This is a genomic window from Streptomyces sp. L500 (assembly GCF_054551825.1).
Genome location: NZ_JBTOLC010000009.1, coordinates 111845 through 169279 on the forward strand (window position 1 = coordinate 111845; position 57435 = coordinate 169279).

At 73.6% G+C, this 57435-nt stretch carries 48 protein-coding genes (2 of these 48 only partly in view); 22 read left to right on the plus strand and 26 right to left on the minus strand.

What is annotated here, in order from left to right; all coding sequences use genetic code 11:
- The 4 genes from uvrA to ACX9I7_RS12015 form a co-directional block, all read left to right on the plus strand.
- Positions 1 to 1500, plus strand: partial view of an excinuclease ABC subunit UvrA gene (gene uvrA / locus ACX9I7_RS12000; RefSeq protein ID WP_459387288.1) — the 3' portion only. 906 nt of this gene lie to the left of the window's left edge; the window shows 1500 of its 2406 coding nt (coding positions 907-2406); its start codon lies beyond the left edge, outside the window; the stop codon is at positions 1498 to 1500.
- A 110-nt stretch (positions 1501 to 1610) separates the two neighbouring features.
- The gene (locus ACX9I7_RS12005; RefSeq protein ID WP_459387289.1) at positions 1611 to 2798 is read left to right on the plus strand and encodes an FAD-dependent monooxygenase; all 1188 of its coding nucleotides are present in this window, start codon (positions 1611 to 1613) and stop codon (positions 2796 to 2798) included.
- Positions 2799 to 2934: 136 nt separating this feature from the next.
- Positions 2935 to 3816, plus strand: a complete 882-nt coding sequence (locus ACX9I7_RS12010) for an Fpg/Nei family DNA glycosylase (RefSeq protein WP_459387290.1) — start codon at positions 2935 to 2937, stop codon at positions 3814 to 3816.
- Between the two features lie 97 nt (positions 3817 to 3913).
- A complete protein-coding gene (locus ACX9I7_RS12015) occupies positions 3914 to 5131 on the plus strand; it encodes an MFS transporter (protein ID WP_459387291.1) in 1218 nt (405 codons plus the stop codon).
- An 11-nt stretch (positions 5132 to 5142) separates the two neighbouring features.
- Here the strand turns inward: ACX9I7_RS12015 and ACX9I7_RS12020 are convergent, their stop codons facing one another.
- From ACX9I7_RS12020 to ACX9I7_RS12040, 5 genes are all read right to left on the minus strand, one after another.
- Positions 5143 to 6585 carry an amino acid permease gene (locus tag ACX9I7_RS12020; protein ID WP_459387292.1) on the minus strand — a complete coding sequence of 481 codons (1443 nt, stop codon included), beginning with the start codon at positions 6583 to 6585 and terminating at the stop codon, positions 5143 to 5145.
- A gap of 111 nt (positions 6586 to 6696) precedes the next feature.
- The gene (locus ACX9I7_RS12025) at positions 6697 to 9027 is read right to left on the minus strand and encodes a GH92 family glycosyl hydrolase (protein ID WP_459387293.1); all 2331 of its coding nucleotides are present in this window, start codon (positions 9025 to 9027) and stop codon (positions 6697 to 6699) included.
- 334 nt (positions 9028 to 9361) lie between these two features.
- Entirely contained in the window at positions 9362 to 10381 is a 1020-nt protein-coding gene (locus tag ACX9I7_RS12030; RefSeq protein ID WP_387568382.1) for a phosphatidylinositol-specific phospholipase C domain-containing protein, read from the minus strand.
- 83 nt (positions 10382 to 10464) lie between these two features.
- Positions 10465 to 11157 carry a hypothetical protein gene (locus tag ACX9I7_RS12035; RefSeq protein ID WP_387567774.1) on the minus strand — a complete coding sequence of 231 codons (693 nt, stop codon included), beginning with the start codon at positions 11155 to 11157 and terminating at the stop codon, positions 10465 to 10467.
- A 127-nt stretch (positions 11158 to 11284) separates the two neighbouring features.
- Complete coding sequence (locus ACX9I7_RS12040) at positions 11285 to 14473, minus strand: bifunctional cytochrome P450/NADPH--P450 reductase (protein WP_459387294.1); 3189 nt, start codon at positions 14471 to 14473, stop codon at positions 11285 to 11287.
- A gap of 122 nt (positions 14474 to 14595) precedes the next feature.
- Between ACX9I7_RS12040 and ACX9I7_RS12045 the strand changes: the two genes are divergently transcribed.
- Positions 14596 to 15249: a PAS domain-containing protein gene (locus ACX9I7_RS12045; protein WP_459387295.1), complete on the plus strand. Its 654-nt coding sequence runs from the start codon at positions 14596 to 14598 to the stop codon at positions 15247 to 15249.
- Here ACX9I7_RS12045 and ACX9I7_RS12050 read toward each other — a convergent pair.
- Positions 15231 to 15950: a (2Fe-2S)-binding protein gene (locus tag ACX9I7_RS12050; RefSeq protein ID WP_459387296.1), complete on the minus strand. Its 720-nt coding sequence runs from the start codon at positions 15948 to 15950 to the stop codon at positions 15231 to 15233. The genes ACX9I7_RS12045 and ACX9I7_RS12050 overlap by 19 nt on opposite strands.
- Positions 15951 to 16071: 121 nt before the next feature.
- Between ACX9I7_RS12050 and ACX9I7_RS12055 the strand changes: the two genes are divergently transcribed.
- Positions 16072 to 19431 carry a hypothetical protein gene (locus ACX9I7_RS12055; protein WP_459387297.1) on the plus strand — a complete coding sequence of 1120 codons (3360 nt, stop codon included), beginning with the start codon at positions 16072 to 16074 and terminating at the stop codon, positions 19429 to 19431.
- 3 nt (positions 19432 to 19434) lie between these two features.
- Here ACX9I7_RS12055 and ACX9I7_RS12060 read toward each other — a convergent pair whose 3' ends face one another.
- A complete protein-coding gene (locus ACX9I7_RS12060; RefSeq protein ID WP_459387298.1) occupies positions 19435 to 20790 on the minus strand; it encodes a tetratricopeptide repeat protein in 1356 nt (451 codons plus the stop codon).
- 121 nt (positions 20791 to 20911) lie between these two features.
- Here ACX9I7_RS12060 and ACX9I7_RS12065 point away from each other — a divergent pair, with 121 nt between their 5' ends.
- The 3 genes from ACX9I7_RS12065 (at position 20912) to ACX9I7_RS12075 (ending at position 23106) form a co-directional block, all read left to right on the plus strand.
- A complete protein-coding gene (locus tag ACX9I7_RS12065) occupies positions 20912 to 21232 on the plus strand; it encodes a hypothetical protein (RefSeq protein WP_358621920.1) in 321 nt (106 codons plus the stop codon).
- Positions 21233 to 21351: 119 nt separating this feature from the next.
- Positions 21352 to 22116, plus strand: a complete 765-nt coding sequence (locus ACX9I7_RS12070) for a lysophospholipid acyltransferase family protein (protein WP_358621752.1) — start codon at positions 21352 to 21354, stop codon at positions 22114 to 22116.
- A gap of 78 nt (positions 22117 to 22194) precedes the next feature.
- Positions 22195 to 23106, plus strand: a complete 912-nt coding sequence (locus ACX9I7_RS12075; RefSeq protein WP_459387299.1) for a phytoene/squalene synthase family protein — start codon at positions 22195 to 22197, stop codon at positions 23104 to 23106.
- Between the two features lie 24 nt (positions 23107 to 23130).
- Here the strand turns inward: ACX9I7_RS12075 and ACX9I7_RS12080 are convergent, their stop codons facing one another.
- Positions 23131 to 23343: a dodecin gene (locus ACX9I7_RS12080; RefSeq protein WP_126917008.1), complete on the minus strand. Its 213-nt coding sequence runs from the start codon at positions 23341 to 23343 to the stop codon at positions 23131 to 23133.
- Positions 23344 to 23444: 101 nt separating this feature from the next.
- Between ACX9I7_RS12080 and ACX9I7_RS12085 the strand changes: the two genes are divergently transcribed.
- Positions 23445 to 24398, plus strand: coding sequence for an SDR family NAD(P)-dependent oxidoreductase (locus ACX9I7_RS12085; protein WP_459387300.1), 954 nt, complete (start codon positions 23445 to 23447; stop codon positions 24396 to 24398).
- Here ACX9I7_RS12085 and ACX9I7_RS12090 read toward each other — a convergent pair.
- The 9 genes from ACX9I7_RS12090 to egtA all read right to left on the minus strand — a co-directional run bounded on the left by ACX9I7_RS12090 (position 24376) and on the right by egtA (position 34856).
- On the minus strand, positions 24376 to 24948 hold the full coding sequence (locus tag ACX9I7_RS12090; protein WP_358621745.1) for a cysteine hydrolase family protein: 573 nt from the start codon (positions 24946 to 24948) through the stop codon (positions 24376 to 24378). The two genes, ACX9I7_RS12085 and ACX9I7_RS12090, sit on opposite strands and share 23 nt — an antisense overlap.
- 13 nt (positions 24949 to 24961) lie before the next feature.
- Entirely contained in the window at positions 24962 to 25447 is a 486-nt protein-coding gene (locus tag ACX9I7_RS12095) for an SgcJ/EcaC family oxidoreductase (protein ID WP_387567796.1), read from the minus strand.
- Positions 25448 to 25537: 90 nt separating this feature from the next.
- The gene (locus ACX9I7_RS12100; protein ID WP_126918338.1) at positions 25538 to 25987 is read right to left on the minus strand and encodes a universal stress protein; all 450 of its coding nucleotides are present in this window, start codon (positions 25985 to 25987) and stop codon (positions 25538 to 25540) included.
- An 84-nt stretch (positions 25988 to 26071) separates the two neighbouring features.
- Positions 26072 to 28297, minus strand: a complete 2226-nt coding sequence (locus ACX9I7_RS12105) for a WD40 repeat domain-containing serine/threonine protein kinase (protein ID WP_459387301.1) — start codon at positions 28295 to 28297, stop codon at positions 26072 to 26074.
- A 60-nt stretch (positions 28298 to 28357) separates the two neighbouring features.
- Positions 28358 to 30364: a WD40 repeat domain-containing serine/threonine protein kinase gene (locus ACX9I7_RS12110; RefSeq protein ID WP_459387302.1), complete on the minus strand. Its 2007-nt coding sequence runs from the start codon at positions 30362 to 30364 to the stop codon at positions 28358 to 28360.
- A gap of 121 nt (positions 30365 to 30485) precedes the next feature.
- Positions 30486 to 31448 (minus strand): L-histidine N(alpha)-methyltransferase, encoded by a 963-nt coding sequence (gene egtD / locus ACX9I7_RS12115; RefSeq protein ID WP_387567802.1) that lies wholly within the window; start codon positions 31446 to 31448, stop codon positions 30486 to 30488.
- Positions 31445 to 32245: an ergothioneine biosynthesis protein EgtC gene (gene egtC, locus ACX9I7_RS12120; protein WP_459387303.1), complete on the minus strand. Its 801-nt coding sequence runs from the start codon at positions 32243 to 32245 to the stop codon at positions 31445 to 31447. The genes egtD and egtC overlap by 4 nt, the downstream gene beginning before the upstream one ends.
- Positions 32245 to 33576 (minus strand): ergothioneine biosynthesis protein EgtB, encoded by a 1332-nt coding sequence (egtB, locus tag ACX9I7_RS12125; RefSeq protein ID WP_387567806.1) that lies wholly within the window; start codon positions 33574 to 33576, stop codon positions 32245 to 32247. Before egtB ends, egtC begins: the two co-directional genes overlap by 1 nt.
- A complete protein-coding gene (egtA, locus tag ACX9I7_RS12130; protein ID WP_387567807.1) occupies positions 33573 to 34856 on the minus strand; it encodes an ergothioneine biosynthesis glutamate--cysteine ligase EgtA in 1284 nt (427 codons plus the stop codon). Before egtA ends, egtB begins: the two co-directional genes overlap by 4 nt.
- A 195-nt stretch (positions 34857 to 35051) precedes the next feature.
- Here egtA and ACX9I7_RS12135 point away from each other — a divergent pair, with 195 nt between their 5' ends.
- A complete protein-coding gene (locus tag ACX9I7_RS12135; protein ID WP_459387304.1) occupies positions 35052 to 36374 on the plus strand; it encodes a cytochrome P450 in 1323 nt (440 codons plus the stop codon).
- Here the strand turns inward: ACX9I7_RS12135 and ACX9I7_RS12140 are convergent.
- Both ACX9I7_RS12140 and ACX9I7_RS12145 read right to left on the minus strand, forming a co-directional pair.
- Positions 36352 to 37107, minus strand: coding sequence for a bestrophin-like domain (locus tag ACX9I7_RS12140; protein WP_387567811.1), 756 nt, complete (start codon positions 37105 to 37107; stop codon positions 36352 to 36354). The genes ACX9I7_RS12135 and ACX9I7_RS12140 overlap by 23 nt on opposite strands.
- Before the next feature lie 41 nt (positions 37108 to 37148).
- On the minus strand, positions 37149 to 37766 hold the full coding sequence (locus ACX9I7_RS12145; RefSeq protein WP_459387305.1) for a hypothetical protein: 618 nt from the start codon (positions 37764 to 37766) through the stop codon (positions 37149 to 37151).
- A gap of 410 nt (positions 37767 to 38176) precedes the next feature.
- Between ACX9I7_RS12145 and ACX9I7_RS12150 the strand changes: the two genes are divergently transcribed.
- Both ACX9I7_RS12150 and ACX9I7_RS12155 read left to right on the plus strand, forming a co-directional pair.
- Complete coding sequence (locus tag ACX9I7_RS12150; RefSeq protein WP_459387306.1) at positions 38177 to 41782, plus strand: NACHT domain-containing protein; 3606 nt, start codon at positions 38177 to 38179, stop codon at positions 41780 to 41782.
- 1 nt (position 41783) lies between these two features.
- Positions 41784 to 42872: a M14 family metallopeptidase gene (locus ACX9I7_RS12155; protein ID WP_387567816.1), complete on the plus strand. Its 1089-nt coding sequence runs from the start codon at positions 41784 to 41786 to the stop codon at positions 42870 to 42872.
- On the opposite strand, the gene ACX9I7_RS12160 is transcribed toward ACX9I7_RS12155, so the two are convergent.
- Both ACX9I7_RS12160 and ACX9I7_RS12165 read right to left on the minus strand, forming a co-directional pair.
- Positions 42847 to 43611 (minus strand): crotonase/enoyl-CoA hydratase family protein, encoded by a 765-nt coding sequence (locus tag ACX9I7_RS12160; protein WP_459387307.1) that lies wholly within the window; start codon positions 43609 to 43611, stop codon positions 42847 to 42849. The genes ACX9I7_RS12155 and ACX9I7_RS12160 overlap by 26 nt on opposite strands.
- Positions 43608 to 45254 carry an acyl-CoA dehydrogenase family protein gene (locus ACX9I7_RS12165; protein WP_459387308.1) on the minus strand — a complete coding sequence of 549 codons (1647 nt, stop codon included), beginning with the start codon at positions 45252 to 45254 and terminating at the stop codon, positions 43608 to 43610. The genes ACX9I7_RS12160 and ACX9I7_RS12165 overlap by 4 nt, the downstream gene beginning before the upstream one ends.
- An 86-nt stretch (positions 45255 to 45340) precedes the next feature.
- On the opposite strand from ACX9I7_RS12165, the gene ACX9I7_RS12170 reads away from it, so the two are divergent.
- The 6 genes from ACX9I7_RS12170 to ACX9I7_RS12195 all read left to right on the plus strand — a co-directional run bounded on the left by ACX9I7_RS12170 (position 45341) and on the right by ACX9I7_RS12195 (position 49931).
- Positions 45341 to 46117: a PaaX family transcriptional regulator C-terminal domain-containing protein gene (locus tag ACX9I7_RS12170; RefSeq protein WP_459387309.1), complete on the plus strand. Its 777-nt coding sequence runs from the start codon at positions 45341 to 45343 to the stop codon at positions 46115 to 46117.
- Positions 46118 to 46212: 95 nt separating this feature from the next.
- On the plus strand, positions 46213 to 46914 hold the full coding sequence (locus ACX9I7_RS12175; RefSeq protein WP_387567823.1) for a response regulator: 702 nt from the start codon (positions 46213 to 46215) through the stop codon (positions 46912 to 46914).
- Between the two features lie 16 nt (positions 46915 to 46930).
- Positions 46931 to 48445 carry an ATP-binding protein gene (locus tag ACX9I7_RS12180; protein WP_387567825.1) on the plus strand — a complete coding sequence of 505 codons (1515 nt, stop codon included), beginning with the start codon at positions 46931 to 46933 and terminating at the stop codon, positions 48443 to 48445.
- A complete protein-coding gene (locus tag ACX9I7_RS12185; protein WP_387567827.1) occupies positions 48442 to 49029 on the plus strand; it encodes a hypothetical protein in 588 nt (195 codons plus the stop codon). The genes ACX9I7_RS12180 and ACX9I7_RS12185 overlap by 4 nt, the downstream gene beginning before the upstream one ends.
- A 22-nt stretch (positions 49030 to 49051) precedes the next feature.
- Positions 49052 to 49507, plus strand: a complete 456-nt coding sequence (locus ACX9I7_RS12190) for a helix-turn-helix transcriptional regulator (RefSeq protein WP_387567829.1) — start codon at positions 49052 to 49054, stop codon at positions 49505 to 49507.
- A 10-nt stretch (positions 49508 to 49517) separates the two neighbouring features.
- On the plus strand, positions 49518 to 49931 hold the full coding sequence (locus ACX9I7_RS12195) for a VOC family protein (protein ID WP_387567831.1): 414 nt from the start codon (positions 49518 to 49520) through the stop codon (positions 49929 to 49931).
- 73 nt (positions 49932 to 50004) lie between these two features.
- On the opposite strand, the gene ACX9I7_RS12200 is transcribed toward ACX9I7_RS12195, so the two are convergent.
- The 5 genes from ACX9I7_RS12200 to ACX9I7_RS12220 form a co-directional block, all read right to left on the minus strand.
- The gene (locus ACX9I7_RS12200) at positions 50005 to 50520 is read right to left on the minus strand and encodes a MarR family winged helix-turn-helix transcriptional regulator (protein WP_387567833.1); all 516 of its coding nucleotides are present in this window, start codon (positions 50518 to 50520) and stop codon (positions 50005 to 50007) included.
- A gap of 104 nt (positions 50521 to 50624) precedes the next feature.
- Positions 50625 to 52133, minus strand: a complete 1509-nt coding sequence (locus ACX9I7_RS12205) for an FUSC family protein (RefSeq protein ID WP_459387310.1) — start codon at positions 52131 to 52133, stop codon at positions 50625 to 50627.
- Between the two features lie 37 nt (positions 52134 to 52170).
- Positions 52171 to 53373, minus strand: a complete 1203-nt coding sequence (locus tag ACX9I7_RS12210) for an acyl-CoA dehydrogenase family protein (protein WP_459387311.1) — start codon at positions 53371 to 53373, stop codon at positions 52171 to 52173.
- Positions 53370 to 54518, minus strand: coding sequence for an acyl-CoA dehydrogenase family protein (locus ACX9I7_RS12215; protein WP_459387312.1), 1149 nt, complete (start codon positions 54516 to 54518; stop codon positions 53370 to 53372). Before ACX9I7_RS12215 ends, ACX9I7_RS12210 begins: the two co-directional genes overlap by 4 nt.
- Positions 54518 to 55369 (minus strand): enoyl-CoA hydratase, encoded by an 852-nt coding sequence (locus tag ACX9I7_RS12220; RefSeq protein ID WP_459387313.1) that lies wholly within the window; start codon positions 55367 to 55369, stop codon positions 54518 to 54520. The genes ACX9I7_RS12215 and ACX9I7_RS12220 overlap by 1 nt, the downstream gene beginning before the upstream one ends.
- Before the next feature lie 45 nt (positions 55370 to 55414).
- Here ACX9I7_RS12220 and ACX9I7_RS12225 point away from each other — a divergent pair, with 45 nt between their 5' ends.
- The 3 genes in view from ACX9I7_RS12225 to ACX9I7_RS12235 are tightly spaced (at most 9 nt apart) and all read left to right on the plus strand, a layout consistent with a single transcriptional unit that may run on beyond the window.
- Entirely contained in the window at positions 55415 to 56215 is an 801-nt protein-coding gene (locus ACX9I7_RS12225; RefSeq protein WP_459387314.1) for an SDR family oxidoreductase, read from the plus strand.
- The gene (locus tag ACX9I7_RS12230) at positions 56212 to 56841 is read left to right on the plus strand and encodes a TetR/AcrR family transcriptional regulator (RefSeq protein WP_459387315.1); all 630 of its coding nucleotides are present in this window, start codon (positions 56212 to 56214) and stop codon (positions 56839 to 56841) included. Before ACX9I7_RS12225 ends, ACX9I7_RS12230 begins: the two co-directional genes overlap by 4 nt.
- A gap of 9 nt (positions 56842 to 56850) precedes the next feature.
- On the plus strand, positions 56851 to 57435 hold the 5' portion of the coding sequence (locus tag ACX9I7_RS12235) for an acetyl-CoA C-acetyltransferase (RefSeq protein WP_459387316.1). Its footprint extends 573 nt past the window's final position; only the first 585 of its 1158 coding nucleotides appear in the window; the start codon lies at positions 56851 to 56853; its stop codon lies off the right edge, out of view.

The following is a 57435-nucleotide window of genomic DNA, read 5'->3' on the forward strand; positions in this document are numbered from 1 at the left end:
GCGGCCACGCTGCGCCCGGCCCGCGACAGCGGCGACGACGGCGTGGCCGCCGCCCTCGCCCGCGACCTGGTCGCCCGCATTGAGGTGCTCACCGAGCTCGGCCTCGGCTACCTCAGCACCGACCGCCCCACCCCCACCCTCTCCGCCGGCGAGCTCCAGCGGCTGCGGCTCGCCACCCAGCTGCGCTCCGGGCTGTTCGGGGTGGTGTACGTCCTGGACGAGCCGTCCGCCGGGCTGCACCCCGCCGACAGCGCCGCCCTGCTGACCGTGCTGGACCGGCTGAAGGCGGCGGGCAACTCCCTCTTCGTCGTCGAGCACCACATGGACGTCGTGCGCCGCGCCGACTGGATCGTCGACGTCGGCCCCCGGGCCGGGGAGCACGGCGGGCAGGTGCTCTACAGCGGGCCCGTCGAGGGGCTCGCGGCCGTACCGGAGTCGGCGACCCGCCGGTTCGTCTTCCCCGAGGCGGCGCCCGCCCTCACCCGGACGCCCCGGAAACCGTCCGGAGCGCTGCGGCTGCGCGGCCTGAACCGGCACAACCTCCGCGACCTCGACGTGGACTTCCCGCTCGGCGTCTTCACCGCCGTCACGGGCGTCTCCGGCTCGGGCAAGTCGACGCTCGTCGGGCAGGCGCTGGCGGAGACCGTCGCCGCCCACCTCGACGGCACAGTCCCCCTTGGGGAAGGTGCCGCGAAGGCCGACGGGCTGGAGGCCGTCGACCGGCTCGTGCGCGTCGACCAGAAGCCCATCGGCCGCACCCCGCGCTCCAACCTCGCCACCTACACCGGGCTGTTCGACGCCGTCCGCAAGGTCTTCGCGGCCACCGACGAGGCCCGCGCCCGCGGCTACACCGCCGGACGGTTCTCGTTCAACGTCGCCGGGGGACGCTGCGAGGAGTGCCAGGGCGAGGGGTTCGTCGCCGTCGAGCTGCTGTTCCTGCCCGGCACCTACGCGCCGTGCGCCGCCTGCCGGGGCGCCCGCTACAACCCGGAGACGCTGGAGGTCACCCACCGGGGCGCCACCGTCGCGGACGTCCTCGACATGACCGTCGACGCGGCCGCCGTGTTCCTCGCCGATGTGCCGGCCGCCCGGCGCGGCCTGCGCGCCCTCCAGGACGTCGGCCTGGGCTATCTGCGGCTGGGCCAGCCCGCCACCGAGCTGTCCGGCGGCGAGGCGCAGCGCATCAAGCTCGCCACCGAACTCCAGCGCGCCCACCGGGGCCACACCCTGTACGTCCTGGACGAGCCGACGACCGGGCTGCACCCCGCCGACACCGAGGTGCTGCTGCGTCAGCTGCACGGCCTGGTGGACGCGGGCCATTCGGTGGTGGTCGTCGAGCACGACATGTCCGTGGTGGCCGGCGCCGACCACGTCCTGGACCTGGGGCCGGGCGGGGGCGCGGAGGGCGGCCGGATCGTCGCCGCCGGCACCCCCGAACAGGTGGCGCGGGCCGCCGGGAGCGCCACCGCGCGGTACCTCGCCGCCGCCCTGGGGCGCTGACGGGGCGCCGACCGGCAGGCGGACGCGCTCTGGACGGGCTTCACCCCGTCTGGTTTCGTCCTAGTCACGTGTTCGACCGGCTGTGACGTGTGGGGGGACGGAAACGGACCATGGCCCATGCCCTGATCATCGGTGGCGGCGTCGCCGGACCCGTGGCCGCGATGGCCCTGCGCCGGGCCGGCCTCGACGCGACCGTCTACGAGGCGGTCCCGGCCGGAGCCGGGCCGTCCGGCTCGTTCCTGACCCTCTTCGCCAACGGGCTCGCGGCCCTGCGCGCCATCGGCGCCGACGGGCCCGTCCGCGAGGTGTCCTGCCCGGCCGACACGGTGGAGTCCTACAGCGAGACCGGCCGGCTCCTCGGCCGGCGGCCCATGTCCGGCTCGGGCGAGGCCGGGCTGAGCCCCCGCACCGTCCCCCGGGCCGTGCTCTGCCGGGTGCTGCGGGAGGAGGCGGCCCGCCAGGGCGTCCGCGTCGAGCACGGCAAGCGGCTCGTCGGCCTCACCACCCGCTCCCACGGCCGGATGGTCGCGTCCTTCGCGGACGGCACCCACGCCGAGGGAACGCTGGTGATCGGCGCCGACGGGATCCGCTCCCGGGTCCGCGCCCTCCTCGACCCGGCCGCGCCACCGCCCCGCCACACCGGCCAGTTCACCGTCTCCGGGCGCACCGGGCCCCGCGCCGCCCTCGGCGGCGCCGAACCGGCACCGCCGCGCACCTACCGCATGTACTACGGGCGGGGCGGCTTCTTCGGCTGCACCACGGCCCCGGACGGCAGCACCTTCTGGTTCGCCAACGTCCCCGGCCCGGAGCTGTCGCGGGCCGCTCTCGCCGCCGCCACCCCCGACGGCTGGCGCCGCCGCCTCGCCGAGGTCTTCGCCGCCGACCGCACCCCCGCCGCCGCCATCGTGGCCGCCACCGGCGACGACGTCGTCGGCGTGAACTGCTACGACCTGCCCAGCACCCCCGTGTGGCACGACGAGCGGGCCGTCCTCATCGGCGACGCCGCCCACGCCACCGCCCCCAACGCCGCCCAGGGCGCGTCGCTGGCCATCGAGGACGGCGTCGTCCTCGCCCGCTGCCTGCGCGACCTGCCCGGCACGGCGCGGGCGTTCGCCGGGTACGAGCGGCTGCGGCGCGAGCGCGTCGAACGCGTCGTCGCCCTGAGCGCCGCCCTCGCCCGCCGCAGACCGGTCACCGCGGAGGAGCGGCGCGCCCGCGACGCCGAGGTGGAACGCCGCCTGGCCAGCCCCGCACGCCCGGTCCGCGACTGGCTGACCGGCTACCGCATCGACTGGTGACGGGGGACCGGGTTTGTGGGCAGGCGTTCCGCAGGGCTGGGGGCACCTCCCAGCGGTAGCTGGGGGAGGGTGGGCACAAACCCGACCACCGGGCCGCACCAGGCGACGAAACGCCTGCCAAGTGCAAACTGGACCCATGCCGGAGCTCCCCGAGGTAGAGGCCCTGACGGGCTTCCTCACCGAACACCTCGTCGGCCGCACGATCGAGCGCATCCTGCCCGCCGCGGTGAGCGTCCTCAAGACCTACGACCCGCCGCCGTCCGCCCTGGAGGGCCGCGAGGTCACCGCCGTGCGCCGGTACGGCAAGTTCCTCGCCCTGGAGACAGGCGACGGGGATGGCGACAGCGAAGGCCCCCACCTCGTCTTCCACCTCGCCCGCGCCGGCTGGCTCCGCTGGCACGCCTCGCTCCCCGCCACCCCGCCCCGCCCCGGCAAGGGCCCGCTGGCCCTGCGCGTCCGGCTGGCCGACGGCGCGGGCTTCGACCTCACCGAGGCGGGCACCCACAAACGGCTCGCCGTGTACTGCGTCCACGCTCCCGAGGACGTACCCGGCGTCGCCCGGCTCGGCCCCGACCCGCTCGCGCCCGGCTTCACCCCCGACGTCCTCGCCGGGCTGCTGCGCGGCGAGCGCCGGCAGATCAAGGGCGTCCTGCGGGACCAGAGCGTCATCGCCGGCATCGGCAACGCCTACTCCGACGAGATCCTCCACGCCGCCCGCATGTCCCCGTTCAAACTCGCCGCCTCCCTGACGGACGACGAGCGCGCCACGCTCTACGAGGCCCTGGAAACCACCCTGCGCGAGGCCGTCGAGCGCTCGCGCGGCCACGTCGCCGCCGACCTGAAGGCGGAGAAGAAGACGGGCCTGCGGGTGCACGGCCGCACCGGGCAGCCCTGCCCGGTCTGCGGGGACACCATCCGCGAGGTTTCGTATCGCGACTCGTCGCTCCAGTACTGCCCCACCTGCCAGACCGGCGGCAAACCGCTGGCCGACCGGCGGCTGTCCCGGCTGCTGAAGTGACACCCACCCTTCACATGTGATGACTTCTCCTGTGATCGAGTGATCTGTCGCCCAAAGGCGGCTCCGCTCCTCCCCGCGCCTCCTACGGTGACGACACATGGAGTACGCGCGGCTCTTGCGACAGCGCCCCGTGCTGGTCCTGTGGCTGGCGCGCAGCCTGTCCATGCTGGCGGACCGGCTGTACGCGATGGCGGTGCTGTGGAGCGTGTGGGCGGGCACCGGATCCGCCTCGCTCACCGGGCTCGTGGCCCTCCTGGAGTCGCTGCCCTACGTCGTCCTCGGCGTCGTGGGCCGGCGCGTCGTCGCCCGTTTCGCCTCCTACGGAGCGCTGGGCGCCGTCGACGCCCTGCGCGCGGGCGTCGCCGTGGCCCTGCCCCTCGCCTGGTCGCCCGACGCCCGGGGCACGGCCGTCGTACTGGGCGGTGTGTGCGTCCTCGGCGTGCTCGGGGCGCTCTTCGACCCGAACTTCGAGGCGCTGGTGCCCGGCCTCGGGCGGCCCGGTCAGGTCCAGTCGCTCACCGGGCTGTTCGACCTCACCAGCCGCGTGGCCCGGATCACCGGGCACGCCTGCGCGGGCGCGCTGCTGCTGGTGGTCTCCAAGAGCGAGCTCTTCACGTGCGTGGGCGCCGCGTTCGCCGTCTCGGCGGCGGCCCTGGCCGGCCTGGCCCGGCTCCTGCCCCCGCCTCCCCGGGCCGCCTCCGCCACACGGGTCCCCGCCGTGCGCGTCACCGCGCTGGTACGGGAACGGCCCGACATCGGCCTGGCCATCGGCGTGCACGGCACCCTGCCGCTGTGCGTCGCCGCGACGACGATCGGGCTGCCCGCGCTGCTCGCCGACGGACACGACACCCGCGCGGGCGCCTACGGCCTGATCACCGCCGTCTCCGGGATCGGCGCGCTCATCGGCAACCCGGTCGCCGGCGGCCTGCGGCCGCGCGCCTGGCTCGCCGTCTGCTGCGCCGCCTGGGCGGTCGACGGCCTGGCGACCGCCTCCATGGCGGCGGCGCGCTCCGACCTCGTCCTGGGCTCGCTGTGCCTGCTGTCGGGACTGGCCGTGCCCGTGGGGACCGTCACCATGCGGGCCCGCCTGGGGACGTACCCTCCGGCGGAACGGCTGCGGCTGATGGCCGTCGAACACACCGCCACACGGGTGGGAACCGTGGCCGCGATACTCGTTCTCCCGCCGCTCGTCGACGCCTCCCCGGCGGGCGCGTTCCTCACGGCCGGCACGGTGGTGGCCCTGCTCACGGGGGCGGTCGGGCTGTCGGCCCCGGGCGGCCGGCGCCGGGGCGCGCCCGCTTCGGAGCCCGTATGAGGCGGCCCCGACTAATCCTGCGGGATCCCGCGCGCGTCCGCGTGCGCCAGCTCCGAGTGGCGGTACGAGTACGTGAAGTACACCGCCAGCCCGATCACGAACCACACCGCGAACCGCACCCACGTCTGCCACGCCAGATAGGTGATCAGCCAGATCGACGCCGCCACCCCGATCGCCGGCACCACCGGCACCCACGGGCAGCGGAAGGAGCGCGGCAGCTCCGGCCGCTTGTAGCGGAGCACGATCACCGCCGTGCACACCACCGCGAAGGCCAGCAGGATGCCGATGTTGGTGAGCTCCGCCGCCTCGCCGATCGGGATCACCCCCGCGATCAGCGCCGAGGCGACGCCCACGATCCACGTCACCCGCGTCGGCACGTGCCGCGTCGGGTGGGTGTGCGCGAACCACTTCGGCAGCAGCCCGTCCCGGCTCATGGCGAAGAAGACCCGGGTGACCCCCAGCATGAACGTGAACATCACCGTGAGGATGCCGATGATCGCGCCCACCGCGATCACGTCCGCGAACCCCGTCAGTCCCACCGCCTTGAAGGCCGTGGAGAATCCGCTCGCCTTGTCGATGTCCTTGTAGTTCTGCATGCCCGTCAGCACCAGGCAGGCCAGCACGTACAGCACCATCGAGATCACCAGCGAGTAGATGATCGCCCTCGGCATGTGGCGCTGCGCGTCCTTGGACTCCTCGGCCGCCGTGGACATCGCGTCATAGCCGAAGACCGCGAAGAAGACCGTGGCCGCGCCCGTGAACGCGCCGCTCAGCCCGAACGGGAAGAACGGGTGGTAGTTGGAGCTCTTGACGTGGAAGAACCCCACCGCGATCACCAGCAGTACCACGATGACCTTCAGGCCCACCACCACGGTCTCGAACCGGGCCGCGTTCTTGATGCCCATGGTCAGCAGATAGGCGATCAGCAGGCACAACACCATCGCGAACAGGTCCACCCGGTGCCCGGGCCCCGTCCCCGGCGCCCCCAGCATCCACGCGGGCAACTGGGCGTTCGTCTCCCCGAGCAGGAAGTTGATGTAACCCGAGATGCCGATGGCCACGACGGACACGATCGCCGTGTACTCCAGCAGCAGGTCCCAGCCGATGAACCAGCCGCCCAGCTCGCCCAGGACCACATAGCCGTACGTATAGGCGGAGCCCGCCCGGGGGATGAGCCCCGCGAACTCCGCGTACGAGAACGCCGCCGCCGCGCTCGCGATACCCGCGATCAGGAACGACACCAGCACGGCCGGGCCCGCCACACCGTTGGCGATGGTGCCCGCCAGACTGAAGATGCCCGCGCCGATGATGCCGCCCACGCCGATCGCGGTCAGCTGCCACAGCCCCAGACTGCGGGACAGCCGCTCGCCGTGCGCCTCCGCCTCCTCCGCCTCCTCGATCGTCTCGATCGGCTTGCGGCGCAGCACACCACGCCCCATCCCGAGCCCGGCCATAGCCTCGTCCTCTCGTCGGCCCGGGGGCGGCTCGCCCTCGGGCGAATCGCCGTCATCATGGCGCGGGCGCGGGCGCCGACGGAAGCCGCCGCCCCGTACCGGCCCCGGGGATCAGCCGATGGCGGGCGGCACCGCCGCGGCGCCCGTCCCCCAGTCGCCGGGCCGCGGCCCGACCCGGAAGTCCAGCCGCTCGCCCTCGCGGATCGCCCGCGTCGTCACATACGTCCGGTCGTACGCCTCCCCGTCCAGCCGCACCGAGCGGACGTACCGGTCCGTGCGCGAGGTGCCCGGCGCGCTCACCGTGAACCGGCCCCGCGGGTAGAAGCGCCGGTCCAGCCGCAGGTCCACCCGCTCGAACACCGGGGTGCTCAGGCCCCACACGTCCGCCCCCGGCTGCACCGGGTACACCCCGATGGCCGACAGCACCATCCACGCCGACATCGTCCCCAGGTCGTCGTTGCCCGTCATGCCGTCCGGGGTGTCCGTGAAGAGCGTCAGCGCCGCGTGCACCACGTCCGTCGTCTTCCACGGTCGGCCCGTGGAGAGGTAGGTGTACGGGGCGATCAGGTCCGGCTCGTTCTGCGGGTTGTACTTGTCGGCGTTGTAGTAGTCGTACGGGCCGTTCACCCACACCTCGCGGGCGGTGCGCGCCGGGTCCGTCAGCAGCCTGTCGTAGGCGAAGAAGGAATCCAGGCGGCGGTCCGCCTTGTCCTTGCCGCCGATCAGCTCCACCAGCCCCGGCAGGTCCTGCGGCACCAGCCACTGGTACTGCCACGCCGTGCCCTCGTGGAACCCCGGGCTCTTCGCCGGGTCGGCCGACCCCGCGAACGCGCCGTCGGCGCCGCGCGGCCGGAAGAAGCCCGTTTGTTTGTCGAAGAGGTTGCGGTAGTCGCGGGAGCGGGCCGTGTAGCGGCGCGCGTCCTCGCGATGGCCCAGGTCCCGCGCCATCCTCGCCAGCGCCCCGTCGGCCAGCGCGTACTCCAGCGTCGCCGAGGCGCCCTCGTGGAAGTCCGAGTCGCCCGGCTTGCTCCGCTGCCGGTCGGGCAGGTACGGCACGTAACCGTTCCTCAGGTACTGGGCGTTGCCCTCCCTGCCGACCCCCGGGTTCCCCGGCGGAGGCACCCCGTCCGCGTTCCGCTTGAGCGCGCGGTACGCCTCCTCCTCGTGGCCCGCCAGGAGGCCGTGGTGGAACGCGTTGGTGAGGTACGGCGTCACCGGGTCACCGGTCATGATGTTCGTCTCGACCGTCCCGTAGCCCCACTTCGGCAGCCAGCCGCCCTCCGCGTCGACGCGCAGTACGGACAGGGCCATGTCCCTCGCCTCGCGCGGGGCGAGGAGGGCCAGGAGCTGGGCCTGGGTGCGGTACGTGTCCCACAGCGACCAGTTCTGGTAGTAGGTGAAGCCCCGCGCGCGATGGACGCGCTGGTCCCAGCCGGTGTAGCGGCCGTCGGTGTCGCTGCCGATGTTGGGGGAGAGGAAGGAGCGGTAGAGGGACGAGTAGAACGTGCGGCGTAGTGTTCTGCTGCCGCCCTGCGTCTCCACGTCCCGCAGCCGTCGTTCCCACGCCTCCTGCGCGGCGTCCGCCGTGCGGTCGAAGTCGTCCTCCTCGGCGCGCAGGTTGCGCTCCGCGCCCGCCGCGTCCACGTAGCTGATCGCCGTGGTCGCCTCCACCTCGCGGTCGTCGGTGGTGTCGAAGCGCACCCATGCGCCGTTGCGGCCGGTGGCGGCGGAGGAGGAGCGCGAGTTCTTCGTCACCCGGTCGTCCTTCCACGTGCCGTAGGCGCGGAAGGGGCGGTCGAAGCGGGTGATCGTGTACACGGTGTACGGGCGGGTGTCCTGGCAGAAGCCGCGGCCGGTGATGGTGGTGCGGACGGTACGGCTGTCGACGACCTGGACGGAGCTGGAGACCGGCCGGTGCAGCGACTGGCCCGCGTTGAACAGGACGTTCGCCTGCTCGGTCGCGGGGAACGTGTAGCGCTGCCGTCCGGTGCGGGCGGTGGCCGTCAGCTCGGCGGTGATCCCGCCGTCGCCGCCGTGCGGGCCGAGGCGCACCCGGTAGTAGCCCGGGCGGGCGGTTTCGTTCTTGTGGCTGAACTCGGCGGCGTAGCGGGCGTTGTCGGTCTGGGTGACCTCGCCGGTGGTCGGCAGCACGGGGAGGTCGCCGCCGATGCGGCAGCCGACACCGGAGAGGTGGACGGTGCTGAAGCCGCGGATGTGGTGGTCCTTGTAGTCGTAGCCGGTGTTGTGGCCGGTGTCGGGGGAGAGCTGGACCATGCCGAAGGGGACGGCGGCGCCGGGGAAGGTGTTGCCTTCGTTCTCGGTGCCGATGAAGGGGTTGACGAGGCTGGTGAGGTCGCCGTCGGGGGCGGTCGCCTTTGCCGGCGTTCCGGCACCCAGCATCGCCGTCAAGGCGAGCACCGCCACTCTCCTGCGACGTGTCATGCGCCTGAGGCTCGCGTGGGCGCGTGGGGGAGTCAAGGACGCGGGACAGGCTGATCGGGTGATGTGGGTCGGGGGCGGGGTGGGGTGGACGGGCCCTTACGGGGCTGAGCTCTTCGCGGTGCCTGGTATCACGGGTAGGGTGCCCCGCATTGGGCTCCAGCGGCGAAGAGCTCCTTACGCCCCTACCAGGGCCCATCCACCCCACCCCGCCCCCTCACGTCACCCCGGGCGTGCCCCCGTCGGCCCGCCCCCTACCCGGGCAATCCGGTTCCGGGTAATCGGGCGGGTGGGTGGGGTAGAACCGCGCCGAAGGCGCGGAAAACCCCGGCGGCGGTCAGCCGCGCGACACCACCGTCGACAAGACGCCCGGCAGCGGATACCAGTCCGCCGTGGCGAAACTCGCATGCGCCCGCGCCACGAGCGAAACCCGCTCGCGCGCCTGCGCCTCCGTCGGCCGGGTGATGTCAATCGCCGGAGGAACCTTGTGCGCGTCGGTCATTACGACGAGGTAGTGACGACGGTCGTACCACCCCGTGTCGATCCCGCCGTTCACATACGTCGCCGCGTCCCCGTCGAAGAGGACGAACCACGGCCGGATCGACGCGTCGGCGTACCGCGTCCGAGGGTCGCCGGCCACCGCCCCGTGCACCGCCGGGAACGCCGCGGCCGACCCGATCCGCCCGGCGGCGGCGAGGTCGCGCAGGTGCGTGGCGTATTCGCGGTCCGTCCACAGCCGGTCCGCCGGGTTGCCCTCCTCGACCGTGCCGGGGATGAGCTCGACGATGAACTTGCCCGCGAGCGCCGAGCGCGCGGGCCAGCCACCGGCCTGGACGGCCTCGTCGAGGTTCGCGTGCTTGCCGAGCAGGTCGCCCGGGCGGTAGAGGGCGTCGCCGAGCTTCGCCGTCAGGAGGGCGTCGAGCTCGGCCGGGCCGCGTCCGCTGTTGGCGTTGAAGCCGTCCTTCATCTCGACCTTGAGCAGTACCGGCCGGTGGTCCGGGTGGGCGTCGTGCCAGGCGCGGATGTCGGCGAGACAGCCGGACAGCGGCTGGTTGCGGGAGCCCGTGCGGAGTCGGGCGGCGGAGGTGGCGCCCTCGCAGTTGTTGTCGTTCGCGACCGGGTTGGCGTGGGAGACGCGGAAGGCGCGACCGCCGAAGCCGTTGGACCACACGTCCAGTTCGAGGAGGGCGGCCCCGGAGTCGAGGGCGTCGGCGAAGTACGGGTACTTGGCCTTCTCGTAGGCGTTGTGCACGCCCACCGACGTGGTGGCCGCGTACGACGCCGAGGGCTCCGCGGCGGCCGCGTCCGTCGCCGCCGCCGGTATCGCCAGGAGCGCCGCCGTCACGGACGCGATCATTCCGCTGCGTATGGTCATTTTCCGTTCGTCCCCGTCCATGTGCCGATGTGAACGGTCGGTAGGCTACGGCAACTGACGTGGAGTCACTTGGGCGGCTCGGTGGGGTCCGCGTCGCCGGGCAGCAGGTGTTGCGGGACGGACCGGAAGGACCAGACGCCACCCCGCCGGGTCAGCACCCAGACCAGGTCGAACCGGTCCGGCCAGGACTTCGGCACCCCGGGCGCGCCGGCCGCGCCCAGCCCCTTGACGATGTCCGCGATCCTGGAGTGCTCCCAGCAGATGAGGACGGGGCTCGGCGACGTCAGCGCGGCGGTGGCCAGCTTCGCCTCCTCCGTCTCGGAGAAGGAGGTGTTGACCGGCAGGCTGAACTCCTCCGACAGCGGGGTGACGGTCTGCCGCATGCGGTGGGAGCCCGCGTTGGGGCCGTAGTCGGCGGCGGCGAAGATGGTGGAGGGGCGGGGCAGCCCGGCCTGACCGGAGGCACCCGTCGCGGGTGCGAACAGCTTCGGGAGGGCCCCGGCCCGTTCCCAGCCGCGCCGCGTCAGCGACTTCTTGTCCGGCTCGCCGTGCTCGTCCATCCCGCGCGTGCTGCCGCGCGGCTTCTCCCCATGTCGGATGATCATGATGGTGGTGTCGGGGCCGGACCGGGCGGCCGGTGGCGGCTCGGAGGCTTTCGCCTGCGGTGACGAGTCGTTTCCGCAACCCGTCACCGGCAGCAGGGCCGCGCCGGCCAGGACGGCCAGTACCCTGCGGCGGCCGATGCTTGTCCTGCTCACCGATTCCCCTGTCCCCCGTGAAGCCGCTGTCCGGCCGCGTGTGTCGCCCGGCTCAGGGCCGCAGCGTAGCCGCTGCGGCCCTGCCGCGTCGCCGGTCGGTTCGAGGCGGGGTGGACGCGCGCGGGGCTCACCCCGCCGCGTACACGTCCTCGACGTACCGGCCCGCGTCCGTCAGTTCGCGCAGCCACGCGTCGGCGGCCCGGGCGTCCGCGCCCGTCCGGCGGGCGCACAGGTCGCGCAGCGCGGCCCGGACGCCCGGCGCCATGCGGGCGCCGTCACCACAGACGTACACCCGCGCCCCCGCCTCCAGCAGCGACCACACCTCGTCGCCCTCGGCGGCGAGCCGGTGCTGCACGTACGGGCCGCCGCCCGCCTCCGGGCGTTCGCTGAACGCCGGGCGCACGGACACGGCTCCCGCGTCCTCGGCGGCGCGGAGTTCGGCCGAGTGGAGGAAGTCCGCGTCCGGGGCGTCACAGCCGAAGTAGAGCATCGCCGGGGCGAGTTCGGTGCCCGTCGCCGCGAGGGCGGTACGGTCGGCGATCGTTCCCCGGAAGGGGGCCAGCCCTGTTCCGGCAGCGACCATCACCACCGGAGTGCGGGTGTCCATCGGGATTCGGAATGCCTCACGGCACGGCTGGACGCGGGCCAGCACCGTGTCGCCCGGCCGCAGCGTGGCCAGGTGATTGGATGCCGTTCCCGTGAACACACCCCGGCCCGAGCGCGCCGGGCCCTCCAGTACGGACACCATCAGGTCGGCGTGCCGGGCGTCCACGGCGGGGGAGGAGGAGATGGAGTACGTGCGCGGCCGCAGCGGCGACAGGAGCTCGGGCAGGGCCGCCGCGCCCAGGACGCCGCGCAGGGCGGGATGGTCCTCGATCAGCTCCAGCGTCGAGCGCGGGTCGTCGGCGGTGACTGCCTCCAGGGAAGTCCGCTCGGGCGGGCACGGGTTGCGCTCCGCCAGCGCCGCCAGCTGGCGGGCTGTGGGGCGCTGCGCCAGTTCCAGATGGTGGGTGAGGAGTTCGCGCACGGTCAGCGGCCGGTCGACGGGGAGGGTGTCGCGGCCCGAGCGGCGCGGCCGCAGCGACAGGACCGTGTCGAGGTCCGCGCCGAAGAGCGCGGCCGCGCGGGCGACGAGGGACGCGTCGTTGGCGGGCAGCACGGCCAGGTGGTCGGCGGTGCGGTACGTGACCCCTTCCGGCAGCGCCAGCCGCAGGAAACGCTTGGTGCGCGGGTGGGCCGGGTCGGTGAGCTCGTACGCCTCGGTGACGGTCATCGGCACCATTCCGTGGCGCCCGGCCAGGGCGGTCAGCGGGCCGCCGGAGACCTCGGTGACCTCGTAGGTGGGGCCGTGGGTTTCCTGGGATGCGGCCGTCCCCACGCTCTCCGGGTCTCCGTGGCGTTCCAGGAGTGTTCGGAACAGCGAGCGGGTGAAGTCCGCCACGGCGCCGGTGAGATCACCGGACGCGTCGGCCTCGGCGCGCGGCAGCAGCCGGGTGCCGCCGAGCGCGGCCAGCCGCTTGTCCAAGAGGGTGGGAACGCGCTGATAGGTGGCGGCCCAGTTGCGGTCGCCGACGCCCAGGACGGCGTAGTGGACGCCGTCCGCGGCCCCGGGGTCGGTTGTGCGTTCGGCCCACTCCATGAAGCGGGCCGCGTCGTCCGTCGGACGGCCGTTGTACGACGCGGCGACGAGCACCACCGGCGAATCCGTGGGCAGCGCCCCCGCACGCTCGTCGAGCGGCGCGGCGGACGCGTCGAAGCCCAGCCGCGTCGCCTCGTCCGCGAGGTCCCGGGCCAGCTCGCGGCACGTGCCGTAGTTGGAGCCGTGGAGGATCAGGAGCCCCGTGCCGGCGCGGGCCCGGGCGGGCCCGCCTTCGCCCTTCTCCGCCCGGACGGTCTCCGTGCGCGCCGAGCCCGGCAGCGCCGCCCGGTTCACGGCCCGGTCGGCGGACGTACGGCGGGCGAGAGTGAGGGTGAAGGCGTCCGGCTTGAGCGTGAGGGTCTCCTTGACCCGCAGCCGGTACCCGGCGGAGTCCACGAACCGGTAGCGGTGGATCAGCATCCCCAGCAGCATCGTCGCCTCGTGCAGCGCGAACTGCCGCCCGATGCACGCCCGCTCCCCGGTGCCGAACGGCTTGTACGCGTGCGGCGAGCGGGCCGCCTCCACGGCCGGGTCGAAACGCGTGGGGTCGAACAGCTCCGGGTTGTCACCCCACACCGGGTCCCGGTGCAGCATCGGAGTCAGCACGGCGACGCCCTCCCCGGCCCGCAGCGGGTACCGGCCGCCGAGCAGCGTGTCTTCCCGGGCCTCCCGCGTGAACGCGGCCGCCGTCGGCCACAGCCGCAGCGCCTCCAGCAGCACCTGCCGGGTCCAGCGCAGCCGCCCGACGTCCTCGAACGTCGGCTCGGGATCCTCGGCGTCGCCCCACAGCTCGTCCGTCTCCCGCTGCGCCAGCCGCAGCGACACCGGGTCCTTGAGCAGGTGGTAGAGCGCGAAGGACAGGGCACCGGACGTCGTCTCGTGCCCCGCGATGAGGAACGTGATGACCTGGTTGCGGATGTTGGCGGCGTCGAGCGTGGTCCCGTCGGACGGGTGCGGGGCACCCAGCATCAGCCCCAGCAGATCGTCGGTACGGGTGTCACCGGAGGCCGTACGGGCGGCGATGACGTCGTCGACGACGCCCGCCAGGAACGCCGCGTCCCCCCGGAACGCCGCGTCCTCGGCGGTGAAGTCCACGTCGGGGTCCCGGCCCAGCTTGTTCATCGCCCAGTCCAGGCAGCGCACCATCGCCCCGACGAAGGGGTGCGGCTCGGGCCGCGCGAACGACTCGAAGTCGTAGCCGAACCCCGCCAGCCCGATGGTGTCGAGCGTCATCCGCGTCATGTCCTCGGGCACGTCGACAGGGGTGCCCGAGGACAGGTGGCCGTCCCACGCCTCGATCAGCCGGCGGGCCACGCGCAGCATCGCCGGGTGGTAGGCGCGCATCGAGCCCAGGGCGAAGGCGGGCATCAGGATGTCGTGCGCCTTCGCCCAGTTCGCCTCGTGGTTGTAGGCGGTGAACAGCCCGTCGGCGGTGAACTCCCGGACGTTCTCCAGCGCCGGGCCCACGGACTTGGTGAACCGCCGCTCGTCGGCCAGCTCCGAGACCAGGTCGAGGGAGGTGACGAAGAGCCGGTCCGCGCCGTGCAGCCGCCGGGTGAATATCGGCCCGTGGCGGCGGGCCAGGCGCATGACCTGCTGAAGAGGGGTGTCGGTGGCCCCGACGGCCGTGATGTCGATCAGGGGGACGGCGGAGGTGATGAGAGACGTCGCTGTCATGACTTCAGGGTCACCTCCCCGGACCGAACCGTCGGTACGTTTCACTGCATGATTGTGCAGTGACTCGCGGCGTGTCGCTCTTGCGCCGGCCGCGGGCGCCGTACGAACGAGGGGGAACGGAAATGGTGGACAGCGCGGAGCACGAGGCGTACTTCACCTGGCGCAACTACTTCATGATGCTGATGGACCGGCTGCCCGTCCCCATCGCCATCTGCCGCGCGAACGGCGAGGTGACCGCCGTCAACCCGGCCATGGCGGCCGAGTGGGGTCTCGCCCCCGGGCAGGTGCGCGGCCGCAACCTGCTGGACCTCTTCCGTCCCAGCGACACGGCGGCCCCACAGCTCGACCGGCTCACCGAGGCCCTGCGCCTGGGCCGCCGGTCCCGCTACGCCATCGACGTGCGCTGGACGGTGGGTGGACAGGACACCCCGCGCGAGGGCGAGCTCGTGGTCGAACCGGTCGGGGACGCGTCCCCGACGTATCCGGCGCTGCTGACCGTGCTGCGCGTTCGGTCAGCGGAAACCTCCACGCCGACCGGCCCGGCGATGGAGGTGAGCGCTGTGGAAGCGCGGATTCTGGAGCTCGCCGCCGCCGGGGCCACAACGGCGGCCATCGGCAAGGCGGTCGGGCTGACGGTCGACGGCGTCAACTACCACCTCACCCGCCTCAGCCGCCGCTGGCGGGTGCCCAACCGTACGGCGCTGGTGGCCAAGGCGTACGTCCTCGGCGTGCTCGCCCCGGGGCAGTGGCCCCCGGCTCAGCGCCGGGCGGAGTGACGGGCGGAGTGACGCGGCGGGTGGCGTAGTACGCAGTCGCCGCACATGCCGCCGCCCGGCACGCGGTAGTAGAGGCAGCAGGTACGGCGGATGAAGGTGGTGTGGGTGGGAGTGATGCTCAGCTCGCCGGTGTCGCGCACGAGCGGGTCGGTGAACAGCGCGCGGGTGAGGGCGATGGCGCGGGCGGCGTCCTCGGGCCGGTGACGGCTGAGCAGCCAGGAGCGGAGGACGCGCAAGGAGCCCGCGAGGGACGAGCCCGCGTTGCCCCAGAGGAGGGGGGAGGAGATGGGGGTGACAGCGCGGACGTGGTCGTGGAGTGGGACCAGCAGGCCGTGCAGGACCGCCGGGCCGAGGTGCTCGCCGGGCAGCGCTACGGGGGTCGGCAGCCACAGGTCGTCGGGCGCGGTACGGGCGGGCTCCCAGCGGAGGCCGCCCGCCGCGAGGTCGGGGACCTCGCCCGTCAGCACGGCGGAGCCCAGGCCGATCGACAACAGCCGCCCGGCGATGCCCTGGAACGCGATCGACGCGGCGACGCGTGTGTCGTCCGTGCCGAGCCGCTCCCCGACGACGGTGATGCGCCGCCGCACGGTCTCCTCGTGGAGGAGGGGGAGGCCGCCTTCGCCGGTGCGGCCGGTACGGCCGGTGAGGCCGGTGCGGAGGGCGAAGAACGGACCCACTTCGGCGAGCTCGTCTAGGCGCATGGGCCGGGCGGGTCCTTCGGTCGTGGTCGTGCCTACGGGGATCGTCGCACCCTACCGCTCGGGCCCCCCCTTGCCCGGCGGCCCTTTGGCGATACGGGCGGGAACGACGAGAATCGGCCACGTGATCGAGAACCCCGCCCCCGCGCTCGCCGACGCGCTCCTCACCGCCGTCGCCCCCCTGCCCTTCCCCCAGCGCGTGCGTCACATCGCCCTGTGGGCCCGTGAGCTCGGCGCGCGCGGGGAACTGGGCGCGGCGCTGGCCGAACTGTCGGCGCGCGGGACGTACGAACGGCGCGTCGCGGCCATGGCCGCGACAGCCGGCCGTGACGTCACCTGGCTGCGGGCCCGGCTGACCGACCCCGATCCGGCCGTCCGAGGCCACTCCGTCACCGCCGTCCGGCGGGGGCTGATCCCCGACGCCGCCGTCGTGGCGGCGCTGGACGACGCTCCCCTGACCGTCCGCCGCGAGATCGCCCGGGCCGTCGTCGCGGGGCGGCGCACGGCCGTCGCGGAGGCGCTCGTCCGGCCGGTCCACGAGCGCTGGGGCGACGCCGAGGCGGCGAAGCTGCTGCCGGCCTGCGGGCCCGCCACCGTCGCGGAGCTGCTCCCCGCCCTCTTCCACACCGCCGTCCCCTGGAGCAGACTCGCCGACCGCCACCCCGACGCCGTCCTCCACGAGGCGGAACGCCGGCTCACCGCGCTGTCCGAGGACCACCGCAGGAGGTGGTGGCAGGCATACGGGTTCATCGTGGCGGCCACCATCGGCACCCGGCCCTCGAAGGCGCTCGACCTGCTGGAACGGCTGTGCCCGGGCACGCTGCCCGAACGCGTCCACCGGCGGCTCGGCCGGCTGGCCGCCGCCGACCCGGACGCCACCCTCCGGCTCCTGACGGCACCGGGCCGCGAGGACAGGGAGCTCCACGGCCTGAAGCCGCGCGTACTGCGCCTGCTCGTACGTCACCGGCCGCCCGGCTTCGACGCGTTCGCCCGGGTGATGGGCCGTGACGACCGCGCCCTCGCCCGGCTGCTGAAGACGATGGCGCCGTCGCGGCGTGCCGAGTGCTACGACCTCGCGATGGACGGGCGGAGCACGAGCCACTCCGCGCTGTCGCACGGCATCCTCGACGTGCTGCCCCGGGCCCGCCGCCACGCCGAGGCCCGGCGCATGGCCGAGCAGGCCCGCGAGCACGGCGGCAGTTGGCAGCTGATCCTGTCGGCCGTGGCCCACCTGCCGGTGGCGGAGGCCCGCCCCGAACTGCTGGCCGCCACCCGCCGCTCCGAACCCACCGAGCGCGCCTACGCCTACAAGCTGCTCGTGCGCAACGCGGCCCTCACCCGCGACCCCGCCGCCGTCACGGAACTCCTCGCCGGCCTGGACCGGCTGCGCAACGAGCAGCAGCCGGTACGCTCCGCCTTCCTGGCCGCGCTCGCCGACCTCCGGCCCGGGCTGTTCGCAGGCGAAGCGGCTCCCCACCTGGAGCGCCTCACCACCGACACCGTCGAGGCCCGGGACTTCTCCTGGCCCGAGAGCCACGCCCTGCGCACCTTGGCCCGCGCCCTGCTGCGCGAGCAGGTCGGCGGGGACGACGAGCCGACGGGCTGGGCGCTGCGCACCCTGGCCCGGCTGCGGGGCGCCGTGCCCTCGCGCGAGGACCTGCGCCCCGGCCAGGAGCACGAGGTCTTCGCCGCGCTGCGCCCCTCCCTCGAAGCCGCCGCCGACAGGGCCGACTTCACGAAGACCATCCAGCTCGCCGACTCCCTCCAGGAGCTCGGCCACGGCATACCCGGGCTGCAGGCCCTGCTGCGGCGCGCGATCGAACACGGCACCCCCGACGACGGACAGCAGGCCGCCGCCCACTGGCTGGACGACCCCCGCACCCGGGACGCCCGCCTCACCGAGCTGCTCGCACTCGAACCGTCCGCCGCCACGCTCTCCCCCGTGCGGGGGACGCTCGTGCGCCGCCGCACCGACCTGCTGGACGCCCTGCTGGGCGACACGCCCCCGTACGGACGGTTCCTGATCGAGGGCAGCCACTGGCTCCCGCCCGTCTGCCGGGACACCGCGCACTGGACGCCGCCGCAGCAGGCCGCCGCCGCACGGCTGCTGGCGCGCGCGGCGGCCGACGACGGCCTCACGATCCACCAGCGCGTACGCGCGCTCTGGCTGGCAGCGTGGATCCCCGGACACGGCACCGAACTGTTGCTGCGTTTCGCCGACAACAGTGACGTGCCGCTCGCCGAGGCCGCCCTCGCGGCCCTCGCCCGCACGGACACCCCGGGGCGGCATCTGCGGCTGCTGCTCTCCCACGCCGGCGGCGACCGGGCCCGGGTCGCGATCCCCGCCGCGTCCCGCGCCAGCCGGTTCGTCGCCCCCTCCGCCCTGGCGGGAGAGCTCAGGCGACTGCTCACCAGCACGAGCGGGACCAAGGTGACCAGCAGGAAGGAAGCCGCCCGGCTCGCCGCCACCGCGCTGCCCGCGCCGGAGGCGGTGGCACTCCTGGCCGAGGCGTGCGCGCTCCCGGACCAGCACCATGACGTGCGGGCCGCGTGCGTGGCGGTAGCGAAGAGTCTGCTCGCGCACGAAGACGCCTGGGCGCTGCTGGAGACGGCGGCGGCCGGGCGGAGCGAACTCCGCAAGGCCGTCCTGGCGAGCCGGCCCCACGACCTGCCCGAACACCACCGGCCCCGCTACGCCGCCCTCGTGCGGGCCGCGTGCGACACCGACGACCCCGAGGTCGCACGCCTCGGATACCCGGCGCTCGGCACCTGGTCGCCCTGGTCCCCGGACGCCGCGCGCCTCCTGGAGGCCGCCGTCACCGACCTGGAGAACCGGGCGAGCTGGCGCCAGGCCGCCGACGCGCTGTGCGACCTCGTCGCCCTGGCACCCTCCGGCTCCCCGGACGCCGCCCCGCTCCTCCGTACCCTCACGGCCCTGGCCGAGGCCGACGCCCTGCCCGGCACCCCGGACGCGGAGCCCGACCGCGACCGTCCCGCCCGCCGGCGCGTCCGGCACCTGATCGCCGCCCTGGCGGCGAGGAGCGCCTGGCAGCCGCGTGCCGTGCGGGCAGCGGCGCCGGCGGTCGCCGAACTCCTCGGCCGGCTGGGGGACTACGGGCCCGAGGCGGCCGACCTCCTCACCCGGACCCTCGATCCGTACGCGGCCCCCGAGGCGCTGAGCCTGCAACTCGAGCACCTCGCCCGGTGCCACGACGGCAGGCCCGCGCTCGCCGCCCGTACGGCCGCCTCGCTCAACCAGCGCCTGGACACGCGCACCGGCGACGCGGCCCTCGCCCACGCGGCCCGCGCCCTGACCGCCGCCGGGAGCCACGCCGCCGGCCTGTTCGCGGTCGCCCTCACCGCGATGGGAGGCCGCCGCACGCACTGGTCGGCCCCCTGGCGCGACCAACTCCGGGCCCTGCGCCGCCACGCCCACCCCGACGTACGCGACGAGGCGCTCGCCACGGCGACGGCGGAGGAGTGACGGTCACGCGGTGAGCGTGGCCGGTACGACGGACCGGGCACGCTCGTGGAGTTGGCGGGCGTGGGGGTTCTTGAGGTGGGGACGGATCATTCCGAGCATGGTCCTCATGCGCAGATCGACCTTGGAACTCTGCACCAGCGGGTACTCGTCGAGAGCCCCGTTCCAGGTGGCGCACGCCGCCTCCAGATGGCCCATCTCCATCTGGAATTCGGCCAGAGTCGCCCGCTCCTTGATTCTCGACCGCCGATAGATCTCGTGGCACAGCTTGTCGGACTCCTGCATCGCTTCGACCGCGCCCGGTACATCGCCCAGCTCATGGCGGACATGGCTGATGTGGTAGTGCAGCGATGACGGGTCGTAGGAGCCGAACGCCTTCTCCCGCGACTCCGCCTTGTCCATGGCGATTTCCGCTTCCTTGAGGTATAGCAAAGCGCTGCTGCGATCGCCGGTTTGCGCGGCGGCGTGCGCCTGCTGGCCCGCCAGGAACGCCCGCATGCGCGGCCCGGCCTGCGGCGATGCCGCTGCGGCGGCATCGGCCAGCCGCATCGCCTGCGGGCCGTGGCCCAGGTCGACGGCCTGGACACTCATCCCTCGCAGCGTCGTGCAAAAGGTCAGGTGGTCCTCCGAAGCACCCGCCAATTGCAGCGCCTTGACGTAATACTGCTGCGCCAGACCGTGAAGTCCTTCATCGACCGCCATCCACCCCGTGAGGTAACAGAGGTCCGAAGCGGCCGACATCATCGCCTTTCGTACCTCGTCAGGCGCGTCGGTCCGGAGATACGGGGCGACCGTATTGACCAGGAACGCCGCTGCCATCGGGCGCGCGTGCCGCCCGCCGAACTGGTCGTCGAGCTCCGAGACGCGCTCGGTCATGGCGATGACCATGTCGACCTCGGGCATGCCTATCCGCTGCGTACGCCCCGTCTGCGCGGCCTCCATCCGCCCCACCACGTCCGGCCAGCCCGGCACCGTCAAGGCCACCGAGAAGAGGCTGTAGCCGAGCACGCTCCGGCGCGACGGGTCCATGTCCTGTCGGCCGAGGTCGACCAACCCCTCGACCGTGCCGGTGTCGGGGGACCCGGCTGGCGCCGGAAAACCCGCCTCCGCGTACGTCACCGGACGGTTCAGGCGCCGGGACAGCGCCTCCAGGATCAGCGGGCGGGCCTCCTCCTTCGGGACGTAGCCCCTCAGCCACTGGTGGACCGAGGGCTCCTGGTACCTGAGCGGGGTGCCGCGCTCCGTCCCTATGCGGTTCACCTCGCGGGCGAACTGCCGCAGCGTCCACGTGGTCTCGCGGTACAGCCGCGCCAGACCCGTATTCGGCACTCGGTTCGTCAAGGCACTCAACTCCTCGCCCATGGCCCCCGTTTAAAGGGTTTAAGTCCGGCCACCGTGGCCCACAGTACCGCCGCCCACTGACAACCGGTTGCCTGGAGTGCAGGAAAGATCACCGAACGCGACAGGAATCGAGGGCTTGGCCATGGCTTTCCGCATCGGGGACATCGTCGTGGACGCGCGCACCGGCAAGATCGGTCAGCTGATGGGGCGTGAGGGGCCGGACGTCCAACTCCGGCCCGTTCGCGGGGGGCTCGAGTGGGACTGCCCGAAGGAGGCGATCCGGGCCCCCGAGCCCACCGAGCTCCTCGCCCGCCCCGCCGGGCCGCCCGCGCCGCGCTGCGCCGTCTGCGCCGCCATCAAGGACCAGCGGCGCGAGGCGGAGGCGCAAGGGGACGCGCGGCGCATGGGTGACGCCGCCGCCCGCATGGGCGTCCATCAGCGGCAGGCGCACGCGCACGAGTGACCGGCCCTACCGTCGGTATCACCGAGAGTGGCCGAATAGTCACTCTCCACATGATCCCCGCAGCCGACTACTGTGCGTCGGCGCGGGGGTCAGGTCGGCTCGGACAAGGGGCTTGCTGCGTGTTCTACTACTTCTTCAAGAACGTGGTGTTGATACCGCTGTTGAGGTGGGTCTTCCGGCCGAAGGTCGAGGGCCTCCACCATCTGCCGGCGCACGGGTCGGCGATCATCGCGGGGAACCATCTCTCCTTCTCCGACCACTTCCTGATGCCGGTGATGGTGAAGCGCCGGATCCGGTTTCTCGGAAAGATGGAGTACTTCACCGGTCGCGGCGTCAAGGGCAAGCTCATTGCCGCGTTCTTCCGGGGCATCGGGGCGATCCCCGTCGACCGTTCCGGCAAGGAGGCGGCGCAGGCGGCGCTCGACACGGGCCTCGGCGTGCTGGGCTCCGGCGAGTTGCTCGGCATCTACCCCGAAGGGACGCGCTCGCACGACGGGCGGCTGTACAAGGGCAAGGTGGGGGTGGCCGCGATGGCGCTGAAGTCGGGGGCGCCCGTCATTCCGTGCGCGATGATCGGCACGTTCGAGGCCCAGCCGACGGGGAAACTGCTGCCGCGCGTCGTCCCCATCACCATCCGCTTCGGGGAGCCGCTGGACTTCTCGCGGTACGCGGGCATGGAGGACCACCGGGCCGTGCTGCGGGCCGTCACGGACGAGATCATGTACGCGATCTGGCGGCTGTCCGAGCAGGAGTACGTGGACACGTACGCGTCCGAGGCCAAGGCGGCCCTGCGGTCGGTGGACGGCGGTGCGCGCCCTGCGGCCGCCGTCGCGGGGCCGAGCAGCCGCGAGCAGGCGGCTGTCGGCCGCTCGGCGGCGGCCTGAGCCCCGGCCCGGGAGGGCGCGCCGCGCGAGGCGGTTAGGCTCGGCTGTCATCGCCGTCTCCCGGAGAGAACGATCAGCATGCACACGTGGGGCAGGACGCTCACCCTCGCAGGCATCCATGACCCACGTCTGCGTGACGACTACACCCGCCAGCGGAAACTCGTGTCGGGCTACAAGCGGAACGCCTACATCGCCGTACGGCTGTTGCTGCCCCCGGAGATCGTCCCGCACGTCATCGCCGCCACGGCGTTCATGCATCACACCGATCTGCTCGCCGAGGAGAGTTCCACCGATCCGGCGGGCGGTGACGACCGGTTCACGGTCTGGGAGAAGGAAGTGCGCGACGGGCTGGCTGTCGGTGACAGCACTCACCCCGTGCTTCGCCCGTTGCTGCACACCGCCTCCGCCCATCCCGGCCTGCGCGAGCACGCCGAGCGGTTCCTCGCCGGGGCGCCGATGGACAGGGACTTCGCGGGGTTCGCGGACGAGGCGGGCTATCAGCGGTACGTCGACGGGTACTCGCTTCCGGCCTTCATGCTTGTGGCATGCCTCGTCCTCTCGGCCGACGCCGACCCCGAGGAAAGCCGTGCGCTGTGCCGCTCCTACATCGACGGCAGTCAGCGTCTGGATTTCGTCAACGACCTCGCCGAGGACCTCGGGGACGGCCGGCTCACCCTTTCCGAGGAGATCCTGGCGCGGTACGGGGTCTCGCGCTCCGATCTCGAACGGAAGCGGGACACCGCGCTCTCCCGCGCGCTGCTCCGGGATCTCCTGGAGCAGAGCCGCCGGGACCTTCTCGCCAGCCGTTCGCTGCCGGAGCTGGCGCCGCCCGCTCACCGTGCCTTCGTCCGGGCCTTCCTCGCGCTGGAGCTCCTCACGAACGAGGCGGCGCTGACGAAGGGCGGCCTGGTCCTGCGGGAATCGGCCGGCCCGTCGCCGCGCGCGGCCCTGGGCGTCCTGCTCCGCGAGTACCGGCGGCGCGGTCGCTGACGGGGGCCGGGGCGGGCCGGTGCGTCAGGTGTCCTCCAGCCGGAAGCCCAGCTTGATCCCGACCTGGTAGTGCGCGATCGCGCCGTTCTCGAGGTGGCCGCGGACCTCGGTCACCTCGAACCAGTCGAGTTCCCGGAGGGTCTGCGAGGCGCGGCTGATCCCGTTGCGGATCGCCGCGTCCACGCTCTCCGGCGAGGAGCCGACGATCTCGGTCACCCGGTAGGTGTGGTTGCCCATGCCCCCACCGTGCCCCAGCGGCGGCGCGGGCGCTAAGCGGGTGGGCCATCGGAGGCACGCGCCTTGACTTGGAGTGCGCTTCAGCTCCTAGCCTCCCCCGCATGATCACCCAACAGCAGAGGCTCGGCACCGGCTTCGGTGCGCACAGCACGGCCGACGACGTGCTCGCAGGCGTCGATCTGACCGGCACCACCGCCCTGGTCACCGGCGGGTATTCGGGGCTCGGCCTGGAGGCCACGCGCGCCCTGGTGCGCGCAGGGGCGCGGGTCGTCGTGCCCGCGCGCCGGGCCGGGACGGCCGAGGAGGCGCTGGCGGACCTCCTGCCCCGGGCGGAGGTCGATGTGCTCGACCTGGCCGACCTGGACAGCGTGCGGGACTTCTCCGACCGCTTCCTGGACTCCGGACGCGCCCTCGACGTCGTCATCACCAACGCGGGCGTGATGGCCTGCCCCGAGACCCGCGTGGGCCCCGGCTGGGAGGCGCAGTTCGCCGTCAACCACCTCGGGCACTTCGCGCTCGTCAACCGGCTCCGCCCCGCCCTCGCCCCGGGCGCCCGGGTGGTGTCCCTGACCTCGGCGGGCCACTTCCTGTCGGACATCCGCTGGGACGACATCCACTTCCGCACCGGCTACGACCGCTGGCTCGCGTACGCGCAGTCCAAGACCGCCAACGCCCTCTTCGCCGCGCACCTCGACCGGCTCGGCTCCGCGAGCGGCCTGCGGGCCTTCTCCGCGCATCCGGGCAGCATCCTCACGCCGTTGCAGCGCCACGTGCCCCGCGAGGAGTGGCAGGCGCTCGGCTGGATCACGCCCGACGGCCGACCGGCCGACGGTTTCAAGACACCCGAGCAGGGCGCGGCGACCGCCGTGTGGGCGGCGACCTCACCGCTGCTCGACGCCCACGGTGGCGCCTACTGTCAGGACTGCGACATCGCCGAGCCGGCGGCGTCTGACGACATGCTCGTCGGCGGGGTCAAGCCCTGGGCCGTCGACCCGGAGGCGGCGGCACGGCTGTGGGAGCTCTCCTGCGAGCTCACCGGGGTGAGCGCGTGCTGATCTCTTTCAGCCAGTCGTCGACGGTGACGACGTCCGCCCACTGCGGGAACAGCCGCTCGACAAGGGCCCGGTGCAGCTCCGGGTCGAGGTCCAGGCAGCCGTCGGAGAGGACGGTGAGGCCGAAGTCCAGGTCGTTCGCCTGGCACAGGGTGGACAGCACCACGGCGCTGGTGGCGATGCCGGTGAGCACGAGGTTGTCGATGCCGCGTGCCCTCAGCACCACGTCCAGGTCGCTGCCCGAGAACGCGCTGGCCCGGCGCTTGGTGACCACCACCTCGCCCGGCCGGGGCGCGACCTCGGGGTGGATCCCGGTGCCCGGGGCGCCCTCGACGAAGAGGCCGGCCCGCGCGATGGCGGCGAGGGGCTTGTTGCGCGTGCCGACCTCCGGGAAGCCGGGACGCAAGGCGATGACCACGTAGATCACGGGGATGTCCGCCGCCCGCGCCCCGTCGATCGCCCCGCGCAGCCGTGGCAGGTAGCCGGAGCCGTCGTCGGCGATGTCCACGATGGCCTGTTGGACGTCCATCACCAGAAGGGCGGTGTTGTTCATCGCCCGACCTTAACTACTCCGTGGGCAGCTTCGAGGAGTGGTGGTTGATGATGAGCCATTTACCGCCGCGCAGCTTGTAGACGAAGGTGTAGCGCGCGTCGACCTTGGACCTGTGGCCCTGCTTGTCGGTGAGCGTGAACTGGTAGAGGCCCGTGTCGATGGCGCTCGTGCGGCCGAGGATGTTGATGACGCGCTCCTGGATCCTGCCGACGGGCTTGTTCTCCAGGAAGTGCTTGAAGTAGTCGACTCTCGCCGCGCGGGTCTTGCGGATCTCGGCGGAGACGGTCGGCAGCAGTACGGCGTCCGGGGCGTAGAGGTCGGCGACGCGGTTCGCGTCGAGGGTGGCCAGGGCGGCGTTCCACCGGTCGAACAATTCCCTGATCTCCCGCTCGCTGGGGAACCGGGGACGGTGGTCGGCCGCCTGCGCCGTGCCCGTTCCGGTGAACAGGACGGTCACGGTGGTCACGGCGGCCGCGGCGGAGTACGTGCGTCGCCCCATGGGGCGCCTCCCGATGTGGTGTCGGTGATCAGGCGGGGATGTCACCTCAGCTTCGCCCGGCACCACAGATCCGGCACGTCGGGATGGTGCTTACGGCACCACCGTCACCGGCCACCGCCCCGCCTTCACCAGGCGGACCGCCACCGAGCCCACGATGCGGTGGCCCGCCTGCTCCGACGCCCCGACGACCACCGCGTCCGCCTTCAGCTCGTCGGCCGTCTCCACCAGCCCGGTGTACGGGTCGCCGCGGAAGGTGTGGAACTGCCAGCGGACCTCGTGGACGCCCCGCAGGCGTTCGGTCGTCTCGCGGATCTCGGCCAGCAGCTCCTCGGCGACCTGCTCGGTCGTCTCCGCCACCGGGGCGCCCAGGGCGGCCCCGCCCACGAGGAGGGGCTGGACGTAGACGACGGCCAGCAGGGCGTTCTGCCGGCGGGCGAGGCCCGCCGCGTAGGCGGCCGCGCGCCAGGAGGTGTCGGAGCCGTCGACACCGACGACGATGACCCTGGGGCCGTCGGTGCCGCGCTCGAAGCCGGACGGCAGGGGGGCGTTCCGCCCTTCGTTCGCACCCTCGCTCACGTTTTCGCTCACACGGGCAGGCTAATACCGTGACGCGCGCGGGCGTGCTCAGGGCACCGGCCAGATACGGACGGTGTCCCTGCCACCGGAGGAGGCGCCGTGGCTGAGCCCCACCGCGAGGGCCTTGCCGTCCGGGCTGAACGCCAGCGCCGTGACGGAGACGTGGGCGTCGAAGGTGGTGGTGACCTGCCCCGATGTCGTGTCCCACAGGAAGACCTTGCCGCCCATCGCGCCGGCGGCCAGGATCCGGCCACCCGGATGGAAGGCCATGGCCTGGATGAGTTCCCCGTCGCCCTTGAGGGTGGCGACCTCCTGCCGGGACGCGGTGTTCCACAGCAGGACGGTGCCCCTGTTCACCGCCGCGAGGAGCTGGCCGTCCGGGCTGAACGCCGCGATCCTCCCGCCGTCGGTTCCGTCGACGGTGAGCAGCGTCCGGTCGTCGGGCATCCGCCGCAGCTGGAGGGGGCTTCCGGTCGCCAGCGTCTTGCCGTCCGGGCTGAACGCGGCCGGGCCGTTCTTCACGTCCTCGTGGACGGCGAGTCTGCGGCCCGAGGGTATGTCCCACAGGTACAGGCCCTGCGGGGTGCTCGCGGCCAGGGTCCTGCCGTCCGGGCCCACGTCGATGGAGTTGACGAAGCCGTCCTGGAGCCGGTAGTTCGTGACGCCGGTGAACGTGCCGGTGGTACGGCCGGAGGCCACGTCCCACGCCAGGATCCGGTTCTCGTCCGCCCGGAAAAGGGTCTTGCCGTCCCGGGTGAACACATTGGCCTGCTCGTACTTGGCGATGCCGATCCGTGAGGTCGTGCTGCTCCGGGCGGCCAGGTCCCAGCGCCAGATGGTGCCGTCCCCGGCGGAGACGAGGAGTGTTTTGCCGTCGGGTCCGTAGGCGAGCTCCTGCGCGCTGGAGGCGCCGTCGAGGGTGGCGCCGTCCGCCCCGGGGGCGGACGGGTCGCCCGAGTCGTCGTCGAGCAGGACGACGGGGACGGCGATGGCGGCGGCGGTCGCGACGACGGAGAGGCCGCCGATGAGGAGCGCACGCCGGGACACCCTGGGGCCGCCGGCCGGGGTGGGGGCGGTCGGGGCCGGCGCCGTTGGGGCCGCCGGGCCCGCACCCGGGGCGACTCCCGCGCCCGCGTGCGCGGGCTGCGCCGGGCTCGTCCGGAGGGCGGCGTACGGGTTCGCCTGCGTGGCGGCGTACGGAAGGGCGGGCGCCGCCGGGGCGGCGCCCGCGCCTGGGGGCGCACCTGCTCCCGCGCTCGGGTCCGCCACCGTCGCGGGCCAGGGCCGCCCCGCGGGGGCGGCAGGCCGCGCCTGGTCCCCGGGGGTCAGGGGCGTGGTGCGCTCCGGGGTGAGGGGCGTGGTGTGTTCCGCCGGGTGCGATGGTGCGCTGCGCTCCGCCGGAGGCACCGGCATGCCGCGTTCCCCCGGCGTCGAGGCCGCCGTGGAAGCCGGCGGCATGGCCGCCTCCCCGTCCGCCGCGGCCGCGAACCGTGCGGGGAGGCCGGTGACCGGCGGGCGTTCCGTCGGTTCCTTGGCGAGGCACGCGGCCAGCAGGCGGCGCAGTTCGCCGTCGAGGCCGTCGAGCGCGGGCGGGTCGTCCAGGATGCGCTGGACGACCGCCAGAAGCGTGGGCGCGTCGAACGGGCTGTGGCCCGTGGCCGCGAAGCCCAGTACCGAGCCGAGCGCGAAGACGTCGCTGGCCGGGCCCGCCCGGTCGGCGCGGATCTGCTCGGGCGACATGTACGCGTACGTACCGATGACCGCGCCGGTGGCGGTCAGCGAACTGGCGTCCACCGCACGGGCGATGCCGAAGTCGATGATGCGCGGGCCGTCCTCCGCGAGGATGACGTTGCCGGGCTTCAGGTCGCGGTGGACGAGGCCGCACCCGTGGATGGCGGCCAGCCCTTCCGCGAGCCCCGCGCCGAGCCGCAGGACCGCGTCCGGCGTGAGCGGGCCCCGCTCCCTGACGACCTGGTGGAGCGTCGGCCCCGGTATGAACGCGGTGACCAGCCAAGGGGACGCCGCGTCCGGGTCCGCGTCGACGACCTGGGCGGTGTGGAAGCCGCCGACCTGCCGTGCCGCGTCGACCTCGCGCTTGAAACGGGCCCGGAACTGCGGGGTGTCGGCCAGCTCCGGACGGATCAGCTTCACCGCCACCCTCCGGCCGCCGGGCGACGTTCCGGCGTAGACCTGTCCCATGCCGCCCGCGCCCAGCCGGCCGTCCAGCCGGTAGGGGCCGACCGAGCGGGGGTCGTCGGGCAACAGCGCGTCCATGGATACCGTCCGTCGGGGGAGATCAGGGGAGGTCAAGCAGGTCAAGGAGGTCAAGAGAGGTCAGGGGAGTTTCCAGAGCTGGATCGAGGTGGCCTTCTCGTCGCTCGCGCCGACCTGGTTGACCCCGGCCACCAGCAGCTTGCCGTCCGGGCTGAACGCCAGCTTCGAGATCGAGGTGTCGTGCCGCGACTCGGGCATGACGGCCTTCAGCGTGGTGGTCACCTGCTTGGAGGCCACGTCCCAGAGGCTGACGGTCTTGCCGGTGCCGTCCTTGATGTTGGGCTCGCGGACACCGCCCGCGCCCGCGATCACCGCCTTGCCCGGGCGGTACGCCGCCGTCTCAAGGTACGGGTGGGCGTCCGTGAGCGTCGCGACGCGGTCTCCGGTGCCGACGTCCCACAGGTGGACGCCCGTGCCGGAGGCCATGACGGTCCTGCCGTCCGGGCTGAACGTCACCGAGGAGAAGGTCTTGCCGTCGGTGCCGGTGAGGCTCTTGATGCCACGCCCGGTGCCGGCGTCCCACAGCAGGACCACGCTGTTCGCCTTGGTGTCGGCGGCCACGCTGGCCACGGACCTGCCGTCGGGGCTGAACGCGACGCCGCGCATGCTGCCGGTGTGCCCGGTGAACGTGACGGTACGGCGGCCGGTGGACGGGTCCATCAACTCGACCCTGCTGCCCACGCCCACGGCGAGCGTCGTGCCGTCGGGGGAGAGCGCCAGACAGCCGACGCTGTCGAACTGGCCGTCGTACGAGGCGACGTCGCGCGGCAGGCCGCTGCGCACGTCCCAGCCCTTCAGCGTCTTGTCGAAGCCTCCGGAGTACAGCGTCTGCCCGTCCCGGCCGAAGGCCAGGGACATGACCCACCCGGTGTGCCCCTGCCCCTTGAACGTGGTGATCGCGTTGCCGGTGCCGACGTCCCACAGCCGCACGGTCCCGTTGAAGTCGCCGCTGGCCAGGGTCCTGCCGTCCGGGCCGAAGGCGAGGCACTCCACCTGACTGGTGTGGCCTACGAGGCGTGCGACGGGCAGGGTGGGGTCCTTGCCGTCGCCACCGGACCCGTCGCCACCGGACTTGCTGTCACTGGACCCGCCGTCACCGGACTTCGGCCACAAGAAGTACCCGGGTATCGCGACCCCGACCGCGGCCGCCGCTCCGCCGAACAGCACGGACCGCCGGGCGAGCGGCTTGCCGGGGACGACGGGCATGGTGCTCGGCGGCGAGGCGGGTGGCGCGTCGGACGGCGCGACGGGCGGCGCGGTGCCGGGGCCCGTGACCGACAGCCGGTTGAGGACGTCCTCGGTGGACGGCCGGTCGGCCGGCTCCTTGGCCAGGCAGGCGGCCACCAGCTCGTACAGCTCGCCCGACAGGCCGTCGAGCCGGGGCGGTTCGCCGGTCACCCGGTGGACGATGGCCGGCACGGACGTCGCGTCGAAGGGGGCGCGCCCGGCGGCGGCGAAGGCCAGGACCGAGCCGAGGGCGAACACGTCGCTCGCCGGGGAGACGGTCTCGGCGCGTATCTGTTCCGGAGACATGTAGGCGTACGTGCCGATGACCGAGCCCGTGCGGGTCATCGCGTCGCCCGGGGCGTGGGCCACGCCGAAGTCGATGATGCGGGGGCCGTCGTCGGCGAGGATGACGTTGCCGGGTTTGAGGTCGCGGTGGACGAGCCCGCAGCGGTGGATGGCGGCGAGTCCCTCGACGAGCCCGGCGCCGAGGCGCAGCACGGCGTCGGGGGCGAGCGGGCCGCTTTCGGTGACGGTCCGTTGCAGGGTGGGGCCGGGGATGAAGGCGGTGACCAGCCAGGGCGACGCGGCGTCCGGGTCGGCGTCGACGACCTGGGCCGTGTGGAAGCCGCCGACCTGGCGAGCCGCGTCGACCTCGCGCTTGAAACGGGCCCGGAACTGCGGCGCGTTCGCCAGCTCCGGGAGGATGAGCTTCACCGCGACCTTCCGGCCGCCCGGCGACGCGCCGAGGAACACCTGCCCCATGCCGCCCGCGCCCAGCCGGCCCTCCAGCCGGTACGGGCCGATACTCCGGGGGTCGCCGGGGCGCAGCGGCTCGACCATGCGCTACTCGAATCTGCGGGGGGCTACGGGCGGTTTCACGCACGGAATTGAACCACGCCCCGGCGCGCCGGTGCGATGAGATGGTGATCTCACCGGCACCGGCGGATGTGGACCCCTCCCGTCACACGGGTACCGCCAGTGACAGGGCGAAGCGTCCCGCCCGGTCCGTCCACCAGTGGGTGAGATCGAGGCCGGCCGCGGCCAGCTCCCTCCGCACGCCCTCCTGACGGAACTTCGCCGACACCTCCGTCCGCAGCTCCTCGCCCGGCTCGAAGGTGACCGCCAGGTCCAGCGCCTGGATCTTCGCCACCACCGGGCCACGGGCGCGCAGCCGCATCTCGATCCACTCCCGCCGCGCGTCCCACAGGGCCACGTGGTCGAAGTCGTCGGGGTCGAAGTCGGCTTCGAGCTCGCGGTTGATGACGGTGAGGACGTTCTTGTTGAACGCGGCGGTCACCCCGCGCGCGTCGTCGTAGGCGGGCACCAGCACGCTCTCGTCCTTGACCAGGTCGGTGCCCAGCAGCAGCGCGTCGCCCTCGGCGAGCCCCGCGCGGATGCCCGCCAGGAACACCGCCCGCTCGGGCGGCAGCAGATTGCCGATCGTGCCGCCGAGGAACGCGACCAGCCGGGGCCCCGGGGCGTCCGGCAGCGCGAGCCCGTACTGGAAGTCGGCGACCAGCGCGTGCACCGTCAGCGACGGATGCTCGGCCAGCAGCGTCTCCGCCGCCCCGGCCAGGGCGGACTCGCTGACGTCGACGGGGACGTACACCTCCAGCGCCGGCAGTTCGGCGAGGAGGTGCCGGGTCTTGTCCGAGGAGCCCGAACCGAGCTCGACGAGCGTACGGGCCCCGGTCGCGGCGGCGATCTCCCCGGCGCGGGCGATGAGGATCTCGCGCTCGGCACGCGTCGGGTAGTACTCCGGCAGCAGGGTGATCTCGTCGAACAGCTCGCTGCCCCGGGCGTCGTAGAACCACTTCGGAGGGAGCTCCTTCGGCGAGCGGGTCAAGCCCTCGGAGACGTCGGCGCGCAGCGCGGCGGCCGTGGCGTCGAGGGGGAGGGTACGGGTGAGGACGAACGGACTCACTGAACGGGCTCCTTGCGCGGGGAATCCGGGAAGCGTGCGATGCGTGAGGTGGGTGGGGAGAGAGAAGAGACGGCCACGCCGGTGCGGTCGGCCGTCAGCAGCGACCGGTCGGGGACCTCGCTCCAGCCCGGCGCGTCGTCGTACGGCTCGGAGGCCACGACCGTGCGCTCACCGGGCCCGGCCCGGTACCAGAGCGAATCGCCCCACGCCGTGGCGGCGATCGACGCGCCGTCCGTGAGCAGCAGATTGAGCCGCGAGGCGGGAGCGGCCCGTGCCAGCGCCGTGACCGTCCCGGCCAGCGCCCGCCCCAGCGGTTCGCCGCCCAGCAGCCGGTGCTCCACCAGCGCCCAGACGAACGCCGAGTCGCAGCGGGCGGTGAGCCGCAGCAACGCCCCCGACGGCAGCAGCGGGACCAGCGTCTCCGCCGTGTCCGGCCAGCCGGCGACGGCCCCGTTGTGGCTGAACAGCCAGGGGCCGCCCGCGAAGGGCGCCGCGGCGGCCTCCCCGTCCCCGCCCGCGAACGTCGCGTCGCGCACGGCGGCGAGCAGCGCCCGGGTCCGTACCACCCGGGTGATGTCGGCGAACGACTCGTCGCCCCAGACGGGCCCGGCCCGCCGGTAGCGCGCGGGCAACGGGTCGCCCGGCGCGTACCAGCCCACGCCGAAGCCGTCCGCGTTGACCGTCCCGTTCCGCTGGTGGCGCGGCGCCCACGACTGGCGGACGAGCGAGTACGGCGGATCCGTCAGGCTTTCGGCGAGCGGGGCGTCGGGGCCCAGGACCGCGATGTGGCGGCACATCAGGCGGGTTCCGCGTCGCGCGCCGTACGGAAGCCGGAGAAGATCTGCCGGCGGACGGGCAGATCCCAGTTGCGGAACGTCCCCCGGCAGGCCACCGGGTCGACGGCGAAGGAACCACCGCGCAGCACCTTCAGACCGTCGCCGAAGAACACCTCGGAGTACTCCCGGTAGGGGAACGCCCGGAACCCCGGGTACGGCAGGAAGTCGCTCGCCGTCCACTCCCAGACGTCCCCGATCAGCTGCCGCACCCCCAGCGGGGACGCGCCCCGCGCGTAGGCGCCCACGGGCGCCGGACGCAGATGGCGCTGGCCGAGGTTGGCGTGCTCGGGGGTGGGATCGTCATCGCCCCATGGATAGCGCCGGGAGCGCCCCGAGGCCGGGTCGTGCCGGGCGGCCTTCTCCCACTCGGCCTCCGTGGGCAGCCGCCGCCCGGCCCACGCCGCGTACGCCGCGGCCTCGTACCAGCTCACGTGCAGCACCGGCTCGTCGGGCGGCACGGGCTCGGTCACCCCGAACCGCCGCCGCACCCATCCGGCGCCCTCGCGCCGCCAGAACAGCGGGGCCACCAGAGAGTGGCGGCGCACCTGCTCCCAGCCCTCCGGACGCCACCAGCGCGGGTCCGCGTAACCGCCGTCCTCGACGAAACGCAGATACGCGCCGTTGCTCACCGGCAGCGTGTCGATGAAGAACGACGCCACCAGCCGGGGGTGGGCCGGCCGCTCGTTGTCCAGCGCCCAGGGCTCCGTGGACGTGCCCATGGTGAACGGGCCGCCCTCCACCAGCACTTCCGCCGGCAGCAGCGCCGCGTCCGGCGCGGCGGGCGGCGGCTCGGGCGCCGTCAGCGCCGCCGGGCCGGCCCGCAGCTGATGCGTGATGAGCATCGTCTCGTCGTGCTGCTGCTCATGCTGCGCGATCATGCCGAAGGCGAAGCTGTCCGCCAGCAGCGGCCCCCCGCCCTCCACGGGCGCCCGCTCCAGCACGTCCAGCACCCTGCCGCGCACATCGGCCGCGTAGGCGTGGGCCTCGCGCGGGGGCAGCAGCGGCAGCGACGGCCGCTCCGCCCGGGGATGCTCGAAGGCGTCGTACACCGGGTCGAGCTCGGGCCGCAGCGCCTCCTGCCCGGCCACGGCCCGCAACAGCCACAGCTCCTCCTGATTGCCGATGTGGGCGAGATCCCACACCAGCGGGGACATCAGCGGGGAGTGCTGGGCGACGAGCTCCCGCTCGTCCACACAAGTCGTCAGCGCGCGGGTGCGCGCGCGAGCGGCGAGCAGGGCACTCGCGGCCCGCTCCCGCAGGGCGGCCGGGCCGGACCCGGGGGCGGGCCTCACGACCCGCCCCCCTGCCGTGCCCCCACCAGATCCAGCAGATCGTCGGCGGGACACCGGCCCCGTTCCACATAGCGGCCGGTGAACTCCTCGACGGCGTCGAGCACCCGGGGCGGCGCCCCCAGCCGGGGCAGCGCCTCCCGCGCGGCCGCGAAGCAGGCCACCGCCGCCGCGTGGAGCTCGGGATCGGCCAGCCCGTGCCGGGCCGCCCGCCGCCACAGCGCGTTCCTCGGCGGCGGCTCCCGGCCCGGGACGTCGCCCAGGCCCTTGACCGCCCGGTAGGCGGTCTCCGCCGCCGACGGGTCGTCGAACAGCGCCGCCGTGACCGCCAGCGGCACCATCCAGCCGTCCTCGCCCCGCTGCGCGTCGATCATCCGCAGCTCCAGGTGGCCCCGGGGCCTTATGGGCGGGAACAACGTGGTCAGGTGGTACGCCACATCGTCGGCCGTGGCCTGCCGGGGATGCCCGGTGCGCGTCCACTGCCGCAGCGGAAGCCCCTGCTGCACGGCCCACGGCTCGTCCTCGGACCGGACGAACATCACCTTCGCGTCCAGCGCGTACGCCGCCCAGGCCGCCCTCGGATCGTGCCAGTCCGGCGGGGCCACCGTCCGCCCCGGGTCCATCCGCGCGTAGCAGGCCTGCCGGCTCGACCGCCAGCCCGACGGACGGCCGTGGAGCAGCGGCGAGTTGGCGAACGCCGCCGACAGCACCGCGCCCAGCAGATGGGCCAGCCGCCAGCGCCGCAGATACCCCAGCGGCCCCGGCCCCTCGTACCCGGCGTCCACACAGACCTGCACCGACGCCGTGCGGCACATGACATTGCGCCCGGCGCCGTTGATGCGGTCGTAGTAGACCTCCATCGCGTTGTAGCGAGGGGTGCTGCGGACCCTCGGGGGCTCGCCCCACGGCTCCTTGCCGTACCCGGCCAGCGTCAGGCCCAGCTCGCGCAGCTCCGCGCGGGCGAGGGAGAGATCGGCGGAGACGTCCGCGACACAGGCGGCGAGGGACTCCGCGGGCTGGGAGCTGAACTCCAGCTGGCCGCCCGGTTCGACCGTGAACAGCGACCTCAGCGGCAGTGCGCCCACCCGGTCGGCGGCCTCCGCGAGCCGGTGCGGCGCGACGGGGCGGGTGGGGTCGTGCAGATCATGGACGAGCCATTCCAGTTCGACACCGAGAAGGCGGGGCGGGCCGGTCTTGAACGAGATGCCGCGCACATACGCGTCGGCTTCCGATTCACCGACCGGCCGGGTGAGGCCTTCCCTGTCAGCAAAGCAGTCGGTCACGCTCACTACCTCCTGTCCGTTGCTCAGTACCCCCAAAACGGCGGCACCAGTCGACGCGCGGGGAACCTAGCCTCGAACCGGTCATTCCGGGGGCGCGACCAGGGCAGGGCCGTCAGGCGCGCGGGGCCGGGAACATCCGCACAATTGTCCGCTCCCCTTGACGGGCCCGCCAGCCGACGACGTACGGTCCGGCCCGTGAGCGCACACCGGACGCACCCCGGCGCGCCCGTCGGCCCCGTCGCCGTGTTCGACCCCAGGACCTACGGCCGGGGCGTCCCCTACGCCCTCTTCCGGGAGCTGCGCGACCACGCCCCCGTCTGCCGGGTGCCCGAGACGGCCGTCGGGCCGTGGCCGCCCGGCCCCGGCTACTGGGCCGTCTTCCGGCACGCCGACGTCAAACACGTGCTGCGCGACACCGCGACGTTCTCCTCGCACCTGGGCGCCACCCAGATCCGCGACCCGGACACGGAGGACGACCTCGACTTCGTCCGGGCCATGATGCTCAACCAGGACCCGCCCGCCCACGTCCGGCTGCGCCGCATCGTCGCCGCGGCCTTCACCCCGCGCGCGACCCGGGAGCTGGAGACCGCCATCGAGGCCCGGGCCCGCGCCCTCGTCGAGGACGTCGCCGGCCGGGGCGAGGCCGACTACGTGGAGCTCGCCGCCGACCTGCCCACCTGGACCCTCGCCCACGTCCTCGGCGTCCCCGAGGAGGACCGGCGGCTGCTCCACGACTGGTCCGACCGGATCATCGGCTACCAGGACGCCGACCACGCCGGCGCCGCCACCGCCGATGCCGCCACCCTCAGCCCCCTCGGCCGGGCCGCCCTCGCCCACCGGCCCGCCGCGCTCCGCAAACCCGACGGCACGCCGCTGAACCCGCGCTCGCCCGAGGCGCTCACGGACATGTTCGCCTACGCCCACGGGCTCGCCGACGCGCCCCGGCCCGGCAGCGTCATGGCCCGGATGCGCGAGGGCGGCCTCACCGGCACCGAGTTCGAAAACATGTTCTTCCTCCTCGCCGTCGCCGGGAACGAGACCCTCCGCAACGGCATCCCGGGAGGACTCCACTCGCTCCTCGACCACCCCGAGCAGTACGAGGCGTTACGCCGCCGCCCCGAACTGACCGACTCGGCCGTCGAGGAGGTGCTGCGCCACTGGCCGCCCGTGCTGGACATCCGCCGCACCGCCACCCGCGACACCGAGCTCGGCGGGCAGCGCGTCCGGCGCGGCGAGAAGGTCGTCGTCTACCACGCCTCCGCCAACCGCGACGAGCGCGTCTTCCCCGACCCCGACCGCTTCGACATCACCCGCACCCCCAACGACCACGTCAGCTTCGGCTTCGGCCCGCACTTCTGCCTGGGCGCCCACCTCGCCCGCGCCCAGATCCGCGCCATGCTGCGGGCGACACTGGACCGGCTGCCCGGCCTCGAACGGGCGGGCGAACCGGTCCGGCTGACGTCCAACTTCCAGAACGGCCTCAAGCACCTGCCCGTCAGATGGAGAACAGATCGCTGAACGGGCCCGCCGTGTCGGCCACGGCATGGCCGAAGGGCGAGTTGAAGTCCCAGATGAGGAAGAGGAGGAAGGCGATCAGCGCGCTGTAGAGCCCGGCGAGCAGCAACTCGCGCGGCGACCGCCGGATCTGCAGCGTGAAGATCAGGCCCACCGCCACCAGCGCCCCCGCGATCAGCCCGAACCAGACCACGCCCGGCATCGTCGGCCCGGCGTTGGCCGCCCGCGCGTTGCGCGCGGCGTCGGCCGCGCCGATCTGGTCGAGCAACGGCTGGTACGACTGGGCCTCGTGGTCGTCGCGCGGCTGGTACGAGGTGAGGTCGGCGCGCACCTTTTCGAGCAGCTCGGCGCCCTTGTCGGTGAGCTCGCCCGTCCTGAGCATCGACGGCCACTCCTTCTTGACCGTGTAGCTCACATAGGAGTTCACGTCGGCGCGCACCTGCTCGCGGGCCGCGGGGGAGTACGCCTGGACCCGCTCGCTCACCTCGTGCAGCGCCTGCGCCTCGGCCCGGGCGGTGTCCTGCGCGCCGTTGCGCGCCTCCCAGACACCGGCGATGGCCAGACCCAGCACGATGGCGTAGACCACCCCGACCATCATGGTCATGTACTCGATGACGTCGGGGGTCTCGTGCGGGTTGTCGTCCGCACTGATCCGGCGCTGCTTCAGGACGGTGATCGACAGGACGACCGCGCACGCGGCGGCCATGGCGAGGGCCAGCATCAGCCACTCGGACAAGAGGTACCTCCAAGGAGGGTCGGCGGGTCGGAACCGGGTGGTCAGCTGCCGCCGCCCCCGGTGCCACCGCCGCCGCTGCCGCGCGGGCGCAGCAGGGCGGCGGCGAGCACGGCGGGGGCGGTGATCACCAGCATGAGCGTGACGAGCGAAGCCCCGTTCTTGGCCGGCTTGCTGACGGCCTGGTGGTACGGCCGGGGCACGACGTGCCGCGCCGGCACGGGCGCGCGCGGCGGTGGGGGCGCGGGCGCGGGGCGGGCCGGGGGAGCGGGGGCCGGTGGCGGGGGCTCCTTGCCCGGTGGCGGCTCGGGTGACGCGAGCGGGGTGGGCGGCGGGGCGGGCGCGGCCTTCAGCGGGAGCGGGGGTGCGGGCGTCGGGGACGGCGACGGGGGAGGGGGCGGCGGTGGGGGTGCCGGGGTCGCCGGGCAGAGGGCGGCGAACGACACGCCGAGCGCGCCCTCCGCGCGGGCGATCAGGCAGTCGGGCCCGGCGTGCACGAAGGTTTCGGCGGTCCGGGACTCGACGAGTTCGTCGGTGACGACGATTCCGCTCGCGGGCCCCCCGGCGTCGGGCGGCTCCGGGAGCACCCCGGCCCCCACCGTCGCGAAGGCGACCGCCAGGGTCGCGCATCCGGTCCGTGCCGTTCGGCGCCATCCATTCACGACGGGGATCTTGCGGGGGCGGTGGCCCGGATTTCCACTTGTCGGGCCGAATTACTCCGAAGGGGTGAAATTCCGGCTCGCGGGCATGAAGAACGGGCGCTTCGGTCGTTGCGGCGCCCGGGATTCGACAGCGACGGAGGCCCAGCGCACGATGGAAGGGACGGAGGGAAGGGCCGCAGGGACCGGGGCCGATCGGCAAGGGCTGAGGCACCATGAACTACGCCATCCGACACCCCAAGGGAAAAGTCGCACCGCCGAGCAGGCCGCCCCTGGTCCGAGCCCGGCGCGGACTGCGCCGCGGGGCCGGCGCCGTCGAGCGGTCCGTCCGAAGGCTGCGGGTCCGCATGGCGGCCCGCAGCATGGTGGCGCCGGCCCGTCGGTGGTGGGCGAAGCCGTCGTTGAAAACGTTCGTGCAGCGTCTCTCCTACCTCGGCAGCCTGCTCCTGCTGGTCTGGGTCGGCGAAGGCGCGTACGGAATGTTCACCCAGAGCAAGTCCCCCATGCAGGACTTCTGCGAGGAGGGCAACAGCAACGGCTGCACGGTGGTGTACGGCTTCCTCGCGCCGTTCCTGAGCATCGGGCTGGCGACCTGCCTCTTTCTGGTCATCCAGTACGTGTTGGTACGCAGACCGCTGAAGAAGACCGCGAGGAAGGACGCCCGTCGGCTGGTCCCGACGGCCGGTCCGACGACGGAGGACGTGGTCGGGCGCAAGGAGGTGTGCCTCGTCATCGCGCGGGCCCTGCGCGACCGCCGCACCAGACGGCCCCACCTGCTCGTCGGCGGTGTGGGCAGCGGAAAGACGTCGGTGCTCGTCCAGCTCACGGAGTTGCTGGCCCGGAAAGGGGCCACCCCCGTGCCGGTACGGCTGCGGGACGCCGAACTGGACGGGGCACGGCTGGACTTCCACGACATGGGCATGAAGCGCTTCGCCGAGCTGGTGGACCGCGGTGTGCTGTCCAGCCACCAGAGCGAGCGGGTGTGGCGGCAACTGTGCATCGACGACAAGGTGGTGATCCTGGCCGACGGCCTTGAGGAGACCTTCGCCGAAGGCGAGGAGCAGAAGGAACGCGACATCCAGATCCGGCACGCGATCGATCGCGCGCGGCGCCAGAAGCTCCCCCTCGTCATCGCCTCCAGACCGCACTCGCCACTGGAGAACACCCAGGCGGCGATCATCGATCTGGAGCCCCTCAGCGAGGAGGCGGCGCTGGAATATCTGGAGAGGGACTGCGCCGACCAGGACGACCACCGGCTGGACTGGATCGTCGAAACGGCGAGCGTGACGGAATCCCCCTTGTACCTCCAGATCGCACGGCAGCTGCGGGACAACCACCTCCTCGACCACCTGGGCGGAGCCAAGGGTTCGGAGAAACTGGACACCCGTGACTCCGACCGCTTGGGCCTGCGGCTGCAATTGCTGGAGACCTGGCGGAGCGCCCTGAGCGCGGGGCATGTCCGGGGCACTGTCGCGCTGTCCTCCGAGGACCGTGAGACCACCATCGAGGTCATTTCCGCGCTGGCCGGGATAGGGCTGCTGCGGGACCGGCTGGAGGTCGGGTTCGACGAACTGATCGGGAAGGACCACGACCCGGAATCGAGATTCCCGGGGATCTGGGAGCGGCTCTCGCAGCGGCTGGGAGTGCATTGCCCGGTGTGCGGGGACATGCGCCAGTGCCGGGTGCTCCTGGCCCTGTGCGCCACCCAGGGCGAACAGCTCGGTCTGGTGGAGGCGCACGGAAATCGGGTCCGTTTCCCGCACAGCATCGTCCAGGCGTATCTCGGTGCCGGTTATTTCGACGTCTCCTGCCGGGAGTCCTTCTCCAAGGCGCTCGAAGAGCCGGGGCCCGGGAGGGAACTGCTCATCGGGATCGCCCTCGGATCCCGGGCGGGCCGGCACGACCCCCGGTGGGGAGCCGTCGACTGGGCGGACGTCGTCCGGCGGCTGCTCCGCGCGGCCGAGGATCGCACGGATCCCAAGGCGCTGGAGATGTACACCGCCGCCCTCGAAATCGATCAGGTCGGGAAGGGCGCCGAACTCCGTGCCATCGCGCGGGCCGTCCAGCGGCGCTGGAAGTGGATCAGGTCGGGCGATCCCAGGACCATCGAGGGGGCGAAGCTCACGTTGGTGCACCGGTTCGGCGAGGTCCTTCGGGCGATCGCCGGGGCCGGTTCCGGCGAGGCCGTCGCCGACCGGGTCCGGAACGGCTACGGCTCCTTGTTCTTCCTCGCCACGGTCGAGCCCTCGTATCCCATCAGGCTCGCCCTCGCACAGGAGGTGGGCGCGGGGGGTGACCTGGCCTTCGACGCCCTGCGCGACATGTTCCCGCTGCCGCCCAAGGAGGAGATGTCCCGGGAGGACGACCCTTGGGTGCAGTACGGGAGAGAGACCCGGGACGAGTCGTACGTGGAACACCGGACCCGGGAGTTCTATCTCCGGCAGATGGCCGGCAACGATCAGGTCCGCGAGCAGTACGCGAAGTTCGAGAAGGACAGCGTCGAGCGCCGGGCCGAGATCTGGCGGAAGTTCGTCATGCGGGCCTGGCTGGTGCCCCTGATGGCCGAATCCGTCGGCGAGGCGCACAGAAGTCAGGCGAAGGAAAGAGTCCGGCTCTGGCTCGGCCATCTGGAGCCGGAACACACCCACTCGCACCAGGCGGATCTGCCGCTCTCCCTGGAGATCGCCCTGGCCCAGGGCTTCAAGAGCGCCGCCAACCGACGGAAACTGCATCCGCACGTGAACGAGGAGGGCCGCGAATTCCTCATCGCACAGGCGGAGGGCATGCTCGCCCATGCCCGTTCCTGGTTCGCCCAGCTGATACTCATCCAGGCGCTGTGTCTGTGGGAGCTCCCGGACAGCTCGACGAGAAGCCGGCCCGGGACATCCGGCCGTGACCACGCGCGGGCGAAAGCCGATCCGGTCCAGGCGGTGCGGCGCTGGCTCGAGATGGCAGGCACCCGACAGGACCCGCACGGCCGCGACCAGGACGAGGACCGGACCCCCAAGGGAGACCGGCTGCATCCCTTCGTCGCCGAAGCGGCGAACCTGGCCGTGCTCGCCCTGCAGTGCGGTCACCCCGAGCGGTTCGTGTGGATCGACGAGATGGGAACGGTCGGCAACATCGGCTCCTCGCCCGCCGACCCCGGCGCCTACCGCAAGCACAACCTCTGGATTCCGCCGTCGGTGGGATGGACCACCCTCCACCCGCGAGCCCAGCAACTGCTCGCCGACGTCATCCTCCTCCTCAACCTCACGGAGCGCGACAAGGAGAACGTGGACGAGCTGGAAACACGCCTCAAGCGCGCGAACAGGCCGGTACTGCCGCCCTGCCTCACCAAGGACCGCAGGCCCCTGGACCCCAAGCGAACCGTCGGCATGGCCGAGCACGCGCCACCGGGCAGCGCCTGCCTGCGCGACTGCCCCTTCGAGCTGTGCCCCTACCCCGCCATGGGCTCCCTGCCGCGCGCGGAACTGCGCGAGACGTTCTGCCGGCAACAGCAGGCGCTCCTGCGCCCGTACCGCCGGCTGAGCTATGCGAACCCCCTGTCCTGGACGCGCCGCAAGCGCGCGCCCTGGCAGGGCATGACGTGCAAGGAACTACGGGACTTCTGGGAGGCCATGGCGGCCAGGTCCCGGACCCCTTCGAGCAGCACGTTCTCCCTGCGACGCAAAGGAGCCGACATGGCTGACCGCGAAAGGACGCTCCACGTACGCGTGACGGCGAAGGACGACAGGACGCTGCACACCACGCTCCGGGAGGAGCGGCCGGACATCGGCGGCGGCCCGCGCCGCACCGGCGGCCCCGGGGACGAGGTGAGCATCGAGGCCTACGTGACCGAGCGCAAGGCCCTGGAGATCGACGGGCGGGACGGCGTCACCGTGCACGTCCTGAAGGACGCGACCGCCACCGGCCGCGCCCGGCAGGCGGAAGTGGGCACCGGAAACCGCTTCGCGGCCCCCGACGCGGTTCCACAGGGGCTCGGGGAGAAGACGAAGGACGAGAGGCGGGAGCATTGAGATGACGTACCTCAACATCGCCGAAGTCGACTCGGCGGCGGTGAACCTGGCGCATGCCTACTCCGATCTCTGCGAACTCGTCGAGCTCCCCGAGACATCGGTCGAGGGAGTCGCCTGTCACGCGCTGCGCGTGGGCGCGCCCTCCGCCAACGGCCGTGACTGTGTCGTGCTCATCGGGGGAGTCCACGCCCGGGAGTGGGGAAGCTGCGAGATCCTCGTCGATTTCGCCGCCGATCTGCTGGAGGCGTACAAGTCCGGATCCGGTCTCCGTTACGGGCGCAAGAGCTTCACCGCCGCCGAGGTGCACGCACTGCTGAACAATGTGAACATCGTCGTCTTCCCGCTGGTCAATCCGGACGGTCGCCGTTACAGCCAGACCGTCGAACCGATGTGGCGCAAGAACCGCGATACGAAGCACGCGCCCGCCGGTCATGACGGCGACTGCGTGGGGGTCGACATCAACCGCAATTACGACTTCCTGTTCGACGCCACCAAGGCGTTCTCGCCCACGGCGGGCGTACGCGTATCGAGCGACCCGTGCGACCCGCAGGTCTATCAGGGGCCGAAGGCGTTCTCCGAGCCCGAGACCCGTAACGTCCGGTGGCTCCTGGAAGAGGGATTCCCGCACACGCGCTGGTTCGTGGACGTGCACAGCTATTCCGAGGACATGCTCTACGTATGGGGCGACGACGAGGATCAGAGCACAGACAAGTCGATGAATTTCCTCAACTCCGCCTATGACGGACGCCGGGGCCTGCCCGGCGACACCGACTACCGCGAATACATCCCCCAGGACGACCTCGACAGCGCGACCGCGCTCGCGCGGAGCTTCACCGACGGGCTGCGTGAGGTACGGGGCACCGAGTACACCCCGAAGTCCGGCTTCGACCTCTACCCGACGTGCGGCACCAGCGACGACTACGCGTTCTCCCGGCACTTCACCGACGGCGGGAAGGAGAAGATCCTCGCCTACACCATCGAATGGGGCAAGGAATTCCAGCCGCCGTGGGCCGATATGGAGGAGATCATCAAGGACGTGAGCGCGGGTCTGCTGCAGTTCTGCCTCAGCGCCGCCGCCGTCCCCCGGTGAAGCGTGCCACCCCTTCCGCGGCCTCCGGCAAGGACCCCATGCCGTGGGTGAGCTCGACGCCCAGGGCCCGCTCCTCGTCCAGCCCCTCCTGGTCGAGGAGCGACGCCCGGTCGCTCCGCAGGCAGGTCTGCGGGAAGCGGGCGATCTCCGCCGCGAGTTCCTCCGCCGCCGCGCGGGAGGTCCCGGGCGGCACCAGGCGGTTGACGAGACCCATGGCATGGGCCTCGGCGGCCGGGACCGGGCGGCCGGTGAGGATCAGGTCCATGGCCCGGGAGGCGCCGATCAGCCGGGGCAGCCGGACCGTGCCGCCGTCGATCAGGGGCACGCCCCAGCGGCGGCAGAGGACGCCGAGCACGGCGTCCTCCTCCGCCACCCGCAGATCGCACCAGAGCGCGAGCTCCAGGCCGCCCGCGACGGCGGGCCCGGCGATCGCCGCGATCACCGGTTTGGCCAGCCGCAGCCGGGTGGGGCCCATCGGCCCGTCGCCGTCGGGCGCCACGCGGTTGGCGCGGGCGGTGCCGAAGGCCTTGAGGTCGGCGCCCGAGCAGAACGCGCCGCCCTCGCCCCACAGCACCGCGACGCGCGCCGCCGGGTCCGCGTCGAACGCCCGGAAGGCGTCGGCCAGGGCGGCGGCCGTCGGGCCGTCCACGGCGTTGCGGACGTCCGGGCGGGAGAGGACGACGGTGGTCACCGGGCCCCGGCGCTCGGTGCGTACGGCCGCCGACGCGGAGGCTGTCACGGGATGTCCTTGAGCCGGGCGCGTTCGAGGATCTGCCCGAGGTCCGTGCCGGTCGGCAGGGTGCCGAAGGCGTTGCCCCACTCGCCGCCGAGCCGCGAGGCGCAGAACGCGTCGGCGACGGCCGGGGTGCTGTGCCGCACCAGCAGGCTGCCCTGGAGGACGAGTGTCAGCTGCTCGGCGACGCGGCGGGCGAGGAGCTGGGCGCGGTGCGGGTCGGAGAGCTCGCCGAGCAGGGCGCGCAGGCGGGCCGTGGCTGCATCCAGCCGGGCGTCCGCGCCGGAGGCCGCTTCGACCTCCGTGAAGTACGCGTCCAGCGAGTCCGGTTCCCGGGCCAGCGCCCGCAGTACGTCGAGCGCCGCCACATTGCCGGAGCCCTCCCAGATGGACAGCAGCGGCGCCTCCCGGTAGAGCCGGGGCATGCCGGACTCCTCGACGTAGCCGTTGCCGCCCAGGCACTCCAGGGCCTCGGCGGCGTGGGCGCTGCCGCGCTTGCACACCCAGTACTTTCCGGCGGCCAGCGCGAGCCGGCGCAGCGCGCCCTCCGGGGCGTCGCCCGCCTCGGAGCGGTCGAGCGCAGCAGCGAGCCGCAGGGCCAGCGTCGTCGCCGCCTCGGACTCGACGGCGAGGTCGGCCAGGACGTTGCGCATCAGCGGCTGGTCGATCAGCTCCGCGCCGAACGCCCGCCGGTGCGCGGTGTGGTGGAGCGCTTCCCGCAGCCCGGCGCGCATCCCGGCGGCCGATCCGGTCACGCAGTCGAGGCGGGTCATGTTGACCATCTCGACGATCGTGCGCACCCCGCGCCCGGGTTCGCCCACGGGCCAGGCCAGCGCCTGCTCGTACTCGATCTCCGCCGAGGCGTTGGAGCGGTTGCCGAGCTTGTCCTTCAGCCGCTGGAGCCGCATCGCGTTGCGGGTGCCGTCGGGCAGTACGCGCGGCATCAGGAAGCAGGTCAGCCCTTCCTCGGACTGGGCCAGCATCAGGAAGACGTCGCTCATCGGCGCCGACGTGAACCACTTGTGGCCCGTGACCGCGTACGAGCCGTCGCCCGTGGGCACGGCCCGGGTCGTATTGGCGCGGACGTCCGAGCCGCCCTGCTTCTCCGTCATCGACATGCCCGCGATCAGGCCGCGCTTGCCGAGCGGCGGGCGCAGCCCGAAGTCGTACGTCCGGGACGTCAGCAGCGGCTCGTAGACGGCGGCCAGCTCCGGCTGGGCGCGCAGGGCGGGCACGGCGGCGTACGTCATCGAAATGGGGCAGCCGTGGCCGGCCTCGGCCTGCGCCCAGGCGTAGAACTTCGCCGTGCGCACCAGGTGCGCGCCGGGCCGGGCCTCGGCCCATGGGGCGGCGTGCTGGCCGCTCCCGACGGCGGCGGCCATGAGCCGGTGCCACGCCGGGTGGAACTCGACCTCGTCGATCCGGTGGCCGTAGCGGTCGTGGGTGCGCAGGACCGGCGGGCTCGCCTCGGCCGTCCGGGCCCACTCCCGCACCTCCTCCGAACCGGCCCGCGCCCCCAGCTCGCGGACCTCGGCCTCGCCCCAGCCGCCGCCGTCCCGGCGCAGGGCCTCCAGCAGCGCGGGCTCGTCGGCGGTGGAGAAGCCGGTGAGGGGCGGGGCCTGGTTGAACACGTCGTGCGTGGCGCTCACGGCGACCTCCGGGGGACACGGTCCGCATGGCATTACACTTTTATGATGCGTGATGCGAGGCTGTAATGGATAGGGTTTCGTCAGCCATGGACGCCACCGAATCCACTGATGCCACTGATTCCCTCGCCCTGCGGCCGCTGACCGCGCGCTCGGTCGTGCTCTCGACGCTCCTGGGCCACCACCCGCCCGCCCTCCCCGCCCGCGCCCTGGTCCGCGTCGGCGAGCTCTTCGGCACCGCCGAGGGCACCGTGCGCACGGCCCTGACCCGGATGGTCGCCGCCGGGGACCTGGAGCAGCGCGACGGCACGTACCGGCTCACCGAGCGGCTGCTCGCCCGCCAGGCCCGGCAGGACGACAGCCGCGCGCCCCGCACCCGCGCCTGGTCCGGCGGCTGGGAGATCGCGGTCGTCACCGCCGAGCGGCGCCCCGCCCCCGAGCGCGCCGCCCTGCGGCAGGCGATGGCCGCGCTGCGCCTGGCCGAGCTGCGCGAAGGGTGCTGGACGCGGCCCGCCAACCTCGTCCGCGACCCGGCGTGGCCGCCCGTCGTGGCCGGACAGTGCGCGCTGTTCACCGGGGCGCCCGAAGGGGACCCGGCCGCCCTCGCCGCCGGCCTGTGGGACCTGACCGGCTGGGCCCGTCGCGCCCGCGCGCTGGAAGCCGCCCTGGAGGCGCTGCCGGGCGGGCCGGACCGCCTCGCCGAGCGGTTCACGGTCTCGGCGGCGGTGCTGCGTCACCTGCTGGCCGACCCGGTACTGCCCGCGCCCCTGCTGCCCGCCGACTGGCCGGGCGAGCGGTTGCGCGAGCGCTACGAGGACTTCGACCGGGACTTCCGTACCTTGCTCCTGCGGTACATCGGGGTGTAAGTGACGGGGGTCGATTTATGAGAAGTCGGTGACAGTTCCAGCGGGAGCGAGCCCCCGGGCGCATTCGTGCGAACGAACGACCGATACTGGTGCCCATGTCACGCGTGCTTCTGATCGAGGACGACCGGGCCGTCAGGGAAGGGGTCACCCTCACCCTGCGCCGCCGCGGCCACGAGGTCGAGGGCGCGCCCACCGGCGAGGCCGGGCTGGCGGCGCTGGAGAGCTTCCGCCCCGACCTGGTGCTGCTGGACCTGATGCTGCCCGACAAGAGCGGCTTCGAGGTCTGCCGGCGCATCCGCGCCACCCAGCAGATACCCATCATCATGCTCACCGCCCGCGGTGACGACATCGACGTCGTCCTCGGCCTGGAGGCCGGGGCCGACGACTACATCGTCAAGCCCGCCCGCGGCGAGGTCCTGGAGGCCCGCATCCGGGCCGTCCTGCGCCGCGCCGCCCCCGTCGACGGCGGCGCCGACCCGGCCGTCCCGCAGGCCACCGCCGAGACCCACGGCGACCTGACCATCGACCGCGCCGGGCTGCTCGTCTCCAAGCACGGCCAGGACCTGCCGCTCGCCCCCTCCGAGATGAAGCTGCTGCTCTACCTGTCCGCCACCCCCGGCCGGGTCTTCAGCCGCCAGCAGCTCCTCGAGCACGTCTGGGAGCACAGCTACCACGGCGACGCCCGCCTCGTGGACGCCTGCGTCATGCGGCTGCGCACCAAGGTCGAGGAGTCCACGCGCTCCCCCCGCTACATCCAGACCGTCCGGGGCTTCGGCTACCGCTTCGGCCCCGTGTGAGCCGCGGAAACCCCTGATGAGCCCCCTGAACCGCCCGGTCCACCTGCGCCGCCCCGCCCTGGGACGGCCGGCCCTGCGCACCCTCTTCCGGGGCCTGCGGGCCCGGCTCGTGGTGGCGTTCCTCCTCGTCGCCGCGCTCAGCGCGCTCACCACGGCCGCGCTCACCTTCCGCGAGGCCCGCACCGCGATCCTCAAGCGCACCCAGGACACGGCCGTCTCCGCCCTGCGCTCCCAGGTCAACTCCCAGGTCCCCGACCTGCGCTTCCCGCCCGGCCACGGCGACCTGGCCAGGTTCACCACCAACCTCGCCCGCGCCGGCCAGGCACAGCAGTGGAACATCTACGCCCGCTACCGGGACGGCGCCATGGTCCCCAAGGCCCGCCCCGGCGCCAGGGGCATCCCCGACGGGGTGCAGCAGAAGGTCCACTCCGGCATCGCCGCCTTCCAGCGCGTCGAGATCAACGGCGAACCCTGGCTCGCCATCGGCCTGCCCGTCGCCTACAGCGGCGAGGGCGGTGAGCTGTCCGGCCTGGAGGTCTACGCCCAGGTGCCCCTCCGCGAGGACGAGGCGAACGTCCAGGCACTGGTCGAAGCGGCCCAGAGCGGCGCCCTGCCCGCCCTCGCGCTGGCCATCGTGCCCGCCCTCCTCGCCGCGCGCGGCGTGCTGCGGCCCGTGCGCGAGCTGCGCCGCGCCACCCAGCGGATCACCGAGGGCGAGCTGGACACCCGGCTGAAGGTCACCGGCAGCGACGAACTCGCCGACCTCTCCCGCACGTTCAACGACATGGCCGCCGCCCTGGAGGAGAACGTCGCCGAACTGCGCCGCATGGAGGCCAACTCCCGCCGCTTCGCCGCCGACGTCTCCCACGAGCTGCGCACCCCGCTGGCCGCGATGACCGCCGTCGTCGACGTCCTCGACGAGGACGCCGAGAGCCTCGACGAGGACACCGCCCACGCCGTGCGCCTCATCAGCCAGGAGACCGGCAAGCTCGCCCGCATGGTCGAGGACCTGATGGAGATCTCCCGCTTCGACGCCGGCGCCGCCGCCCTCCACCTCGACGAGGTCGACGTGGCCGAGACGGTCCGCAAGACCCTCCAGGCGCGCGGCTGGCAGGAGAAGGTCACCGCCGACCTGCCCGAGGGCGTCCGGGCCCGGCTGGACCCGCGCCGCGTCGACGTCGTCGTCGCCAACCTCGTCGGCAACGCGCTGCGGCACGGCGGCGAGCCGGTCGCCGTCGCCGTCCGCACGGAGGAGCGGCACGACGGCGGGGAGCACAGCGGCGAGCGGCTGCTGATCGAGGTCGCCGACCGGGGCGAGGGCATCGATCCGGAGGTCCTGCCGCACGTCTTCGAGCGGTTCTTCAAGGCGGACGCCGCCCGGGTCCGCTCCGAGGGCAGCGGCCTCGGCCTCGCCATCACCATGGAGAACGTACGACTGCACGACGGGACCGTCCGGGCCGCCAACGGGCCCGGGGGAGGCGCGGTGTTCACCGTCGACCTCCCGCTGCGGCGCGGAGGTGACGAAGCATGAGACGGCGACGTACGGACAAGCGGCGCGCGGCCGCCGCAGCGGCGCTGTGCGGCGCCCTCGCGGGCGTCCTGGCCGGGTGCGGCGTCGAGCCCACCGACGTCATCGAGGTGGGCCAGCCCGCGCAGGGCGCGAAGCAGCCCGGCGCCCCCGTGCGGGAGGTCCGGCTCTACTTCGGCTTCCCCGGCGGCCTCGAACCCCGCTCCCGCCCCGCCGCCGGCGAGGTCGGCGCGGAGGAGGCCGTGGCCCTGCTGCTCCAGGGCCCCAACGAGGCCGAGCGGATGCAGGGCCTGTTCACGGACCTGCCGAAGCTGCCGCAGAGCTCCGTCGTCGTCGCCACGGTCCCCGGCACGGTGACGATCCGGCTGCCGCTGGACCCCACCCGGCTCAGCGCCATCGCCCGCAACCAGCTCGTCTGCACGGCCTCCCACAACGGCGTGCCCGACGACCGCCGGCCCGAGGACGTCAAGGTCGACCTCATGGGCAACGGCAAGGGCCTGAAGAACCTCGCCTGCGACAACGAGCTCCTCACGCCCCGGGTCGGCAACAGCCCCGCCCCGGCCCCCTCGATCACGCCCGCGCCCTGACCGCCGTGCGATGCTGGAGCGCGTGACACTGGAGGACCTCGTGAGGCTGCGCCGCGCGCGGGACGTCATCGACCGCGACTACGCGCTGCCGCTGGACGTCCCGGCGCTGGCCCGTGTCGCCCTGATGTCGTCCGGGCACTTCTCCCGCAGCTTCCGCGCCGCGTTCGGCGAGACGCCCTACAACTACCTGATGACCCGCCGTATCGAGCGGGCCAAGGCGCTGCTGCGGCGGGGCGACCTGAGCGTGACGGAGGTCTGCTTCGCCGTCGGATGCACCTCACTGGGGTCGTTCAGCTCGCGCTTCACCGAGCTGGTCGGCGAGAGCCCGAGCGCGTACCGGGCCCGCCGCCACGAGGCGGGCGCCGCGATCCCGGCGTGCGTGGCCAAGATCTACACACGGCCGCTCAGGACCAGGGCTCCGGCCGGCGCCGGGCGACCGGTCAGGATCGGAGAAGCGGATCCGGCCGTCGCCTCGTAGCGTCGAGGGCATGACCATCAAGCTTTCACAGTGCTTCATCGCCGTCGACGACCACGACAAGGCCCTCGGCTTCTACCGCGACATCCTCGGCCTGGAGGTCCGCAACGACGTCGGGTTCGAGGGAATGCGCTGGGTGACCGTCGGCTCGCCCGCGCAGCCGGACGTCGAGATCGTCCTCGAACCGCCGCTCGCCGACCCCAACGCCTCGCCCGCCGACCGGCAGGCCATGGCGGAACTGCTGGCCAAGGGCCTGCTGCGCGGCGTGATCTTCTCCACGGACGACTGCGACGCCACCTTCGAGAAGATCCGGGCCGCCGGCGGCGAGGTCCTCCAGGAGCCGGTCGACCAGCCCTACGGCGTCCGCGACTGCGCCTTCCGCGACCCGTCGGGCAACATGCTCCGCTTCACACAGCCGCGCAAGTAAGGGGCGCGGGGAACTGCGCGACAAGCCACGGACGGCCCGCGGCCGAACGACCGCGCCAGTCGGCGCCAGCCTCTCAGGGTTGGAGGCCGCCGAGCCGCCCCTCCAGGAGGACGAGCAACTCGGCGAGGGTGTCGGCGAGCTCGTCCTGCCGGTCCTTGCCGAGCCCCGCGAGCAGCGCCTGCTCGTACTCCAGCTGGCGCGGGATCAGTACGTCGATGAGCTCCCGGCCGGAGTCGGTCAGCGACAGGTGGGCCACCCGCCGGTCGCGGTCGTCCGGGCGGCGGGCGACCAGGCCGCGCTCCTCCAGCACCCGCAGCCGCTTGGTGACGGCCGCGCCCGAGGCGAACGTCTCCCGGGCGATCTGCCCGGGCGTGAGCTCCCGGCCCGTGCGCCGCAGGGTGCCCAGGATGTCGAACTCCGCCCGCGTCAGCCCCTCGCGCACCAACGGGGCGTCCGTGGCCTGCTGGAGCAGGGCGGCGCACCGGTTGAGCCTGCCGATCACGGCCATCGGCGCGGTGTCCAGCCCGGGGTGGACCCGCTGCCACTGGCGCAGCACGCGCGCGACGATGTCCTCGGCGTCCTCGGCCACAGTTCTCGATCCTCTCCAGTCGGTGTTCCCCGGTAGATTCTGCCGCGACGTGCGCGGGCGGATCCGTCGAGGCCCGCCGGAGGGCCGCGTGCCGCCGGCCGGCGTCAGCCGGCGGCGGGCGCGGGGGCGCGGAGGGCGGCCAGGGCCCGGTGCCCCTCGTGCTCCTCGTGGGCGATCCGCGCCTCGGGCAGCGGGTGCCGCCGCCGCTCGCCGGCCGCGACGTCCGCCGCCGCGCGCAGCTCCAGCAGCGCCGCCCCGAGTCGCTCCCGGGCCCCCGCGGGATCCCGCGTGCCGTCATGCGCGTCGGCACGCGCGTCGCGGACCCGGGCGAGGGCGGCCTCCACCCGTGCCACGGCCCGTCCGTCGGCGACCAGCAGGCAGACCAGCACCCCCACCGCGGCGCCCGCCACCGTGTCGACGCCCCGGTCCGCCATGGTCCCGCCCGCCGGGTGCGCCCCGGCGAACTCGCCCAGCAGCAGGGCCATCGGGGTCACGAACACGCTGCCCAGCCAGTAGTTCCGGGCGATGGTCGCCTCCGCCGTGACCTGGAGCGCGAGCGCGACCGCCACCATGACGACCTCGCCCGTCCGGGCGAGGGGCAGCAGCGCGGCGAACAGCGCCAGCCCCACGACATTGCCGATCACGCGCTGTGCGCCGCGCTGCCAGGACGCGGAGGCGTGCGCCTGGACGACGGACGCGGCGGCGACGACGGCCCAGTGGGGGTGCGTACCGCCCAGCGCGAGGGCGATCCACCCGGCGAGGGTGCCGCCGAGCGCGACGCGGGTCGCGGCCACATACAGCCCGTCCGGCGTTCGAGGACACCGCGCGTCAGCGCGGAACGGGGGCCCGGGGGCGAAGCCCTCGGCATCGGGAAGGGCCGGGATCGGGGAATTCCCACGGCGCAGCCCCCGCGCCACCTCCCGCAGCCGCCCCGCCTCCCCCTCGGACGCTGCCTCGGCCCACCTGACCAGGGCCTCCAGGGCAGGGTCGCCCGCGCACGCCCGCCGCGCCGCCCCCGCTGTCACCAGCACCGCGTGCCGGTCGCCCCGGGCCGCCGCCTCCAGGGCCCGTGCCACGGCGATCCGCTCCGGCCCACGCGGCCGGACGAGGCCCGGGGCCATGCAGATCAGCCAGGCCAGGGCCCCGCTCGCCGCGACCAGGCCCAGATGCGCGGGCACCTCCGCGGCCCGCTGCGGCACGAAGAACGCCGTCGACGTGACGAACGTCAGCACCACGTTCCCCGGCGGCCCGATCCGCGCGGCGTCGCACACGGCCTTGTGGGCCGCCGCGACGAGTGCCGCGAGCAGCACCAGCAGGGGAGCCGAGTGGACGAGGGCGGCACCGGTCAGGGCCACGCCCATGCCCGCGACCGCGCCCAGGACCACCCAGGCCAGCGTCCGGGCGCGCCGGGCGTAGGGCCGGTCGTGCCCGTACAGCGCGCAGAGCGCGCCGGCGGCGATGTACAGGGCGAGGTCGAGGCGGCCGAGCGCGAGGAGCGTCACGTCGGGGACGGCCAGCGCGAGGGCCGCGCTCAGCGCGGGCCGGGCCCAGCCGTCCGCCGCCGGCTTCAGCCGGACGACACCGCGCAGGGGCAGGGGAGGGAGCTTCGCCATACAAAAACATTAGCAGGTGTTTTACTGGTGAAAGAGTTCAGTGGGGGAGTTCCAGGGCGTCCCGGCGGCACTCCTCCGGCGACCCCCACGCCTGCCGCAAGGCCCGTGCCTTGCCCAGCCACAGCGACAGCTCGTATGCGGACGTGTAGCCGATCGCCCCGTGCACCTGGAGCGCCGTGCGCGCCGCCGCGTACGCCGCGTCGCAGGCGGCCGCCTTGGCAGCCGCCACCTCCGCCCGGGCGCCCGGGGAGCCCGCCGCGAGGGCCACGGCCGCGCCGTACAGCAGCGGCCGCGCGAACTCCAGGCCGATCAGCGCGTCCGCCAGCCGGTGCTTGACCGCCTGGAACGAACCGATCACCGTGCCGAACTGGACGCGCCGCCGTGCGTGGGCCACCGTCCGGTCGAGGAGCGCGTGCCCCACTCCGAGCGCCTGGGCGGCGGTCGCGTACGCCGCCCACAGGCGCGCGTACGCCGTCGCGTCCCGCACGGCGGGCCCGGCCGCCAGCCGCTCCCCGCCCGCCGCCGGAACGGCCAGACGCCTCGCGGGGTCGACGGACGGCAGGACCGGCCCGTGACCGGGCGCCAGCCACAGCCCGTCCGCCGCGTCCCCGTCCGCCGTGTCCCCGGCACCGCTGGTCACCACGAACACCGCGTCCGCCGCGTCCGCGTCCAGCGCGTACGGCCGCGCGGGATCGATGGACCGCAGGACCGGGCCGTGACCGGGCGCCGGGCGCGGCTCGGGCGCCGCATCCTCGGCGCCGGCCGTCGCCACGAAGACCGCGTCGGCGGCCGGCGCGTACGGCCCCCCGGCCGGCGCCGCCGCCCGGCCGGCGCGAGGGCCGTGCTCGGCGCGGGCCGGAGCCGCCAGAGTCAGCCGCGCCCGGCCCGCGCACACCCTCGGCACCCACTCCTTCGCGGGCGCCGCCTCCCCGGTCTCCGCCAGCCGCGACAGCAGGGCCGTCACCGCCACCGTCTCCACCAGCGGGCCCGGCACGCAGTGCCGGCCGAACTCGACGAACGCGACGCCCACTTCCACCGGCAGCGGCCCCACCCCGCCCAGCCCGCCGGGCGCCGCCAGCGTGAACACGCCCGCGTCCGCCGCCCGGCGCCACAGCGCCCGCCCCGGCCCGTGCTCGCCGCGCGCCCACGCCCGCACCGCCGAGGGCGTGTCCGCCGCCGCGAACATCCGGTCCAGCGAGCGCCCGAAGGCCGTCTGCCCGTCGTCCAGCGCGAACCTCATCCCCGCCGTCCCTTCGGCAGCCCCAGCAGCCGCTCCGCGATCACATCCCGCTGGATCTCGTTCGTCCCGGCGTAGACCGGCCCGGCCAGGGCGAACAGCCAGCCCTGCGCCCAGTCCGCGTCGACGAGTTCGCCGTCCGCGCCCAGCAGGTCGAGGGCCGTCTCGTGCAGCGCGAGGTCCAGCTCCGACCAGAACACCTTCGTCAGGCTCGCCTCGGCCCCCGACGGCGGATCCGGCCGCGACGCTTGCGCGTAGGCGTACAGCCGGTACGCCCGCGCCCGGATCACCGCGTCCGCGACCCGGTCCCGCAGCGCCGCGTCACCGGGACCGGAACCGGCGGCCGAACGCCACAGCTCCACCAGCCGCCCGGCCGCCGCCGTGAACCGGCCCGGGGCGCGCAGCGTCGTCCCGCGCTCGCTGCCCGCCGTGCTCATCGCCACCCGCCAGCCCTGCCCCGGCTCCCCGACGACGTCCTCGTCGGGCACGAAGACCTCGTCCAGGAAGATCTCGGCGAACACCGGCTTCCCGTCGAGACGCCCGACGGGCCGTACGGTCACCCCGGGCGCGTCCAGCGGGAACAGCGCGTACGTCAGCCCCCGGTGCGGACGGTCCGCGCCGGGGTGGCTGCGGAACAGGCCGAAGGCCCGGTCCGCGAACACCGCCCGCGACGACCACGTCTTGTTCCCGCTGAGCAGCCAGCCGCCGTCCGTGCGGGCCGCGACCGAGCGGAGCGCCGCCAGGTCGGAGCCCGCCTCGGGCTCGGACCACGCCTGGGCCCAGACCGTCTCGCCGCGCGCCATCGGCGGCAGGAGCCGCGCCCGCTGCTCCTCGGTGCCGTGCGCGAGGAGCGTGGGGGCGAGCAGGGCGATGCCGTTCTGGGAGATCCGGACGGGCGCGCCCGCCGCGTGGTACTCCTCCTCGAAGACCAGCGACTCCACGGGCGAGGCGCCCCGGCCCCCGTACGCGCACGGCCAGGAGACCGCCGACCAGCGGCCCTCGTACAGCGTCCGCTCCCACGCCCGGTGCTCGGCGAAGCCCCGCGCGGTCTCCGGCGGCGCGAGCGGGGCGGCGGGCACGTGCTCCACCAGCCAGGCCCGCGCCTCCGCGCGGAAGGCGGTCTCCTCGGGGGTGAGATCGAGGTCCATCAGCGGTCCTTCATGGCCCGGGCGTCCATCCCGGCGAGCGGATCGCCGGACGTCTCCGCGTTGTGCGCGTGCGCGAGGTGGTGGAGGGCGAAGGCCGAGTCCAGGCCGCTGTGCAGCCCCTGGAGATCCTCGGCCTGGTTGACCGCCCGCTTGGTCAGGGCCAGGCCCATCCGGGGCATCCGGGCGATCCGCCCGGCCAGGGCGCGGGTCTCGGCGGCCAGCGCGTCGCGCGGCACCACCCGGTTGACCATCCCCACCTCGTACGCGCGGCGTGCGCTCATCCGGTCGCCGGTGTAGAGGAGTTCCTTGGCGATCCGCGGCGGCATCACCCACGGGTGGGCGAAGTACTCGACGCCCGGGATGCCCATCCGTACGACCGGGTCGGCGAAGAACGCGTCCTCGCTCGCCACGATCAGGTCGCACACCCAGGCCAGCGTCAACCCGCCCGCCACGCACGCCCCCTGGACGCTCGCGATCAGTGGCTTGGGCAGCTCGCGCCAGCGTCGGCACATCCCGAGATACACCTCGGACTCGCGGGCGAAGCGCCGCTCGGCGCCGGACCTGCCGGAGTGGTCCCACCACAGTCCGGCCCGGCGTGGGAACGACAGGTGCTCGTCCCGGCCGGGCGACCCGATGTCGTGCCCGGCCGAGAAGTGCTCGCCCGCCCCGGCCAGGACGACGACGCGGACGCCGTCGTCGGCCGCCGCCTCGGAGAAGGCCGAGTCCAGGGCGTAGGTCATCGCGGAGTTCTGCGCGTTGCGGTACGCGGGCCGGTTCATGGTGACGGTCGCGACGGGGCCGTCGCACTCGTAGCGCACGACAGGACCGGCGTCCACAGGGTCAGTGGTCATCAACCATCCTTCCCTAACAAGTGTTTGGTAGGTTAGCGTGGGGCCATGAGCAGCGTCGAGAGCTCCGGCCCGCCGCCCCCGCCACCCGGCCACGACCTGCTGACCGGCCGCACCGCCGTCATCACCGCCGCCGCGGGCACCGGCATCGGCGGCGCCACCGCCCGCCGCTTCCTGGAGGAGGGCGCGAGCGTGGTCCTGGGCGACGCCCACGCGCCCCGCCTCGAACACGTCGTGGCCGGGCTCGCCGGGGAGTTCGGGGCGGGCCGCGTGGCCGGGACGCCCTGCGACGTCACCGACGAGGCCCATGTCGCCGCCCTCCTCGACCTCGCCGAGGAACGCCACGGAACCCTCGACGTCCTCGTCAACAACGCGGGCCTCGGCGGCACCGCCGAACTCGCCGACATGACCGACGAACAGTGGCACCGCGTCCTTGACACCACCCTCACCGGCACCTTCCGCTGCACCCGCGCCGCCCTGCGCCGCATGCGGGCGCGCGGCACCGGCGGCGCCGTCGTCAACAACGCCTCGGTCCTCGGCTGGCGCGCCCAGCGCGGCCAGGCCCACTACGCCGCCGCCAAGGCCGGCGTCATGGCCCTCACCCGCTGCGCGGCCCTGGAGGCCGCCGATCACGGCGTCCGCGTCAACGCCGTCGCCCCCAGCCTCGCCGCCCACCCCCACCTCGCCCGGGTCACCACACCCGAGCTGCTGGAACGGCTGGCGGAACGAGAGGCGTTCGGCAGGGCGGCCGAGCCCTGGGAGATCGCCAACGTCATCGTCTTCCTCGCCAGCGACTACTCCTCGTACATGACCGGGGAGACCGTCGCCGTCAGCAGCCAGCGCGCGTGAACGAGAATGGCACCGTGCCGACCAGCGAGCCGACCAGCAAGAAGACCACCCCCACGCGGCGCGAGGAACTCCTCGCCACGGCCGCCGAGGTGTTCGCCGAGCACGGCTACCGGGCCACCACCGTCCGCCGGATCGCCGACGAGGCGGGCATGCTCGCCGGAAGCCTCTACTACCACTTCGACTCCAAGGAGTCGATGCTCGACGAGATCCTCACCGGCTTCCTCGACGACCTGTGGGCCCGCTACGACGCCGTCCTCGCCGCCGGGCACGGCCCCCGCGAGACCGTCACCGCGCTCGTCACCGAGTCCTTCCGCGAGATCGACCGGCACCGCGCGGCCGTCGCCCTCTACCAGAAGGAGTCCCCGCACCTCGCCGGGAACCCCCGCTTCGCCTACCTCGCCGACTCCCGGCGGAGGTTCGAGGAGATGTGGCTGGGTGTCCTCCGGCGCGGCGTGGCCGACCGGGCCTTCCGCGCCGACCTCGACACCCGCCTCGCCTACCGCTTCCTGCGCGACACCGTCTGGGTGGCCGCGTCCTGGTACCGGCCCGGCGGGACGCACAGCGCGGAGGAGATCGCCCGGCAGTACCTGTCCATGGTCCTGGACGGCATCGCCCCACGACCCTAGGAGCCCGTCATGGCCGAAGCGTTCATCGTCGAAGCGGTACGCACCCCCGTCGGCCGCCGCGGCGGCGCCCTCGCCGCCGTCCACCCCGCCGACCTGGGCGCCCATGTCATCGCCGAACTCATCCGGCGCACGGGCGTCGACCCGGCGGCCGTCGACGACGTCGTCCTCGGCTGCCTCGACACCGTCGGCCCGCAGGCCGGGGACATCGCCCGCACCAGCTGGCTGGCCGCCGGCCTTCCCGAGGAGGTCCCCGGCGTCACCGTCGACCGGCAGTGCGGCTCCGGCCAGCAGGCCGTCCACTTCGCCGCCCAGGCCGTCCTCTCCGGCACCCAGGACCTCGTCGTGGCCGGCGGCACCCAGAGCATGTCGCAGATCCCCATCGGCTACGCCTTCCACCGCGCCACCGAACCCCTCGGCCTCACCCAAGGCCCCTTCGCCGGCTCCCACGGCTGGCGCGCCCGCTACGGCGACCGGCCCGTCAACCAGTTCCACGGCGCGGAGACCGTCGCCGACCAGTGGGGCGTCACCCGCGAAGCCATGGAGGAGTACGCGCTCCGCTCCCACGAACGGGCGGTGCGCGCCGTCGACGAGGGC

Coding starts and splice junctions, on each gene's coding strand:
- ACX9I7_RS12005 (WP_459387289.1), top strand. CDS start 1,611: ATGGCCCATGCCCTGATCATCGGTGGCGGCGTCGCCGGACCCGTGGCC.
- ACX9I7_RS12010 (WP_459387290.1), top strand. CDS start 2,935: ATGCCGGAGCTCCCCGAGGTAGAGGCCCTGACGGGCTTCCTCACCGAA.
- ACX9I7_RS12015 (WP_459387291.1), top strand. CDS start 3,914: ATGGAGTACGCGCGGCTCTTGCGACAGCGCCCCGTGCTGGTCCTGTGG.
- ACX9I7_RS12020 (WP_459387292.1), bottom strand. CDS start 6,585: ATGGCCGGGCTCGGGATGGGGCGTGGTGTGCTGCGCCGCAAGCCGATC.
- ACX9I7_RS12025 (WP_459387293.1), bottom strand. CDS start 9,027: ATGACACGTCGCAGGAGAGTGGCGGTGCTCGCCTTGACGGCGATGCTG.
- ACX9I7_RS12030 (WP_387568382.1), bottom strand. CDS start 10,381: ATGATCGCGTCCGTGACGGCGGCGCTCCTGGCGATACCGGCGGCGGCG.
- ACX9I7_RS12040 (WP_459387294.1), bottom strand. CDS start 14,473: ATGACAGCGACGTCTCTCATCACCTCCGCCGTCCCCCTGATCGACATC.
- ACX9I7_RS12045 (WP_459387295.1), top strand. CDS start 14,596: ATGGTGGACAGCGCGGAGCACGAGGCGTACTTCACCTGGCGCAACTAC.
- ACX9I7_RS12050 (WP_459387296.1), bottom strand. CDS start 15,950: ATGCGCCTAGACGAGCTCGCCGAAGTGGGTCCGTTCTTCGCCCTCCGC.
- ACX9I7_RS12060 (WP_459387298.1), bottom strand. CDS start 20,790: ATGGGCGAGGAGTTGAGTGCCTTGACGAACCGAGTGCCGAATACGGGT.
- ACX9I7_RS12065 (WP_358621920.1), top strand. CDS start 20,912: ATGGCTTTCCGCATCGGGGACATCGTCGTGGACGCGCGCACCGGCAAG.
- ACX9I7_RS12075 (WP_459387299.1), top strand. CDS start 22,195: ATGCACACGTGGGGCAGGACGCTCACCCTCGCAGGCATCCATGACCCA.
- ACX9I7_RS12080 (WP_126917008.1), bottom strand. CDS start 23,343: ATGGGCAACCACACCTACCGGGTGACCGAGATCGTCGGCTCCTCGCCG.
- ACX9I7_RS12085 (WP_459387300.1), top strand. CDS start 23,445: ATGATCACCCAACAGCAGAGGCTCGGCACCGGCTTCGGTGCGCACAGC.
- ACX9I7_RS12090 (WP_358621745.1), bottom strand. CDS start 24,948: ATGAACAACACCGCCCTTCTGGTGATGGACGTCCAACAGGCCATCGTG.
- ACX9I7_RS12095 (WP_387567796.1), bottom strand. CDS start 25,447: ATGGGGCGACGCACGTACTCCGCCGCGGCCGCCGTGACCACCGTGACC.
- ACX9I7_RS12105 (WP_459387301.1), bottom strand. CDS start 28,297: ATGGACGCGCTGTTGCCCGACGACCCCCGCTCGGTCGGCCCCTACCGG.
- ACX9I7_RS12110 (WP_459387302.1), bottom strand. CDS start 30,364: ATGGTCGAGCCGCTGCGCCCCGGCGACCCCCGGAGTATCGGCCCGTAC.
- egtC (WP_459387303.1), bottom strand. CDS start 32,245: ATGTGCCGCCACATCGCGGTCCTGGGCCCCGACGCCCCGCTCGCCGAA.
- ACX9I7_RS12155 (WP_387567816.1), top strand. CDS start 41,784: ATGACGTACCTCAACATCGCCGAAGTCGACTCGGCGGCGGTGAACCTG.
- ACX9I7_RS12170 (WP_459387309.1), top strand. CDS start 45,341: ATGGACGCCACCGAATCCACTGATGCCACTGATTCCCTCGCCCTGCGG.
- ACX9I7_RS12175 (WP_387567823.1), top strand. CDS start 46,213: ATGTCACGCGTGCTTCTGATCGAGGACGACCGGGCCGTCAGGGAAGGG.
- ACX9I7_RS12180 (WP_387567825.1), top strand. CDS start 46,931: ATGAGCCCCCTGAACCGCCCGGTCCACCTGCGCCGCCCCGCCCTGGGA.
- ACX9I7_RS12185 (WP_387567827.1), top strand. CDS start 48,442: ATGAGACGGCGACGTACGGACAAGCGGCGCGCGGCCGCCGCAGCGGCG.
- ACX9I7_RS12195 (WP_387567831.1), top strand. CDS start 49,518: ATGACCATCAAGCTTTCACAGTGCTTCATCGCCGTCGACGACCACGAC.
- ACX9I7_RS12205 (WP_459387310.1), bottom strand. CDS start 52,133: ATGGCGAAGCTCCCTCCCCTGCCCCTGCGCGGTGTCGTCCGGCTGAAG.
- ACX9I7_RS12210 (WP_459387311.1), bottom strand. CDS start 53,373: ATGAGGTTCGCGCTGGACGACGGGCAGACGGCCTTCGGGCGCTCGCTG.
- ACX9I7_RS12215 (WP_459387312.1), bottom strand. CDS start 54,518: ATGGACCTCGATCTCACCCCCGAGGAGACCGCCTTCCGCGCGGAGGCG.
- ACX9I7_RS12220 (WP_459387313.1), bottom strand. CDS start 55,369: ATGACCACTGACCCTGTGGACGCCGGTCCTGTCGTGCGCTACGAGTGC.
- ACX9I7_RS12225 (WP_459387314.1), top strand. CDS start 55,415: ATGAGCAGCGTCGAGAGCTCCGGCCCGCCGCCCCCGCCACCCGGCCAC.